We start from the raw sequence: 55,403 nt of genomic DNA, 5'->3' as shown, positions 1-55,403 counted from the left end.
CCTTCGCCGTATGGCCTGGCGCCTCTTTGTTTAAAAATTCGCCGGCGTGGCTGCGCTGATTAGTCGCGCCGGTGCATCGAACGGATTACGGAAACGATGCGGCTTGGTACTTTCAAAGTAGTAGCTGTCGCCGGCTTCGAGGATAAAAGTTTCAAGGCCCACCACCAGCTCCAGGCGCCCTTCCACCAGAATCCCGGTTTCCTCGCCTTCGTGGGTGAGCATTTCTTCGCCGGTGTCGGCGCCCGGCGGGTAGATTTCATTGAGGAACGCGATGGCCCGACTCGGGTGCGCGCGGCCGACCAGTTTCATGGTCACGGCGCCGTCGGAAATGTCGATCAGCTCGTTGGCCTTGTAGACGATCTGGGTCGGTTTTTCCTGCAGGATCTCTTCGGAAAAGAACTCGACCATGGACATGGGAATCCCGCCAAGAACTTTCCTCAGCGAACTGATCGAAGGGCTGACGCTGTTCTTTTCGATCATCGAAATGGTGCTGTTGGTGACGCCCGCGCGCTTGGCGAGTTCACGCTGGGAAAGCCCTTTGAGCTTGCGGATCGATTGCAGTCGTTCACCGACGTCCAAGGCTGGAGCCTCCTGATGTTGTAGAAATATTGAGCGTTATCATGGCGACAGCGTTCAGTATTTACAACACTTGGGCCCCGCTAGCGCTTCAACCCTCGGAATAGAGCCTTGGCACCCGGCGCAGGTTGCAGAAGATCTGGTACGGAATGGTGTCCGCCCACTTCGCCACGTCGCTGGCGAGGATGTTCTTGCCCCACAACTCGACAGTCGATCCGAGGCCGGCTTGCGGCACGTCGGTCAGGTCGATGCACAGCATGTCCATCGACACCCGGCCAAGAATGCGGCTGCGCTGACCGGCCACCAGTACCGGAGTGCCGGTCGGCGCCTGACGCGGATAACCGTCGGCGTAACCCATGGCGACCACGCCGATGCGCATCGGTTTGTCGGTGATGAATTTCGCACCGTAACCCACCGGTTCGCCGGCCGGCAGCTCGCGCACGCTGATGACTTTCGATTCCAGGGTCATCACCGGTTGCAGGCGCTCGGCCACGGCGTTGGCTTCTTCGAACGGAGTGGCGCCGTAGAGCATGATGCCCGGACGCACCCAGTCGCTGTGAATCTGAGGCCAGCCCAGCACCGCCGGCGAATTGCGCAGGCTGACTTCAGCGGCCAGGCCCTGACGCGCGGCCTCGAACACGGCAACTTGCTCGGCGCTGCTCTGCTCGTGCAGCTCATCGGCCCGGGCGAAGTGGCTCATCAGCACGACTTTCGCTACGTTGCCGCTGGCCAGCAGACGCTGATAAGCCGCCGGGTAATCCTTCGGATGCAGGCCCACACGGTGCATGCCCGAATCGAGCTTCAGCCACACGGTGATCGGTTTGCCCAACGCCGCCTGCTCGATCGCTTCGAGCTGCCACAGCGAATGCACCACGCACCAGAAGTCGTGCTCGACGATCAGCGCCAGCTCATCGGCCTCGAAAAAGCCTTCGAGCAACAGCACCGGCGCGCGAATCCCGGCGGCACGCAGTTCCAGGGCTTCTTCGATGCACGCCACCGCGAAGCCGTCCGCTTCAGCCTCCAGCGCCTGGGCGCAACGCACTGCGCCATGGCCGTAGGCATCGGCCTTGATCACCGCCAGTGCCTTGGCACCGGTGACTTCACGGGCGATACGGTAGTTGTGACGCAGGGCTTGAAGGTCGATCAGGGCACGGGCAGGACGCATGGCAGCAGACTTCTTGGCGGTCATGGGAATAAAAACCGGCGCTGGCTGACGGCGTGAACCGCCAACAGCACCGGGAGAGGGATCTTTACAACGGGTTACGGCAACGCGGCGACGATGGAGATCTCGACCAGGATGCTCGGCTTGGCCATCTTCGCTTCAACCGTGGCACGGGCCGGGGCGGCGCCCTTGGGCAGCCACTGATCCCACACCGAATTCATGCCGGCAAAGTGCGCCTCGATGTCGTTCAGGTAGATCGTTGCCGACAGCAGATGCTGTTTGTCGGTGCCGGCCAGATCGAGCAGGCGCTCGATATTGGCGAGTACGTCGCGGGTCTGCTGTTCGACACCGGCGTTGAAGTCATCGCCGACCTGCCCGGACAGATACACCGTACCGTTGTGGCTGACGATCTGACTCATGCGCTCATTGGTGAGCTGGCGCTGGATTGCCATGCTTTGCGGACTCCTGGGTGGTGTTGCCATAACGGGAAATATCGAGGCCTTCGGCGCTGATCTGTGGCTTTTTCTTCGCCATCAAATCAGCCAGCAAGCGACCGGAGCCGCACGCCATGGTCCAGCCGAGGGTGCCGTGACCGGTGTTCAGGAAGAGGTTCTTGAACGGGGTGGCGCCGACGATCGGCGTGCCATCCGGGGTGGTTGGACGCAGGCCGGTCCAGAAACTCGCTTCGGCCAGATTGCCGCCCTGAGGATAAAGGTCGTTGACGATCATCTCCAGGGTTTCGCGCCGACGCGGGTTCAGCGACAGGTCAAAACCGGCGATCTCCGCCATGCCGCCGACGCGGATGCGGTTATCGAAACGGGTGATCGCGACTTTGTAAGTCTCGTCGAGAATGGTCGAAGTCGGGGCCATCGCCGGGTTGGTGATCGGCACGGTCAGCGAGTAGCCCTTCAACGGATACACCGGGGCCTTGATGCCCAGCGGCTTGAGCAGTTGCGGCGAGTAGCTGCCGAGGGCCAGCACGTAGCGGTCAGCGGTTTCCAGCTTGCCGTCGATCCACACGCCGTTGATGCGGTCACCGGCGAAGTCGAGCCGCTGGATGTCCTGGCCGAAACGGAACTCCACACCGAGCTTGGTGGCCATTTCGGCCAGGCGGGTGGTGAAGATCTGGCAGTCGCCGGTCTGGTCGTTCGGCAGGCGCAGGGCACCGGCGAGGATGTCGGTGACACCGGCCAGAGCCGGTTCGACGCGGGCAATGCCGGCACGATCGAGCACTTCGAACGGTACGCCGGACTCTTTCAATACAGCGATGTCCTTGGCGGCGTTATCCAGTTGCGCTTGGGTGCGGAACAACTGGGTCGTACCGAGGCTGCGGCCTTCGTAGGCGATGCCGGTTTCGGCGCGCAATTCGTCGAGGCAGTCGCGGCTGTACTCGGACAGACGCACCATGCGCTCCTTGTTCACCGCGTAACGGTTGGCAGTGCAGTTGCGCAGCATCTGCGCCATCCACAGGTACTGGTCGATGTCGGCGGTGGCCTTGATCGCCAGCGGTGCGTGGCGTTGCAGCAGCCACTTGATGGCTTTGAGGGGTACGCCCGGCGCGGCCCACGGCGAGGCGTAGCCCGGCGAGACCTGGCCGGCGTTGGCGAAACTGGTCTCCATGGCCGCGGCGGGCTGCCGGTCGACCACCACCACTTCAAACCCGGCACGGGCCAGATAGTAAGCACTGGCGGTACCGATGACGCCGCTACCCAAGACCATAACGCGCATTTTGTATCCCTCATCGCGGCGTGCCGCGTACGTCTGTTGTTAGAGCAATGATGCGCGCAGTGTAAAAAAGATTTGCCAGTGCTTTTCACTGTATAAGCGCCTATATTTGGCGACAATTCTCGGCAAAAACCCTTTTCACGGAGGCGCATCCCCTATGCGTACCAACACTCAGACCAAACGTGAGCTGGACAAGATCGACCGCAACATCTTGCGGATCCTGCAGGCGGACGGGCGGATTTCATTCACCGAGCTGGGCGAGAAGGTCGGGCTCTCCACCACGCCTTGCACGGAGCGGGTGCGGCGCCTGGAGCGCGAGGGGATCATCATGGGCTACAACGCCCGCCTGAATCCGCAGCACTTGAAGGGTAGTCTCCTGGTGTTCGTCGAGATCAGCCTCGACTACAAATCCGGCGATACTTTCGAAGAGTTCCGACGTGCGGTGCTGAAATTGCCCCACGTGCTGGAATGCCATCTGGTGTCAGGGGATTTCGACTATCTGGTGAAGGCGCGGATTTCCGAGATGGCCTCGTACCGCAAGCTGCTGGGCGACATCCTGCTCAAGCTGCCGCATGTGCGCGAGTCCAAGAGCTACATCGTGATGGAAGAAGTGAAAGAGAGCCTGAGCCTGCCGATTCCGGACTGATCGCTCAGACCAGTACCTGCCGGTTTTCGGCCATGTACTCGAACACCTGCTTCTCGACCCGTGGGTGAATCAGCTCCACCGGTCGCCGGCCGTTGGGGCACGGCAAGGTCTGGGTGGTGCCGAACAACCGGCAGATCAGCGGCCGTTCGTCATACACCGTGCAGCCATTCGGTCCCAAGTGCACACAGTTGAGCTCTTCCATCGCTGCGTCCTGCTCGGCGCGCGTCTTGCGCGGCAGGCGGGACATTTCTTCGGGTGAGGTGGTCACCGGCCCGCAACAGTCATGACAGCCCGGCACGCATTCGAACGTGGGAATCTGCTGACGCAGGGTGCGGATTTTCTGACTGTTGCAGCTCATTGCAGCGGTAACCGGAGCGGAATAGGCGGCAATTGTGCCGCAAAAGCCGTGATCCAGACACCACGGGCCGACCAATGTTGCCCGGCCTCGGGCCTGCGGCTTATGCTCCGTCAAATTTTCTCGACACCCGCTCAGGATGACGCCCATGAATGCCCGCGCCCAAGCCACCGCGAGCCAACCCCACGTTGCCTCTTATTACGCCGCCAGCAGCCTGCCGCAGCCCGACCATCCGGTGCTGCAAGGTGAACTGATCGCGGACGTGTGCGTGGTCGGCGGCGGTTTCTCCGGGCTGAGCACCGCGCTGGAACTGGCTGAACGGGGTTTGAGCGTGGTGCTTCTGGAAGCGCACCGGATCGGCTGGGGCGCCAGCGGACGCAACGGCGGGCAACTGATTCGCGGGGTCGGTCACGGCCTCGATCAGTTCGCCAACGTGATCGGCGCCGACGGCGTGCGTCAAATGAAACTCATGGGCCTGGAAGCGGTGGAAATCGTCCGCCAGCGCGTCGAAAAATTTCAGATTCCCTGCGACCTGACCTGGGGTTACTGCGACCTCGCCAACAAACCTTCCGATCTGGAAGGCTTTGCCGAAGACGCCGAAGAGCTGCGCAGCCTCGGTTACCGCTACGAAACCCGCCTTCTGCAAGCGAACGAGATGCACACCGTAGTCGGCTCCAACCGCTACGTCGGCGGTTTGATCGACATGGGTTCCGGGCATCTGCACCCGCTGAACCTGGCACTCGGAGAAGCCGCAGCGGCGCAACAACTGGGCGTCAAACTGTTCGAACAATCGGCGGTCACCCGCATCGACTATGGCCCCGAAGTAAGGGTGCACACGGCGCAAGGCTCGGTACGGGCGAAGACGCTCGTGCTGGGCTGTAACGCGTACCTCAACAATCTGAATCCGCAACTCAGCGGCAAGGTGCTGCCAGCCGGCAGCTACATCATCGCCACTGAACCCCTGAGCGAAGAACAGGCCCACGCCCTGCTGCCGCAGAACATGGCGGTCTGCGACCAGCGTGTAGCGCTTGATTACTACCGGCTCTCGGCGGATCGTCGTCTGTTGTTCGGCGGCGCCTGCCATTACTCGGGGCGTGATCCAAAGGACATCGGCGCCTACATGCGGCCCAAGATGCTGGAGGTGTTCCCGCAGCTCGCCTCGGCGAAGATCGATTATCAGTGGGGCGGGATGATCGGCATCGGTGCCAACCGTCTGCCGCAGATTGGCCGGCTCGCGAATCAGCCGAATGTGTATTACGCCCAGGCTTATTCTGGTCACGGCGTGAATGCCACGCACCTGGCGGGCAAGCTGCTGGCCGAGGCTATCAGCGGCCAGCACAGCGGTGGCTTCGACCTGTTCGCCAAAGTGCCACACATCACCTTCCCCGGCGGCAAGCATCTGCGCTCGCCGCTGCTGGCGTTGGGGATGCTGTGGCACCGGCTTAAAGAGTTGGTCTGAGATCGTTCCCACGCAGAGCGTGGGAACGATCCCTCTAAATCCGCCAGAACGGCTTCAACCCTTCCTCCAGCGCCTGCTCGCGGGTCAGCCCGATGTCCTTGAGCTGTTCCGGCGTCAGGCGCAGCAACGCCTTGCGCGTGTGCAGACGATGCCAGAACAGGTCCCAGCGACTCAGGCCGGACGGTGCGTTGCACATGCTCTCGTTGCGCGCTTTGTCCTGTTGCCCTGCCTCCAGTTCCTGACTGTGTAACGTCAGCCGCACATCGCTCAAACCGTTCATTTTCATTGCTCCTGTTTACTTGGGTAGCCAGAGATTCCATGATGCGCGGGCGAGCAAAAGCATTACAGATTCAACACATCTGTATTATTTACATACAGATTTGCTGTCTCTGAGACTGAATTGTCGATTTACGCCGCATCTGTACTGGTTTAACGAATCATCTGCATCGAGGCAGTGCCATGACGCTCTATGTGAATCTCGCCGAATTGCTCGGCACCCGCATCGAACAAGGCTTCTACCGTCCTGGTGATCGCCTGCCCTCGGTGCGCGCCTTGAGCGTAGAACACGGAGTCAGCCTGAGCACGGTGCAGCAGGCCTATCGGATGCTGGAAGACAGCGGCCTGGCCACGCCGAAACCCAAATCCGGGTACTTCGTGCCGGTCGGGCGTGAGTTGCCCGAACTGCCGGCAGTCGGGCGCCCCGCGCAACGGCCGGTGGAAATTTCCCAGTGGGATCAGGTGCTGGAACTGATTCGCGCCGTGCCGCGCAAGGACGTGGTGCAACTCGGTCGCGGCATGCCGGACATCTCGTCGCCGACGATGAAGCCGCTGCTGCGCGGGCTGGCCCGTATCAGCCGCCGTCAGGACATGCCCGGTCTGTATTACGACAACATCCACGGCACCCTCGAACTGCGCGAACAGATTGCCCGACTGATGCTCGATTCCGGCTGCCAGTTGAGCGCCAGCGATCTGGTGGTCACCACCGGTTGCCATGAAGCGCTGTCTACCAGCATCCACGCAATCTGCGAGCCCGGTGACATAGTCGCAGTGGATTCGCCAAGCTTCCACGGCGCCATGCAGACTCTCAAAGGGCTGGGCATGAAAGCCCTGGAAATCCCCACCGACCCGCTCACCGGCATCAGCCTCGAAGCCCTGGAACTGGCACTGGAACAATGGCCGATCAAGGTCATCCAGCTCACGCCCAACTGCAACAACCCGCTCGGCTACATCATGCCGGAGTCGCGTAAACGCGCCCTGCTCAACCTGGCCCAGCGCTTCGACGTGGCGATCATCGAGGACGACGTGTATGGCGAACTGGCCTACACCTACCCGCGTCCGCGCACGATCAAATCCTTCGACGAAGATGGCCGAGTCTTACTCTGCAGTTCATTTTCCAAGACGCTCGCGCCGGGATTGCGCATCGGCTGGGTCGCGCCCGGTCGCTACCTCGAACGCGTGCTGCACATGAAATACATCAGCACCGGCTCCACCGCGCCCCAGCCGCAGATCGCCATCGCCGAATTTCTCAAGGCCGGGCACTTCGAACCGCATTTGCGGCGGATGCGCACGCAATACCAGCGCAATCGCGATGTGATGATCGACTGGGTGACGCGTTACTTCCCGGCCGGTACCCGCGCGAGCCGTCCGCAAGGCAGCTTCATGCTCTGGGTCGAACTGCCGGAAGGTTTCGATACGCTGAAACTGAATCGTGCGCTGCACGATCAGGGCGTACAGATTGCCGTCGGCAGCATCTTTTCCGCCTCGGGCAAGTACCGCAATTGCCTGCGCATGAACTACGCTGCCAAACCGACAGCTTTGATCGAAGAGGCAGTGCGCAAGGTCGGTGCGGCAGCGATCAGACTGCTGGCCGAAGCCGACTGACTTTTCACGAGCAAACAGCGTCCATATGCCCAACCCTGCCGCCAACCGGAACGATCCCACGTGAGCTTCAGACATCCCCTACTCGCTCTGCTGGTACTCTCCACGTTCCTTGGCGGTTGTGCGTCTATCGACGTACCGCGCGAACCGAGCCAGGCGTTGCCGGCGGCCGACTCCGCGTTCGGCCGTTCGATCCAGGCCCAGGCGGCGCCCTACAAGGGCCAGTCCGGCTTTCGCCTGCTGTCCAACAGCACCGAAGCCTTTACCGCTCGCGCCGAGCTGATCCGCAACGCACAACGCAGCCTCGACTTGCAGTACTACATCGTCCATGACGGCATCAGTACGCGAATGCTGGTGGAGGAAGTGTTGAAGGCCGCCGATCGTGGCGTGCGGGTGCGGATCCTGCTGGACGACACCACCAGCGACGGCCTCGACCTGATCATCGCCACCCTGGCGGCACATCCGCAGATCCAGATTCGCCTGTTCAATCCGCTGCACCTGGGGCGCAGCACCGGCGTGACCCGGGCGGCCGGGCGGCTGTTCAACCTGTCGCTGCAACACCGGCGGATGCACAACAAGTTGTGGCTGGCGGACAATAGCGCGGCCATCGTTGGCGGGCGCAATCTGGGCGACGAATACTTCGATGCCGAGCCCAACCTGAATTTCACCGATATCGACATGCTGAGTGTCGGGCCGGTCGCCGAACAGCTCGGGCACAGTTTCGACCAGTACTGGAACAGTGCCCTGAGCAAGCCGATCGACGAATTCCTCTCCAGCAAACCCTCGGCCAAAGACCTGCAGAACACCCGCACACGCCTGGAAGAATCCCTCGAAGAAACCCGCAAACAGAATCACGCGCTGTATCAGCAGTTGATGACCTACCGCACCGACCCGCGCATGGATATCTGGCGCAAAGAGCTGATCTGGGCCTGGAACCAGGCGCTGTGGGATGCGCCGAGCAAGGTACTGGCCAAGGGCGAACCCGAACCGCAATTGCTGCTGACGACCCAACTGGCACCGGAGCTCACGGGTGTCAGCAAAGAACTGGTGATGATTTCTGCCTACTTCGTGCCGGGACAGCCGGGACTGGTCTACTTGACCGGTCGCGCTGATGCCGGCGTGTCGGTGAGCCTGCTGACCAACTCGCTGGAAGCCACCGATGTGCCAGCGGTGCACGGCGGTTATGCGCCGTATCGCAAGGCGCTGCTGGAACATGGCGTGAAGCTGTTTGAGCTGCGGCGCCAGCCTGGGGATAACTATGGCAGCGGCCCGCACCTGTTTTACAGCAAGTCCTATCGTGGCTCGGACTCGAGCCTGCATAGCAAGGCGATGATCTTCGACGGCAAAAAATCGTTCATCGGCTCGTTCAATTTCGACCCGCGCTCGGTGCTGTGGAACACCGAAGTCGGGGTGTTGGTGGACAGTCCCGAACTGGCAGCCCACGTACGCGAACTGGCCTTGCAAGGCATGGCGCCAGCGCTCAGCTACGAAGCGAAACTGCAGGACGGAAAAGTGGTGTGGGTCACCGAGGACAACGGCCAGATGCACACGCTGACCAAGGAGCCGGGGAGTTGGTGGCGGCGCTTCAATGCGTGGTTCAGCACCACCGTGGGACTGGAGCGGATGCTGTAACAGCCCGCTCCAACCGGCTTATCAAGCGGGCGCCGACACCTTGCCGAACGCCCCTTGCCGTGACAGAAGAATCACCAGTCCGAATGCCCCGGCCGCCATCAGCCACGGCAGCGCATGCCCGCTGATCCACTGACTGCCCGCCCCCGCCATCAACGGCCCGATCAAACAACCGACACCCCACAGCTGCGCGACATGCGCATTCGCCCGCACCAGCGCATCGTCGCGGTAGCGCTCGCCAATCAAAATCAGCGACAGAGTGAACAGGCCACCGGCACTGGCGCCGAACAGCACCCACAGCGGCCAGATCAGCAAAGTGTCGAGCAGCATCGGGATCGCCAGACTCGACAGCATCAGCACCACAGCGCAGCCGGTGAACAGAGTCCGCCGTGACAGATAATCGGCCAGCGCACCGATGGGCAATTGCAGCAGCGCATCGCCCACCACCACGGTGCTGACCATCGCCAGCGCGATTTCGGCGGTGAAGCCCTGTTGCAGGCAATACACCGGCAAAAGGGTCAGGATCATCGCCTCGAACGCGGCGAACAGCGACACCGCCCAGGCGATGGCCGGCAGTTCGCGAGCGAAACCCCACAAATCACCGAAGGTCACGCTGCTGGCCTCGCTGCTGGGCGCGCCGCTGCGACCCAGCAGCAGAAACGGCGAAGCGATCAGCAGACCGACACCTACCCAGAAACCATAATCGTGATCGGTACCGAGTGCGCCCAACAGCAACGGACCAGACAGTTGGCTCAGCGCATAACTGCTGCCATACAGCGCGACCAATCGCCCGCGCCAGTGCTCGACCACCAGTTGATTGATCCAGCTCTCGCCGAGGATGAACACGATGGTCAGGATCACCCCGATCATCAGCCGCAGCACCAGCCAGATCGGGTAGCTCGGCAGCAGCGCCAGCAGACCGATGGACAGTGCCCCGGCCCACAGGCACAGGCGCATCAGGTTCGCGGTACCGAAACGAGCGGCCAGATGACTGGAAATTTTCGCCCCCAGCAACACGCCAATGGCCGGCATTGCCGCCATCACGCCGATGGCGAACGAGCCGTAGCCCCAGCCCTCCAGGCGCAACGACACCAGCGGCATGCTGACACCGAGGGCCAGGCCAACACTCAAGACAGACGCCAACACGGCGAAATACGTCGCCCAACGCATGGTCCACGCTCCTGTGGATAATTTTTATGTGCACCACAAAACACTGTGGGAGCGAGCTTGCTCGCGATAACGGTTTCACATTCAGCAAATGTGCTGACTGATACACCGCTTTCGCGAGCAAGCTCGCTCCCACAGGGATCTTTGTATCGTTCGGGAGCCCACCTCGGCAGGCTCCCTCAGCGATTTACAGCTTGATCCAGGTCGCCTTCAGCTCGGTGTATTTGTCGAAGGCGTGCAGCGACTTGTCGCGACCGTTGCCCGACTGCTTGAAGCCGCCGAACGGTGCGGTCATGTCGCCGCCGTCGTACTGGTTGACCCACACACTGCCGGCACGCAGGGCCTTGGCGGTGAGGTGCGCCTTGGAAATGTCCTGAGTCCAGACCGCTGCCGCCAGGCCGTAAGGCGTGTCGTTGGCGATGTTGATCGCTTCCTCAGCGGTATCGAACGCAATGACCGACAGCACCGGGCCGAAGATCTCTTCCTGGGCAATCTTCATCGCGTTGCTCACGCCGTCGAAAATCGTCGGCTCGACGTAGGTGCCACCGGTTTCCTGAAGAATGCGCTTGCCGCCGGCCACCAGTTTGGCGCCGTCGGTGTGTCCCGACTCGATGTAGGAAAGCACGGTGTTCATCTGTTGGGTATCGACCAGCGCGCCAACGTTGGTGGCCGGATCCAGCGGGTTGCCAGGCTTCCAGGTTTTCAGCGCCTCGATCACCATCGGCAGGAACTTGTCCTTGATCGAACGCTCGACCAGCAGACGGGAACCTGCGGTGCAGACTTCGCCCTGGTTGAAGGCGATGGCGCTGGCGGCGGATTCGGCGGCGGCTCGCAGATCCGGAGCATCGGCAAACACGATGTTCGGGCTCTTGCCGCCGGCTTCCAGCCAGACGCGCTTCATGTTCGATTCGCCGGAATAGATCATCAGTTGCTTGGCGATCTTGGTCGAACCGGTGAACACCAGAGTGTCGACATCATTGTGCAGAGCGAGCGCCTTGCCGACAGTGTGGCCGTAACCTGGCAGTACGTTCAGCACGCCTTTCGGAATGCCGGCTTCAACGGCCAGTTCGGCAATGCGGATGGCGGTCAGCGGGGATTTTTCCGACGGCTTGAGGATCACCGAGTTGCCGGTCGACAGGGCCGGGCCGAGTTTCCAGCAGGCCATCATCAGCGGGAAGTTCCACGGCACGATAGCGCCAACTACGCCCACTGGCTCACGGGTCACCAGACCCAGTTGATCGTGCGGCGTAGCGGCGACTTCGTCGTAGATCTTGTCGATCGCCTCACCGCTCCAGCTCAGGGCTTGCGCAGCGCCCGGCACGTCGATGTACAGCGAATCGCTGATCGGCTTGCCCATGTCGAGGGTTTCGAGCAGGGCCAGTTCTTCGGCGTGCTGCTTGAGCAGGCCGGCGAAACGGATCATGGTGGCTTTGCGTTTGGTCGGCGCCAGGCGCGACCAGACGCCGGAATTGAACGTGGCGCGGGCGTTTTCCACGGCGCGCTGAGCGTCGGCGGCGTCACAGCTGGCAATCTTGCCCAGCAGACGGCCATCGACCGGACTGATGCACTCGAAGGTCTCGCCGGAGACGGCATCGGTGTACTCGCCATTAAGGTAGGCGCGGCCTTCGATCTTCAGGTCGCGGGCGCGTTGTTCCCAGTCGGCACGAGTCAGGGTGGTCATTCGAGTGTCCTCCTCTTGTTCAATACGAGCGCCGCGATCGTCGCGGTCGTCCTCAGGAATACTGCCCGGCCAGCCTGCTTTTCGGCCCAAGGCATCCGCCACCCTAAACCAGCGGCCGGGGTTGTTTCAATATATTTGACATAAGCTCGCCATACGGCCTTGCGGCGTTCAATTTAATCAACATAGACTTTGGCCCTTTCACGCCATCGCGCCGTCATCACGGGAGAAAACAACAATGAACATCCAGAACGTCGTCGACATCAGCCTGACCACAACCGAAGCCGAACGCTATCGCCCGGACCCGGCCAAAGTGCTCAAGGGTGATCCCGAGCAAGCGGTGTTCAATCAGTACGACAGCCCTTGCGGGCAAATGGGTGTCGGCGTGTGGGAAGGTGCGGTAGGTCAGTGGACGGTGAATTACACCGAGCACGAATACTGCGAAATCCTGCAGGGCGTATCGGTGCTGCGTGACAGTGAAGGCAATGCCAAGACCCTGCGTGTCGGCGACCGCTTTGTGATTCCGGCCGGCTTTCGTGGCACCTGGGAAGTGCTGGAGGCTTGCCGCAAGATCTACGTGATCTTCGAAGAAAAATAACTATGTAACGCACGACCGAATGCTGACGGGTTGAAAATCGGGTCGTCCATAAGGACATTCCCGTCACGTATAAGGAAATGCGGCATGACCAAAATAGAAGCTTTCAACAAGATTCACCACTTGATCGGCACCCCGTATGTAGAGACCGTAAAGGCCTATATCAACGAACTGACCGGTTTCACCGCCAACGGGCCAATTCAAGGGCCAGATAACCTCCGGGCCAGGTATAGGACCGTAGACATCTTCATCTGCAACGAGGGCAAGATCCTGTCGTTTCAGATCCACGAATAATTGGCGCCACTGAAAGGCTTACCTTTCGAAGGCCTGCATCGCGAGATGCAGGCCTTTTTTGTCGCGATCCCACCGGCCACCACAATTGCCGGACAACAAAAAAGGCCCGTATCGTGAGATACGGGCCTTTTTCGTAAGTCGGGAAAAATCAATTACTTGATTTTGCCTTCCTTGTAGATCACGTGCTTGCGAACAACCGGATCATATTTCTTGATCTCGATTTTGTCCGGGGTAGTACGCTTGTTCTTGTCGGTAGTGTAGAAGTGACCAGTACCGGCGCTCGAGATCAAACGAATCAATTCACGCATGATTAGCTCCCTTAAACCTTGCCGTCGCGACGCAGCTCGGCCAGCACAACGCTGATGCCACGCTTGTCGATGATACGCATGCCTTTGGCGGAAACGCGCAGGCGTACGAAACGTTTCTCTTCTTCAACCCAGAAGCGGTGATGCTGCAGGTTCGGCAGGAAACGACGACGGGTTTTGTTGTTTGCGTGGGAAATGTTGTTCCCAGTCACCGGACCCTTACCGGTAACTTGACATACTCTAGACATGCCTCAGCCCTCTAAAACCACATGCCCAACCCGGCATGGGTTGGCCGCTTAATCTCTAGTCATTGTGGCGCCAGGCGCCGCGATTCTTTAGAGGTCTTACCGGCTACACCTACAAGCGAAGGAACCGGGCCCCTAGAAAAGAGCGCTGCTTTATACCAGAAAGACCACGGAGCAACAACTTTCCGTGTGGAAAGAATGGCTAAAAAGCCGCTTTTTCCGGCTGAAAGCGCTTTGGGCAAAGGCTGCCGGCAATTTTTACCATTCGTCGAAGAAAACCGATCATACCCGCGATCGGGACTTTTCCCATCGCCTCTTCCGACAAATCCTCAGCCGCGCAGCCCCGAAAATGCAAAAAGGGGATAGTCATTTGCAATCGCGACCACTAGGGTAGACCTTTTCCAGACTGCACTTGCAGATGGGCCTTCGATCTGTAAAGGAAGCCGACCATGCGCCTCGCTGCCCTCCCCCTGCTCTTCGCCCCGCTGTTACTGAGTCCACTGGCCCAGGCCGCCGCCCTGAGCGTCTGCACCGAGGCCAGCCCCGAGGGCTTCGACGTGGTGCAGTACAACTCGCTGACCACCACCAACGCTTCGGCCGACGTGCTGATGAACCGCCTGGTGGACTTCGACACCGCCAGCGGTAAAGTCGTCCCAAGCCTGGCCGACAGCTGGGAAGTCAGCACTGACGGCCTTACCTACGTGTTCAAGCTGCACCCGCAGGTGAAGTTCCACAGCACCGACTACTTCAAGCCGACCCGCGAACTGACTGCCGAAGACGTCAAATTCAGCTTCGACCGCATGCTCGACCCGGCCAACCCGTGGCACAAAGTCGCCCAGAGCGGCTTCCCACACGCCCAGTCGATGCAGCTGCCGAGCCTGATCAAGAAGATCGACGCGCTGGATCCGCTGACCGTTCGTTTCACCCTCGACCACCCGGACTCGACGTTCCTCGCGACCCTGAGCATGGGTTTCGCCTCCATTTATTCTGCTGAATACGCCGACAAGCTGCTGAAGGCCGATGCCACCGACAAGCTCAACAGCCAGCCGGTCGGCACCGGTCCGTTCGTGTTCACCCGGTTCCAGAAAGACGCCTCGATCCGCTACAAGGCCAACCCGGACTACTTCCGTGGCAAGCCTGCGGTGGACCCACTGATTTTCGCCATCACTCCGGACGCCAACGTGCGCCTGCAAAAGCTGCGGCGCAACGAGTGCCAGATTGCCCTGTCGCCAAAACCGCTGGACGTACAGGCCGCGAAGCAGGAGCCGACGCTGAAAGTCGAAAAAACTGACGCGTTCATGACCGCATTCGTTGGCATCAACAGCCAGCATCCGCCGCTGGACAAACCGGAAGTGCGCCAGGCGATCAACCTCGCGTTCGACAAGGCCAACTACCTCAAGGCTGTATTCGAAGACACCGCCGAAGCCGCCAACGGTCCATATCCGCCGAACACCTGGAGCTACGCGAAGAACCTGCCGGGTTACGCCCACGACGTGAACAAGGCCAAGGCCCTGCTGGCCAAGGCCGGATTGAAGGACGGTTTCCAGACCACCATCTGGAGCCGCCCGTCCGGCAGCCTGCTGAACCCGAATCCGAGCCTCGGCGCACAACTGCTGCAATCGGATCTGGCGGAAATCGGCATTCAGGCAGAAATCCGCGTGATCGAATGGGGCGAGCTGATTCGTCGCGCCAAGGCTGGCGAACATGACCTGCTGTTCATGGGCTGGGCTGGCGACAACGGCGACCCGGACAACTTCCTGACCCCGCAGTTTTCCTGCGCGGCGGTGAAGTCCGGCACCAACTTCGCCCGCTATTGCAATGCCGATCTGGACAAACTGATCAGCGCCGGCAAGACCACCAGCGAGCAAGGCGTACGCACCAAGCTCTACGAACAGGCACAGGCGCAGATCCAGCAGCAGGCGTTGTGGCTGCCGCTGGCGCATCCTACGGCGTATGCGCTGACGCGTAAGGACGTTCAGGGTTACTCGGTCTCCCCGTTCGGTCGGCAAGACTATTCCAAAGTCACCCTCAAATAACCCGCCACAACACAAAACCTGTTGGAGCTGGCTTGCCAGCGATAGCGGACTGACAGCCAACATTGTGCTGAATGTGCCGCCGACATCGCTGGCAAGCCAGCTCCCACAGGGTTTTGCATTCTCCCCTCGGATCTACATCCAGCCACACTCCGCCATCGACAACGGCTCGCCATCGCCAACGATGAAGTGATCGAGCACCCGCACATCGATCAACTCCAAAGCCTTCTGCAAGCGTTTGGTCAATAATCGATCAGCCTGACTCGGATCGCTGTTCCCCGACGGATGGTTGTGGCACAGGATCACCGCCGCCGCGTTGTTGGCCAGGGAACGTTTCACGACTTCCCGGGGATGCACGGCGGTGTTGTCGATCGAGCCGCGAAACAGCGTCTCGAAGGTCAGCACCTGATGTTTGGAGTCGAGAAACAGGCAACCGAACACCTCGTGCGGTTCGTGGCGCAGCATGGCTTTGAGGTAATCACGTACGACCTGCGGGTTTTCCAGCGCCGTTTTCTGGCGCATGCGCTCGGCCAGGTGTCGCCGGCCCATTTCCAGCACGGCCTGCAATTGGGCGAACTTCGCCGGGCCCAGGCCCAATTGCTCACTGAACGTTGCGAGATCGGCCTCAAGCAAGGCTCGCAAGCTGCCGAACTGACCCAACAGGTGTCTCGCGACATCCACCGCGCTTTTGCCGGATACACCCGTGCGCAGAAAAATCGCCAGCAATTCGGCATCGGAAAGACTTCCCGAGCCCTGTTCCAACAGCTTCTCCCGCGGCCTTTCAGCCGCCGGCCAATCGCGAATACTCATACACCTTCCTTGTCTGTGGGCGCCGCTGTTCCGTAGCGGTCGCTGTGATATCGTAGCCCATCTTTTTTGCGGGCGAATTCACTCTGGGGAGGGGGTTTCGCCACGTATGTCACCAACGAAATGTAAAGGCAGACCTATGCAGCGGCTGTATCGGAAACGCATCGTTCTGGGCGTCGGCGGCGGCATTGCTGCCTACAAGAGCGCCGACCTTGTGCGCCGCCTGATCGACCAGGGCGCCGAAGTGCGCGTGGTCATGACCCGCGGCGGCAGCGAATTCATCACCCCGCTGACCATGCAGGCCCTGTCCGGCCACCCGGTTCACCTGGACTTGCTCGACCCGGCTGCTGAAGCCGCAATGGGCCACATCGAACTGGCCAAATGGGCCGATCTGGTGCTGATCGCCCCGGCGACCGCCGACTTGTTGGCCCGTCTGGCCCAAGGCATTGCCAACGACCTGCTGACCACGCTGGTGCTGGCCACCGACGCCATCGTCGCGGTCGCCCCGGCCATGAACCAGGCCATGTGGCGCGACCCGGCGACCCAGGCCAACCTGCAACTCCTTGAAAGCCGTGGCCTGAAGACCTTCGGCCCGGCCTCCGGCAGCCAGGCCTGCGGCGACGTCGGCATGGGCCGCATGATGGAAGCCACCGATCTGGCCCAACTCGCAGCGGACTGCTTCCAGCGTCAGGCGCTGACCGGCAAGCACGTGGTCATCACCGCCGGCCCGACCCAGGAAAACATCGACCCGGTGCGCTACATCACCAACCACAGCTCCGGCAAAATGGGTTTCGCCCTAGCGGAAGCGGCGGTGGAAGCCGGCGCCCGCGTCACGCTGATCAGCGGCCCGGTGCATTTGCCGACGCCGGATCGCGTCACCCGGATCGACGTGGTCAGCGCCCGCGACATGCTCGCCGCGTGTGAAGCCGCGATCCCTTGCGACATCTTTATCGCCTCGGCGGCGGTTGCGGACTACCGTCCGGAAGTCGTCGCCCCGCAAAAATTGAAGAAAGACCCTACGAGCGGCGACGGCTTCGTCCTGCAAATGGTGCGCAATCCGGACATCCTGGCCACCATCGCGACCCGTCCCGACCGTCCGTTCAGTGTCGGCTTCGCCGCCGAGACCGAACACCTGCTCGACTACGCTGCGCGCAAGCTGAAGGACAAGAATCTCGATCTGATCGTCGCCAACGACGTCGCCAACCCGAGCATCGGTTTCAACAGCGAAGAAAACGCCTGCAGCGTCATCGACCGTGCGCTGCACGCCACGGTTTTCGCCCAGACCAGCAAGAGCAAGATCGCTCGCCAACTGGTCACTTTTATCGCCGAACGTCTGAACCAGGTTTAATTTACATGCACGCTTTGCAAGCCAAGATCCTCGACCCACGCATCGGTACCGAATTCCCGCTGCCGCAATACGCCACACCGGGCTCCGCCGGCCTCGACCTGCGCGCCATGCTGCAAGAGGACATCGTGATCAAGCCGGGTGAAACCGTGCTGATCCCTACCGGTCTGTCGGTCTATATCGGCGATCCGAACCTCGCCGCGTTGATCCTGCCGCGTTCGGGCATGGGCCATAAGCACGGGATCGTGCTGGGCAACCTCGTCGGCCTGATCGACTCCGACTACCAGGGCCCGCTGATGGTGTCCTGCTGGAACCGTGGCCAGACCGAATTCACCATGCCGGTCGGCGAGCGCCTGGCTCAACTGGTACTGGTACCCGTGGTGCAGGCGCACTTCGAAATGGTTGAAGAGTTCGTCGAGACCGAGCGCGGCACGGGTGGTTTCGGCCATTCCGGCACCAAGTGATCGACTAGAAAATCGTCGTGGCGAGGGCCTTTTCCTCGCCACGAATTTCAAATTGTCATCTGCAAGGTTTAGCGCCGAAAATCAAGGCATTGACAGGCCAAAGCCACGCCGTACAAGGCGTCATGGCCCTTTCACACCACGAACTCTCTGTGAAAACCGCCGTCATACCCTTCAGTTTGAGCTTGCCGTCGAATGAATCGTCGGTGTGTCCAGCCACTTTCGAGATGGAGCATTTTTGCAGATGAGCACCCCCGCCCAAGTCGCCCCGAAGCTTCCCGACAGCATCTTCCGCGCCTACGACATTCGCGGCACCGTGCCGGAATTCCTAAATGCCGAAACCGCCTACTGGATCGGCCGCGCCATCGGCTCCCAGAGCTTGGCCCAGGGCGAGCCGAACGTGTCCGTCGGTCGTGACGGCCGCCTGTCCGGCCCGGAACTGGTTGCCGAACTGATCCGCGGTATCGCCGAAAGCGGCTGCCACGTCAGCGACGTCGGCCTGGTGCCGACCCCGGCGCTCTACTACGCCGCCAATGTGCTGGCCGGCAAATCCGGCGTGATGCTCACCGGCAGCCACAACCCGTCGAACTACAACGGCTTCAAGATCGTGATCGCCGGCGACACCCTCGCCAACGAACAGATTCAGGTCCTGCATGAACGCATCAAGACCGGCAATCTGAGCAGCGGCACGGGCAGCGTGACCCAGGTCGAGATTCTCGACCGCTACACCACCGAAATCGTCCAGGACATCAAACTGGCCCGCCGCCTGAAAGTCGTGGTGGATTGCGGCAACGGCGCGGCCGGCGTGATCGCCCCGCAATTGATCGAAGCGCTGAACTGCGAAGTCATCCCGCTGTTCTGCGAAGTCGACGGCAACTTCCCGAACCATCACCCGGATCCGGGCAAGCCTGAGAACCTCGTCGACCTGATCGCCAAGGTCAAGGAAACCCAAGCTGACATCGGCCTGGCCTTTGACGGTGACGGCGACCGCGTCGGTGTGGTGACCAACACCGGCACCATCGTCTTTCCGGACCGTCTGCTGATGCTGTTCGCCCGTGACGTGGTGGCGCGCAACCCGGACGCGGAGATCATCTTCGACGTCAAATGCACCCGTCGCCTGATCCCGCTGATCAAGGAATATGGCGGTCGGCCGCTAATGTGGAAGACCGGTCACTCGTTGATCAAAAAGAAAATGAAACAGTCCGGCGCACTGCTGGCCGGCGAAATGAGCGGGCACATTTTCTTCAAGGAACGCTGGTTCGGTTTCGACGACGGCATTTACAGCGCCGCACGGCTGCTGGAAATCCTCAGCAAGGAAAAATCTTCGGCCGAGGAGCTGTTCGCGACCTTCCCGAACGATATTTCCACGCCGGAAATCAATATCCATGTGACCGAAGAGAGCAAATTCAGCATCATTGATGCACTGCACGATGCGCAGTGGGGCCCAGGCGCCGACCTGACCACCATTGACGGCGTGCGGGTCGACTACGCCAAAGGCTGGGGCCTGGTGCGCGCGTCCAACACCACACCGGTGCTGGTGCTGCGCTTCGAGGCCGATGACGAGGCGGAACTGCAGCGCATCAAGGCTGTGTTCCATGCCCAACTGAAACGCGTTGCACCTGATCTCCAACTACCGTTCTGATTGCTGATTCACCCGGAGCCCTGAATGACCCTCGAACGCGATGCCGCCGCCAACACTGCCAAGGTCCTGTCCGAAGCGCTGCCTTACATCCGCCGATACGTCGGCAAGACCCTGGTGATCAAATACGGCGGCAACGCGATGGAAAGCGAGGAGCTGAAAACCGGCTTCGCCCGCGACATCGTGCTGATGAAGGCCGTGGGCATCAACCCGGTGGTCGTGCACGGCGGTGGCCCGCAGATCGGTGATCTGCTCAAACGCCTGTCGATCGAAAGCCATTTCGTCGACGGCATGCGCGTCACCGATGCCGCGACCATGGACGTGGTGGAAATGGTCCTCGGCGGCCAGGTCAACAAAAGCATCGTCAACCTGATCAACCGTCACGGCGGCAGCGCCATCGGCCTGACCGGTAAAGACGCCGGGCTGATTCGCGCGAAGAAGCTCACCGTCACCCGCCAGACCCCGGAGATGACCCAGCCGGAAATCATCGACATCGGCCATGTGGGCGAAGTGGTCGGAATCAACACCGAACTGCTGAACCTGCTGGTCAAAGGCAACTTCATCCCGGTGATCGCACCGATCGGTGTGGGTGAAAACGGCGAGTCGTACAACATCAACGCGGACCTGGTGGCCGGCAAGGTTGCTGAAGCGCTGAAAGCCGAGAAGCTGATGCTGCTGACCAACATCGCCGGCCTGATGGACAAGTCGGGCACCGTACTGACCGGCCTGAGCACCCAGCAGGTCGACGACCTGATCGCCGACGGCACCATCTACGGCGGCATGCTGCCGAAGATCCGCTGCGCGCTGGAAGCGGTACAGGGCGGCGTTGGCAGTTCGCTGATCATCGACGGTCGCGTGCCGAACGCGATCCTGCTGGAAATCTTCACCGACACCGGTGTGGGTACGCTGATCAGCAATCGCAAGCGTCCATAAGCGCTCGCGCAAACAAAAAGACCCCGCTCAGCCTGGCTGAGCGGGGTCTTTTTTTGCCTGAAGCTGCGATCAGACGCCGAACTGGGCGCGGTATGCTTCAACGGCTGGCAGGTGCTGCTTGAGCTGCGGATCGTCAGCCAGGAATTCCAGCACCTGGTTCAGCGACACGATGCTGATGACCGGGATACCGAAATCACGCTCGACTTCCTGAATCGCCGACAGCTCGCCGTTGCCGCGCTCCTGACGGTTCAGGGCGATCAGCACACCGGCGGCCTTGGCGCCGTCCTGGGAAGCGATGATCTGCATCACTTCACGGATCGCGGTGCCGGCAGTGATCACGTCGTCAATGATCAGCACTTCACCGGTCAGCGGTGCGCCGACCAGGCTGCCGCCTTCGCCGTGGGCCTTGGCTTCCTTGCGGTTGAAGCACCATGGCAGATCACGGTTGTGGTGTTCGGCCAGCGCCACGGCAGTGGTTGCCGCCAGCGGGATGCCTTTGTAGGCCGGGCCGAACAGCACGTCGAACGGAATGCCGCTCTCGGCGATGGCTGCGGCGTAGAAACGCCCCAGCTGCGCCAGCGCGGAACCCGAGTTGAACAGGCCGGCATTGAAGAAGTAAGGACTGGTGCGCCCGGACTTCAGGGTGAACTCACCGAAGCGCAAAACGCCGCGATCGATGGCAAAACGAATAAAATCGCGCTGATACGCTTGCATGAAAAAAACCCCAAATACCACGGATTTAGCTAATTAGCTTGACGCCGTGTATCATACACGCACGCGATTTTTGGGGCCATTTATGCGGATCATCAGTGTGAACGTCAATGGTATTCAGGCTGCAGTCGAGCGCGGTTTGCTCAGTTGGCTGCAGGCACAGAATGCCGACGTCATCTGCCTGCAGGACACCCGTGCCTCCGCCTTTGAACTGGATGACCCAGCCTTCCAACTGGATGGCTACTTCCTTTATGCCTGCGATGCTGAAGTCCCTGCCCAAGGCGGCGTGGCTTTGTATTCGCGGTTGCAACCGAAGGCTGTCATCAGCGGTCTCGGATTCGAGACGGCCGACCGCTACGGGCGCTACCTGCAAGCAGATTTCGACAAAGTCAGTATTGCCACCTTGCTGCTTCCTTCGGGGATGAACGGCGATGAGGACTTGAACCAGAAGTTCAAGCTCATGGACGACTTCGGCAAATACCTGGACAAACAGCGGCGCAAACGTCGCGAGTACATTTATTGTGGCTCGCTGTACGTCGCGCAGCAGAAGCTCGACATCAAGAACTGGCGCGACAGTCAGCAATCCCCGGGTTTCCTGGCGCCGGAACGCGCCTGGATGGACGAGATTGTCGGCAACATGGGCTACGTAGACGCCCTGCGCGAAGTCAGCCGCGAAGGCGACCAGTACAGCTGGTGGCCGGACAACGAACAGGCCGAGATGCTGAATCTGGGCTGGCGCTTCGACTACCAGATCCTGACTCCAGGGCTGCGGCGCTTCGTGCGCAGCGCACGCCTGCCACGTCAGCCACGGTTCTCGCAGCATGCGCCGCTGATCGTCGACTACGACTGGACGCTGACCATCTAAGCGGCCTTTCGCAGACACAAAAAAACCGACATCACTGTCGGTTTTTTTGTGGGCGATCGTTCGTTATTTGATCAACCGCCAGGTGAACGGATAGCGGTACGGGAAGCCTTCGTTGGCTTTCACCCCGCCGATAATCGTCAACACCAGCGCCGCAATGGCCAGCAGGCCGAACAGCACGAACCCGATAAGCAACAGCATCAGCACGAAACAGATCATCGAAGCGATTGCCACGGTGATCTGAAAATTCAGCGCTTCTTTACCCTGTGCATCGATGAACGGATCGGTCTCGCGCTTCATCTGCCACAGGACCAGCGGCCCGATCAGCGTGCCGAACGGAATCCAGATCCCCAGCAAGGCGGACAAGTGACAAAACATGGCCCATTGGCGAACCTCCTGGCTCGGCTTGGGCAGCAACTCTTGCTCATCACTCATCGCGTCCTCCTTGCGGGTTACGAACCTGCTCAGTCGGCCAGTGCAGCCTTTTGCAGTTCGAAGATCTCGTTCATGCCTTTCTTCGCCAGTTCCAGCATCGCGTTCAGCTCTTCAGGCTGGAACGGCGCGCCTTCGGCGGTGCCCTGCACTTCGATGAAACCACCGGTGCTGGTCATCACCACGTTGAGGTCGGTCTCGGCAGCGGAATCTTCAAGATAGTCCAGATCCAGCACCGGCTCGCCCTGGTACATGCCCACAGAGACGGCGCCGATCATTTGCTTGAGCGGGTCGCCGCCTTTCAGGCCGCCGCGCTTCTTGATCACTTTCAGTGCATCGACCAGCGCAACCATGGCGCCGGTGATCGACGCGGTGCGGGTACCGCCATCGGCCTGGATCACGTCGCAGTCGACGTACAGGGTGACGTCGCCCAGCTTGGACATGTCCAGCGCAGCGCGCAGGGAACGGCCGATCAGGCGCTGGATTTCCAGGGTACGACCACCCTGCTTGCCACGGCTGGCTTCACGCTGGTTACGCTCGCCAGTGGCGCGCGGCAGCATGCCGTATTCGGCGGTCAGCCAACCCTGGCCCTGGCCTTTAAGGAAACGCGGCACGCCGTTTTCGACGCTGACGGTGCAGATGACTTTGGTATCACCGAATTCGACCAGTACGGATCCCTCGGCGTGTTTGGTGTAGTTGCGGGTAATGCGGATCGAGCGGAGCTGATCGGCAGCGCGACCACTTGGACGTTTCATAGGAGATACCTGTACTGGGGACGGAAAACTGCGGAGCATTATAGAGCCGCGCACCGCGCCTGGGCACTCGTTAAAAAATCCGGCCGACGACCGAAGGCCCTGAAACGCGCTTCGCCGACGGCCTGCAGCCCTTTGTCACACCGTGTGTTTGGGCGCATCTGCCGCACTGCGCTACAATCCTGCGCCTTTGCTGCCAGTCGGCTTAAATTCATTGATATCGAGCTGCGGAGCTTCCATTCGCGCCGATCTGTATCGCGAGGTCACCCCATGGTGCACAGCATGACCGCCTTCGCCCGCGTCGAAAAAGCCGGCGTTCAGGGCACCCTGAGCTGGGAACTGCGCTCGGTCAACAGCCGCTACCTGGAACCCCACCTGCGCTTGCCGGAGTCGTTTCGCGACCTCGAAGGCGCCGTCCGCGAAGCTCTGCGCCAGGGCCTGTCGCGCGGCAAACTGGAATGCACCCTGCGTTTCACCGAGGAAAGCACCGGCAAGCCGCTGCAAGTGGATCGCGAGCGCGCCGCGCAACTGGTCGCCGCGGCCGAAACCGTTGCTGGCCTGATCAAGAACCCGGCCGCTCTGAACCCGCTGGAGGTGCTGGCCTGGCCGGGCGTATTGGTCGCCGACGCCACCGACCCGCAGGCGTTGAACGCCGAGGCGCTGGCTCTGTTCAATCAAGGCCTGAAAGACCTCAAGGCCGGCCGCGAGCGCGAAGGCGCGGAGCTGGCCCGCCTGATCAACGACCGCCTGACCTCCATCGAGGAAGACGTGGTGACTCTGCGCGAACTGGTTCCGCAGATGCTCGCCACCCAGCGCCAGAAAGTCCTCGACCGTTTCGCCGACATGAAGGCCGAGATGGACCCGCAGCGTCTGGAACAGGAAATGGTCATGCTCGCACAAAAGAGCGACGTGGCCGAAGAACTGGATCGCCTGAGCACCCACATCATCGAAGTTCGCCGGGTGCTCAAGTCCGGCGGTGCCGCCGGCCGGCGCCTGGACTTCCTGATGCAGGAGCTCAACCGCGAAGCCAACACACTGGGCTCCAAGGCCTTCGACCCGCGCAGCACCCAGGCGGCGGTCAACCTCAAGGTGTTGATCGAGCAGATGCGCGAACAAGTGCAGAATATTGAGTAAGGCTACCCCCGACATGACCCACAGCACCGGCACCCTGTACATCATTTCCGCCCCTTCAGGCGCGGGCAAGAGCAGCCTGGTCAAGGCCCTGACCGACGCCAACCCGGAAATCCGCGTCTCGATTTCCCACACCACCCGCGCCATGCGCCCGGGCGAAGTGGACGGCGTGAACTATCACTTCGTAACCCGCGAAGAGTTCGTGAAGATGGGCGAGCACGGCGACTTCCTGGAACGCGCCGAAGTCTTCGGCAACTTCTACGGCACCTCACAAAGCCGCCTGCAGCAGACCCTGGACGAAGGTCACGACCTGATTCTCGAGATCGACTGGCAAGGCGCCGAGCAAGTGCGAAAGCTGATGCCGCAGGCCCGTTCGATCTTCATCCTGCCGCCATCGCTGCAGGCCCTGCACCAACGCCTGACCAACCGTGGCCAGGACAGCGACGAGATCATCGACGGCCGGATGCGTGAAGCGGTCAGCGAGATGAGCCACTACGTCGAGTACGACTACCTGATCATCAATGACGATTTCGCCCACGCGCTGGACGATCTGAAAGCGATTTTCCGCGCCAATCAGCTGCAACAGAAACGCCAACAGGTGCGTTTCGGCAAATTGCTGGCTGAATTGCTGGGCTGAAACAGCACTTCCCAAAACCGCTGCAAGGGCTTTACATTGGCACTTGCAGCGCGTTGAAGAGTCTGGTCAAAAAATCAGCGCTTCCCTAATCGCTGGTGATTTTTTAAACTGTTGAGTCCGCTCGCCCAACCGGGCAGCGCGCATATTGCATTCGCTCCGAGGAATACCATGGCCCGCGTAACCGTTGAAGACTGCCTAGAACACGTGGAAAACCGCTTTGAGCTGGTCATGCTCTCTACCAAGCGTGCCCGTCAACTGGCCACCGGCGGCAAAGAGCCCCTGGTTCAGTGGGAAAACGACAAACCGACCGTAGTTGCGCTGCGTGAAATCGCTGAAGGCCTGATGAGCTACGAGTTCATCGCCGAGCAGGAAATCGTCCACGAAGACCCTGTCTTCGCTGCGTTCGAGGACGAGTCCAACGAGGCCGTCTAAGCCTATGCCTGGTCGACGTAGCACGGCGCGGGATCACAGCCTACGGCAGGAGACATCATGCCGAGCATAGACGCCCTCGCCGATCGCTTATCGACCTACCTCGGCAATGACCAGGTCAACCTGGTCCGCCGAGCGTATTTCTACGCCGAACAAGCCCACGACGGCCAACGCCGCCGCAGCGGCGAGGCGTACGTCACGCATCCTCTTGCCGTGGCCAATATTCTTGCCGACATGCACATGGACCATCAGAGCCTGATGGCTGCGATGCTGCATGACGTGATCGAAGACACCGGTATCGCCAAGGAAGCGCTGCAAGCGCAGTTCGGTGAAACCGTGGCCGAACTGGTCGACGGGGTCAGCAAACTGACCCAGATGAACTTCGAAACCAAGGCTGAAGCCCAGGCGGAAAACTTCCAGAAGATGGCCATGGCCATGGCGCGCGACATTCGCGTGATCCTGGTCAAGCTCGCCGACCGTCTGCACAACATGCGTACGCTGGAAGTGCTGTCCGGCGAAAAACGCCGACGCATCGCCAAGGAAACCCTCGAGATCTACGCACCCATCGCCAACCGGCTGGGCATGCACGCGATCCGCATCGAGTTCGAAGACCTCGGCTTCAAGGCGATGCACCCGATGCGTTCCGCGCGCATCTACCAGGCGGTCAAGCGCGCCCGGGGTAACCGCAAGGAAATCGTCAACAAGATCGAAGAATCCCTCGGCCACTGCCTCGCCATCGACGGCATCCAGGGTGAAGTCAGCGGTCGCCAGAAACACCTCTACGGCATCTACAAGAAAATGCGCGGCAAGCGTCGGGCCTTCAACGAGATCATGGACGTCTACGCGTTCCGGATCATCGTCGACAAGGTCGATACCTGCTACCGCGTGCTGGGTGCCGTACATAATTTGTACAAACCGTTGCCGGGCCGCTTCAAGGATTACATCGCGATCCCCAAGGCCAACGGCTATCAGTCGCTGCACACCACGCTGTTCGGCATGCACGGCGTACCGATCGAGATCCAGATCCGCACCCGTGAAATGGAAGAGATGGCCAACAACGGCATCGCCGCCCATTGGCTGTACAAATCCAGCGGCGACGAACAGCCGAAAGGCACTCATGCCCGCGCCCGTCAGTGGGTCAAAGGCGTGCTGGAAATGCAGCAACGTGCCGGCAACTCGCTGGAATTCATCGAGAGCGTGAAGATCGACCTGTTCCCGGACGAGGTTTACGTGTTCACGCCCAAAGGCCGGATCATGGAGCTGCCCAAAGGCTCCACGGCGGTCGACTTTGCCTACGCGGTACACACCGACGTCGGCAACAGCTGCATCGCCTGCCGGATCAACCGTCGTCTCGCGCCGCTGTCCGAACCGCTGCAAAGCGGCTCCACGGTCGAGATCGTCAGCGCCCCCGGCGCGCGGCCGAACCCGGCGTGGCTCAACTTCGTGGTCACCGGCAAGGCGCGCACACACATCCGCCATGCGCTGAAACTGCAGCGCCGCTCCGAATCCATCAGCCTCGGCGAACGCCTGCTGAACAAGGTGCTCAACGGCTTCGACAGCGCGCTGGAACAGATTCCGGCCGAACGCGTGAAGGCGATGCTCACCGAGTACCGCCTCGAACTGATCGAAGACTTGCTGGAAGACATCGGCCTCGGCAACCGCATGGCCTACGTCGTGGCGCGCCGCCTGCTCGGCGAAGGCGAGCAACTGCCAAGCCCGGAAGGCCCGCTGGCGATTCGCGGCACCGAAGGTTTGGTCCTCAGTTATGCCAAATGCTGCACGCCGATCCCGGGCGACCCGATTGTCGGTCACCTGTCGGCGGGCAAAGGCATGGTCGTGCACCTGGACAACTGCCGCAACATCAGCGAAATCCGCCACAACCCGGAAAAATGCATCCAGCTCTCGTGGGCCAAGGATGTCACCGGCGAATTCAACGTCGAACTGCGCGTCGAGCTGGAACACCAGCGCGGCCTGATCGCCCTGCTGGCCAGCAGCGTCAACGCAGCCGACGGCAATATCGAGAAAATCAGCATGGACGAACGCGATGGCCGCATCAGCGTTGTCCAGTTGGTGGTCAGCGTCCACGACCGTGTGCACCTGGCCCGCGTGATCAAGAAACTGCGCGCCCTGACCGGGGTGATCCGCATCACCCGCATGCGTGCATAACTCAAACATTACAAGGAGTCATACATGACCAAGACTGTTATCACCAGCGACAAGGCCCCGGCCGCCATCGGTACTTACTCTCAGGCGATCAAGGCCGGTAACACCGTTTATATGTCGGGTCAGATTCCCCTCGATCCAAAAACCATGGAACTGGTCGAAGGCTTCGAAGCCCAGACCGTCCAGGTGTTCGAGAACCTGAAAGCCGTGGCCGAAGCCGCCGGCGGCTCGTTCAAGGACATCGTCAAGCTGAACATCTTCCTCACCGACCTGAGCCACTTCGCCAAGGTCAACGAGATCATGGGCAAGTACTTCGACCAGCCGTACCCGGCGCGCGCCGCCATCGGCGTGGCAGCCCTGCCAAAGGGTTCGCAGGTTGAAATGGATGCCATTCTGGTCATCGAGTAATGCGCACGGCGCGGCCCTAGACGCCGCGCCGACTGCTCTGCGGTAAAGAAAAGGTTTTGAAAGGATTCCACCATGCGCAAAGCGCTTGCTCTCTCGCTGCTCGCCATTTTCCTCGGCGGTTGCGCCAGCAACCCTGCCGACCGTGACATCAGCGGTACCTGGATCAATCAGGTCGCCATCGATGCCGCTGCCAAGGGCGGCCCCCTGCGCGAAGCGCTTCAGGCTTACGGCCCGAACCTGGAGTGGGACGTCAACACCAAGGCCGGTCAGGCCCGCTACACCAACGGTTTCGAAAACGTCGAAGGTCGCCTGCTCGGCGAACAGTCCGGTGTCTGGAAAGTCGATTTCTATGGCAGCTCCGCCAGCGAGCTGAAACGTGATGGTGGTCAACTGCAACAAGCCGCCAATGAAAACGAACCGGAACAGGTCTTCGACCGCGCACAGATTCCGGTGCCGGAAGGCGCACCGATCGGCGCCAGCTTCGAACGCGCGCTGTATTCCGCTTATCTGGGCGGCAACTGGACGATCACCAGCGGCCAGGGCGAAGGCGCCACCGTGCAATTCCAGGCTGACGGACAAGTCTCCGGCCTGCCGGGTGCCGACCGCTATGCGTTGTGCCTCGCCGGCGATTGCGCGTCGATGAGCAGCGGCAACGACAGCATGTGGTTGCAGCAGAACGGTCAGGGCAATAACTGGATCTTTGTGCGCAAGGGCAAAGAGCTGGAAATCCTGCAGGCCGTGAACACCGCGCTGGCGGACGAACAACCGCAGTTCACCCCGGGTGAACGCAAGTGGTTGCTCGAGAAGCAGTGATCGGCGCTTGAGACAAAAAAAGGCGGGAGCAAACATTTGCTCCCGCCTTTTTACGCCTGAAGATCAGCAGCGCCCCTCAAGAATCGCGGCATACCCCTCGCGATAACTCGGATACTTCGGCACCCAACCCAGCGCCTTCGCCCGGGCATTGCTGCAACGCTTGCTGCCGGTGCGACGCACGCTCTCGTCTTCCGACCACTCGGTGACACTCAAATACTCACGCAGCCATGCCACCACTTCGGCCAGCGGCGCTGGCGCATCGTCCACGCCGATATAGATGTCATCCAGCGCCCCGCCCTTGCGAGCCGCTTCCAGTAGAAACGCCATCAACCCCGCCGCGTCATCGGCATGGATGCGATTGCCATACAGCGGCGGATCGATCGCCACCCGATAACCACGACGTACCTGAGTCAGCAGCCACTCACGGCCGGGGCCGTAAATGCCGGTCAGGCGCACGATGCTCGCGGGAATGCCGCTGTTGAGCGCAACCTGCTCGGCCTCCAGCATCACCCGACCGGAATAACCGGCGGCGACGGTTTCGGATTTTTCATCGACCCATTCGCCGTTCTGCTGCCCGTAAACACTGCTGCTGGAAACGAACAGCAGCCGCTCCGGCTCCTGACCGTAATCGTTCAGCCAACCCAGCACATGCTGCAAACCCTGCACATACGCCGCGCGATAACCGGCCTCATCGTGATCGGTGGCCGCCGCGCTATACACCAGGTAATCGATAGCGCCCACCGGCCACGTCTCGGGGCAATCCTCATTGAACAAGTCACCGGCCACACCGATAACGCCGTCCGGCAAACGTGAAATATCACGGCGCAGGCCATAGACCTGGAAGCCGACAGCCAGCAATTGCGTGGCCAGACGGCTGCCGACATCACCGCAACCGGCGATCAAAACAGAAGGCGCGGACATCAAAAATCTCCCATCGGAAAGCGACAGACTAGCCTCGACAAGGGACGAGCGGCTAGCAATGAAGGAAAAAAAGCAACTCTATTACTTCTGTTAACAAGAATTACTTGCAATAATGCACGCCACTTTTGTTCTCGGCCTCACGAGGCCTGGAAGAGCATTACCGTTTTTCTATCTCAGGTCCGGCCAGCATGACACGCATTCAAAACTCCGCTTCGCCAACCAACCGACCTCGCGCCTGGAGCGCCGTGGCTGCCCTGCTGCTCAGCCTGATGCTGGCGCCAGTCGCCGCATTCGCTGACGCCCAGGCCCCGGCCGCGCCAGCCGCCACCGAGCAAAGCGCTCCGGCCGCCGCACCCGCGACCGACCCGGTGCAGGCCGTAGAGGCCAGCGCCGCCGACGCGCCGGAAGTCCTCGAAGCCGACAACACTCTGGGCATGGCCCACGACCTGTCGCCATGGGGCATGTACCAGAACGCCGACGTGATCGTTAAAGCCGTGATGATCGGCCTGGCCATCGCCTCGATCATCACCTGGACCATCTGGATCGCCAAGGGTTTCGAGCTGATGGGCGCCAAGCGTCGTCTGCGCGGCGAGATTGCCGCCCTGAAAAAAGCCGCCACGCTCAAAGAGGCCAGCGCCACCGCCGCGAAGGAAGGCACCCTCGCCAACCTGCTGGTACACGACGCGCTGGAAGAAATGCGCCTGTCGACCAACGCCCGCGAGAAAGAAGGCATCAAGGAACGCGTCAGCTTCCGCCTCGAGCGCCTGGTTGCCGCCTGTGGCCGCAACATGAGCAGCGGCACCGGCGTCCTCGCCACCATCGGTTCCACCGCACCGTTCGTCGGTCTGTTCGGTACCGTGTGGGGCATCATGAACAGCTTCATCGGCATCGCCAAAACCCAGACCACCAACCTTGCCGTTGTAGCACCGGGTATCGCTGAAGCGCTGCTGGCTACCGCACTGGGTCTGGTTGCCGCGATTCCTGCCGTGGTCATCTACAACGTCTTCGCCCGCTCCATCGCCGGTTACAAGGCTCAGGTGTCCGATGCGTCGGCTCAGGTGCTGCTGCTGGTCAGCCGCGACCTCGACCACCAGCCTGAGCGCAACAGCTCGCAACCGCACATGGTGAAAGTGGGGTAATCGGCCATGGGCCTGCATTTGAAAGAAGGCGCAGACGACGATCTGGCCGAGAACCACGAAATCAACGTCACGCCGTTCATCGACGTGATGCTGGTGCTGTTGATCATCTTCATGGTGGCCGCGCCGCTGGCCACCGTGGACATCAAGGTTGACCTGCCTGCCTCGACCGCCAAACCGGCGCCGCGGCCGGAGAAACCGGTGTTCCTCAGCGTGAAGGCTGACCAGCGCCTGTTCATTGGCGATGACGAAGTGAAAGCCGAAACCCTCGGCGCCGTCCTCGACGCCAAGACCCAGGGCAAGAAAGACACGACGATCTTCTTCCAGGCCGACAAAGGCGTGGATTACGGCGACCTGATGAGCGTGATGGATAACCTGCGCGCCGCCGGTTACCTGAAGGTCGGTCTGGTCGGACTCGAGAGCGCGGTCAAGAAATGATCACGACGCGCCATAAGCTGACGCGTTACAGCGGTAGCCTGGCCGTGGTGCTGGGTGTTCACGCGCTGGCCATCGCGCTGGCGCTGAACTGGACCGCCCGCCCGCCCATCGAATTGCCGCCGCAGGCAATGATGGTCGAGCTGGCACCGGTTCCGGCCCCACCACCGCCCGCACCGCCGAAAGTCGTCACGCCACCGCAGCCACCGGCTCCGGTTGAAGAACTGCCGATCCCGAAACTGGCCGAAGCGCCGAAAGCCGAGATCGCGGTGCAGAAACCGAAACCCAAGCCGAAACCCAAACCGCCGAAGCCGATCGAGAAGAAACTGCCCGATCCGCCGAAGGAGAAACCGTCCGAAGAGAAGCCGGCCGACACCCAGCCGACTCAGGCCCCGACGGAGAAATCCGCCCTGCCTGCACCGGGCCCGTCCCCTGCACAATTGGCCGCCAAGGCCAGCTGGCAAGGCACCCTGCTCGCGCATCTGGCCAAGTACAAGAAGTACCCGGCCAGCGCTCAGGCACGGGGCAAGGAAGGCTTGAACCGGTTGCGTTTCGTGGTCGATGGCGAAGGCAACGTGCTGTCGTTCGAACTGGTGGGCCGCTCCGGCAACGCCGATCTGGACCGGGCCACCCTGGAAATGATCCGCCGCGCCCAACCGCTGCCCAAGCCGCCGGCCGACATGCTGACCAATGGCGCGATCGAAATCGTTGCGCCGTTTGTGTACTCGCTGGAACGCCGCCGCTGATCCGCACTCGCGGATCTCGGCCTGATCCAGCCAAAAAGGCACCGAAAGGTGCCTTTTGCTTATCCATCCACGGCAAACCGGCATTGCCCGGTGTCGCATTCATCACTCAGTCTGATAACGTGCGTCTATCGATTGCAGCCGGTATGCTTGGCCCGCATCTTCATGGACGCTTGCTATGACCCTCACAGAATTACGCTACATCGTTACCCTCGCCCAAGAGCAGCATTTCGGCCACGCGGCCGAGCGTTGCCACGTCAGCCAGCCGACCCTGTCGGTGGGCGTGAAAAAGCTTGAAGACGAACTCGGTGTGCTGATTTTCGAGCGCAGCAAAAGCGCCGTGCGTCTGACCCCGGTCGGCGAAGGCATCGTCGCCCAGGCGCAGAAAGTGCTGGAGCAGGCCCAGGGCATTCGCGAACTGGCCCAGGCCGGCAAGAACCAGCTGACCGCCCCGCTGAAAGTCGGCGCGATCTACACCGTCGGCCCGTACCTGTTCCCGCACCTGATTCCGCAACTGCACCGGGTCGCCCCGCAGATGCCGTTGTACATCGAAGAAAACTTCACCCACGTGCTGCGCGACAAATTGCGCAACGGCGAACTGGACGCGATCATCATCGCCCTGCCGTTCAACGAAGCCGACGTGCTGACCCTGCAACTCTACGACGAGCCGTTCTACGTCCTGATGCCTGCCCAGCACCCGTGGACCCAGAAAGAATCCATCGACGCCGCGCTGCTCAATGACAAGAGCCTGCTGCTGCTCGGCGAGGGCCATTGCTTCCGCGATCAAGTGCTGGAAGCCTGCCCGACCCTGACCAAGGGCAACGACGGCGCCAAGCACACCACGGTCGAATCCAGCTCGCTGGAAACCATTCGCCACATGGTCGCGTCCGGTCTGGGCATCTCGATCCTGCCGCTGTCGGCGGTGGACAGCCATCACTACGCCCCGGGCGTGATCGAAGTGCGCCCGCTGTCGGCACCAGTGCCGTTCCGCACCGTGGCCATCGCCTGGCGCGCCAGTTTCCCACGGCCGAAAGCCATCGAGATCCTCGCCGACTCCATTCGCCTGTGCTCGGTCGCCAAACCTGCCGCGCCGGTCACGGCCGGTTAAGCCAGCGTCATGACGGAGCTGTCGCAGGTGTCGGTCACCGCACTCAAGGGTGTCGGTGAAGCCATGGCCGAGAAACTGGCCAAGGTCGGTCTGGAAAACCTCCAGGACGTACTGTTCCACCTGCCACTGCGTTATCAGGATCGCACCCGCGTGGTGCCGATCGGCGCGTTGCGGCCGGGGCAGGACGCCGTGGTCGAAGGCACCGTCAGCGGCGCCGACGTGGTCATGGGCCGACGCCGCAGCCTCGTCGTGCGCTTGCAGGACGGCACCGGCGGACTGAGCCTGCGCTTCTATCACTTCAGCAACGCGCAGAAAGAAGGCCTAAAGCGCGGCACGCGGATTCGCTGCTACGGCGAAGCCCGGCCCGGTGCCTCGGGGCTGGAGATCTACCACCCGGAATACCGCGCCATCAATGGCGACGAACCGCCGCCGGTGGATGAAACCCTGACCCCGGTCTACCCGCTGACCGAAGGCCTGACCCAGGCGCGTCTGCGTCAGTTGTGCATGCAGACCCTGACCCTGCTCAAGCCATCCACCCTGCCCGACTGGCTACCGACCGAACTGGCCCGCGACTATCAACTGGCGCCGCTGGCCGACGCGATCCGCTACCTGCACAACCCGCCCGCCGATGCCGACGTCGACGAACTCGCCCTTGGCCATCACTGGGCCCAGCACCGCCTCGCTTTCGAGGAACTGCTGACTCATCAACTGTCCCAGCAACGCCTGCGCGAGAGCATGCGCTCCCTGCGCGCGCCGGCGATGCCGAAAGCCACCAAGCTGCCGGCAAAATACCTGGCCAACCTCGGCTTCAATCCGACCGGCGCTCAGCAACGAGTCGGCAACGAAATCGCCTACGACCTCAGCCAGCACGAACCGATGCTGCGGCTGATTCAGGGCGACGTCGGCGCGGGCAAAACCGTGGTCGCCGCCCTCGCTGCGCTGCAAGCGCTGGAAGCGGGCTATCAGGTCGCGCTGATGGCGCCGACCGAGATCCTCGCCGAGCAGCACTTCATCACCTTCAAGCGCTGGCTCGAACCGCTGGGCATCGACGTGGCGTGGCTGGCCGGCAAGCTCAAGGGCAAGAACCGCGTCGCCGCGCTGGAACAGATCGCCAGCGGCACGCCGATGGTGGTCGGCACCCACGCGCTGTTCCAGGACGAAGTGCAGTTCAAGAATCTGGCGCTGGTGATCATCGACGAACAACACCGCTTCGGCGTGCAGCAACGTCTGGCGCTGCGGCAGAAAGGCGTTGGCGGGCGCATGTGTCCGCATCAATTGATCATGACCGCCACGCCGATTCCGCGGACGCTGGCGATGAGCGCCTACGCCGACCTCGACACCTCGATCCTCGACGAACTGCCGCCCGGCCGAACCCCGGTCAACACCGTGCTGGTCACCGACACCCGCCGCGTCGAAGTCATCGAGCGGGTGCGCAGCGCCTGCGCCGAGGGCCGTCAGGCCTATTGGGTGTGCACGCTGATCGAAGAGTCCGAAGAGCTGACCTGCCAGGCCGCCGAAACCACGTTTGAAGACCTGACCGCCGCCCTCGGCGAGCTGAAGGTCGGGCTGATCCACGGCCGCATGAAACCCGCCGAGAAAGCCGCCGTCATGGCCGAATTCAAGGCCGGCAACCTGCAACTGCTGGTCGCCACCACCGTGATCGAAGTCGGCGTGGACGTACCCAACGCCAGCCTGATGATCATCGAAAACCCCGAGCGCCTGGGCCTTGCGCAACTGCACCAGTTGCGCGGTCGCGTCGGCCGGGGCAGCGCCGTCAGCCATTGCGTGCTGCTCTACCATCCGCCGCTGTCGCAGATCGGCCGCCAGCGCCTGGGCATCATGCGCGAGACCAACGACGGTTTCGTCATCGCCGAAAAAGACCTTGAACTGCGCGGCCCCGGCGAAATGCTCGGCACCCGCCAGACCGGTCTGCTGCAATTCAAGGTCGCCGACCTGATGCGCGACGCCGATCTGCTGCCCGCCGTGCGCGATGCCGCCCAGGCCTTGCTCGAACGCTGGCCTGCGCACGTAAGCCCGTTGCTCGACCGCTGGCTGCGACACGGGCAGCAATACGGCCAAGTGTGAGCACCGTCGCAGTTTCTGACAGCTCGTTCCAACCAAGCTGGTTATACTCCTGCAATTGTTTCAAAAACGGATACAGACCATGACCGAAGCTGCTCTCGCCCCCGAATCACCGCACGCTCCGTCTGTTATTCGGCTGCTGCTCAACAAGCTGGGCGTCGCCTACGAAGAAGTGCTCGACCACCACGGCCTCAATGCCTCGCGCAAAGTGCAGGCCGTGTTGCTGGACGACGCGGTCGGTGCGCTGATGGTGCTGTTTCCACAGAGCCAGTTGCTGGATCTCAACCGCCTCGCCGAGCTGACGGGCCGTCGCCTGACCGCCGTGTCCACCGAGCGCCTGGAAAAGATGCTCGGCAAACACAGCCTGAGCCTGCTGCCGGGCCTGCCGGCGCTGACCAGCTCGCCGTGCCTCTACGAAGAAGGCCTGCTGCGCGAGCCGAAGTTGCTGATCAACTCCGGCGAGCCGGGCCTGCTGCTGGAAATCGCCAGCGAAGACTTCAAGACCATGCTGACCAAGGCCAGCGCCGCCAACTTCGGCGAAGCCCTGAGCAGCATCCGCCCGAACCTCGACCGCCCGGACGATGACCGCGAGGAAATCACCCAGGCCGTGCAGGCGTTCACCGCGCGGCGCATCCAGCAGCGTCTGGAAGCTACCATCGAAATTCCGCCGCTGGCCGAAACCGCACAAAAAATCATCAAACTGCGCGTCGACCCGAACGCCACCATCGACGACATCACCGGCGTGGTCGAAACCGACCCGGCGCTGGCTGCGCAAGTGGTGAGCTGGGCGGCGTCGCCGTACTACGCCTCGCCGGGCAAGATCCGTTCGGTGGAAGACGCGATCGTCCGCGTGCTGGGCTTCGATCTGGTGATCAACCTGGCGCTGGGCCTGGCCCTTGGCAAGACCCTGAGCCTGCCCAAGGATCACCCGCAACACACCACGCCGTACTGGCAGCAGTCGATCTACACCGCTGCCGTCATCGAGGGCCTGACCCGCGCCATGCCGCGCGCCCAGCGTCCGGAATCCGGCCTGACCTACCTCGCCGGCCTCCTGCACAACTTCGGCTACCTGCTGCTGGCCCACGTGTTCCCGCCGCACTTCTCGCTGATCTGCCGCCACCTGGAGGTCAACCCGCACCTGTGCCACAGCTATGTCGAGCAACACCTGCTGGGCATCAGCCGCGAACAGATCGGCTCCTGGCTGATGCGCTACTGGGACATGCCGGACGAACTGGCCACCGCCCTGCGCTTCCAGCACGACCCGAACTACGACGGCGCCTACGCCGAATACCCGAACCTCGTCTGCCTGGCCGTGCGCCTGCTGCGCAGTCGCGGGATCGGCTCCGGCCCGGATGAAGACATTCCGGATGCGCTGCTGGAGCGTGTTGGTCTGACTCGTGACAAGGCCAATGATGTGGTCAGCAAAGTGCTTGAGGCGGAAGTGTTGTTGCGTGAACTGGCTTCGCAATTTAGCCAGGCTTAAAGCAAATTTCGAAACGCCAACCAGGGCCTTTTTTGATTGCAAATAGGGCCCTGGTTACTCAGATTTCGGTCACTTTGCCAGCAACGACAGCAAACTAGCGCCCTGCTATGATTTGACGGCAATCAGAGGAATTTCCGATGACCCAAACAGATGCTGTCAGCGTTGCAAGCGAAGTGCGCAAGCTAGCCAAAGACAACAAGGTTACGGCCAGACGTGACGGCATGAGTTGTATGGCCGTTGGCATTACCCGTTTGGCTGGCGATGTCGTCGAGCTGGATGGCATCGAACAGTTGCTCGTCAACCTCAAGAGAAAAGGCGTTCTGAGCAAATCTGAAATCCTGGCGCTCCAAGGGCGCTATCTTCAGGAAAGGCGTGCACAGAAACGTAGCGCATGACTTTCGATCCATTCGGCGACTTCGAGACGGCTGGATATCTTCAAAACTCGCTGCAACTGAAAGATCCCGTTGAAGTAAAAGAGTCAGAGCATCTTTCGTTCGAATTGAGTATCGAAGAGGCGCTTGCCTATCTGGCCAAGAAAAAGCCAATCGATTACCAGACTGTACTCAAGGTTCACGAAATCCTGTTCTCCGGCTTCTATCACTGGGCAGGAAAAGACCGGAACGAGCTCGTCCCCCACCTGGCAGTCTTCAAGGGCTCTCTCGACGACCCTCGCAGCACAGTCTTTGAGCGCCCGGACTCCATCAAAATGTCGGTCGACTATGCGCTCAAGCTCGCAACAGACAAGAAACGCTTCAGAGACCGTCCCGGCGGAGTGATGGGCCAGCTGGCTTTCGCACACCCCTTCCTGGACGGCAATGGACGCGCGATTCTATTGGTCTTCATGGAACTCTGTTATCGAGCCGGGTTCGCCATCGACTGGTCAAGAACAAACAAAGACGACTACTTGCGGGCACTCAGCGACGAGATCCGAGAACCTCGCGAAAGGCATCTCGATAACTACCTCAACCCGTTCGTAGTCGATATATCCAGTCGTGACGAATGGCCAGAGACCATCAGTGGCATCAGAGGCCTGGATGGCCTGGACAAGGAAGACATCACTTACGAGAACCTGGACAACCCGCAAGTCCAGCAGATCTACAAGACCTACCGGAGCCAGCCACTGGACGGCGAGCTTCCTGAGCCGGAGAGCTGAAGAGGCGAGCCGCCTGAAAGGTTTATGACTTCGGCTTGGCCTTACGCGGCTTCAAATACTTCATCAACCCCTGAAACCACATCACCAGCGCCGGATTCCCCTTGAGCTGGATCGACTTGTCCTGAATCCCCTGCATGAACGCCAGCTGCTTGTTCTTCGCCTGCATCGTGGCAAACCCGAACGCCGCGTCTTTAAAGGCAATCGCAAACGCCGGCTCCGCCACCACCCCGGACTTGCTGGTAATGCGCTGGTCCTTCACCACAAAATGCCGCGCCACCTTCCCGTCCAGAGTCTGTAGCTGAAACACCAGATCCTTGTCACCCAACTGCTGCTGGAACGCAGGATTTGTCCGACTGGCCTTACCCATCAACAGACCCAGCATCCACAGAAGAAAACGAAATTTCATGCGCACAGCCTCAAAAGGAAAATGAACGGCTGGGGGAGTGTAAGGGATTCGGATGGATTCGCCACTATCTTGGATGGATAGAAGACGATGCATGGCTTTTCCTGAAAGATGACTACCAAGTCACGACTTCACTCTCAGAACTAGATCGTTTCCACACTCTGCGTAGGAATGCATCCCGTGACGCTCCGCGTCACGCCATTCCCCCCGTCCTACACCTGAAGAAACACATTCCTGTAGGAGCTGCCGGAGGCGGCGATCTTTTGATCCTCTACCTCGCAAATCCTTGGGAAATGTCCTTCAAACTGCGGTGCTGTCCATGAACTAGGCAGGCTGGACCATCGTCGATAGCCTCTGTGTGTCACCGCAAAATCGGTGACTCGGACGTGCAAGTCCGGGCTCGTCATTCATCCGGTTATAGCTATTCACCAAGCATTTTCCTATGCTCGCGAATCGTTATGGCGGCTGTGTGTGGGAGACCTTCGGGTCTGCCGGTTGCCGAGTCCGGTCTTGCACACCTATACACAGCTGCCACCCTTTCGAAGCAAGCGAAGTGGTGTCAGCTCCATAACTCGGTGAAATCACGATGTTCAAGCCAACACCCAATCCCCCAGAAACACCAGAAACCTCCCCCTACGAATCCCCCGATTCAAAGAAACTCCACGAAGCCGCCGAACGCGCCCTCGACCACCATTTCAAACCCAGCGCCCCACGCCCAAAACGCCTGGGCGGCCTGTTCGCCCTCTGCCCCAACGCCGACGCCGAAGCGCTCATGGCCAACGCCTCCGAAGACCTCCTGTCCATCAGCGCCTTCGCCGCCAACCTGGCCGACGACCTCGACGGCCCCCGCCGCTCGATGGCACTGGGCCTGAGCAGAATGGCGGACGGCGTGCGGTTGATGGTGGAAGGCACGCTCGATCACATTGAGTTTCGGGAGTATCAGGCTAAGCCGTAGCTGAATCGCGGGCGGAAAAAAGGGGACGTTGAGTCCCCTTTTCCATTCTTCGGCAACAGCAACTAGCGAAAGTCCTCTGCGCTTTTTGGGGCCGTCTCTAGCCCGAAATCCGCCAACCGATGTACGTAAGCATGACCACCGGCATTACAAGACTGCCGGAATACAACTTTGTCCCCCTTGAGCACCTTCAGATAACTCACGAAGGCCTGGTTAACGAGGTAGGTATACGCACCGCTTTTGAACTTGATGATGTTCAGGTTCACGCTGCCTTCCGACCCATCTACAACAAAGAATTTGCCCTTGGGTGGCGTAGCATTCTTCGGGTAGACCATCTCGATATTCCCCGGCACACCGTAGCGATACTGAACAGAACCGGCCGTGGGCTTGCTGTTTCCCCGCGCACAAACAGAAACCGTCTTGCCGCCCTCCAGCGGGCAGCTGAAGTAAATGTCTTCGTCATCCGAGCACAACGTTCCATCCTGCCCGCCCTTCAACGGCGCCGTCTCCTGCGAAACGCGCTCCGGCGCTTTCGCGATATCAGCACAGTTGGACAGGCAAACCAGCTTCGAAAGATCCGGATCATCGCTTTCAGTGAACAGGTAAGTCGCTGAACCATCGCGGTTGCGGGCGTGATAAACGGGAACACTGACGGCCAGCCCCTTGGCCGACACCGGCACCTTGGCATCCCCGCCCGAGACAACCCAGCCTTCGGCCTCCCCGCATAACGCCTCCAAAGCGACTTCACTGAACGAGTCTTTCGTGGGCACGGCGAACGGCTTGGCATCACCTCGGCAGTCGTAGCCATGCCAGTAAGGCCCGGTGTTCATATCAATGTCGATCGAGAAAACATAAGCGCCGTCGAGCACAACTTTGCCGCTGTCATAGGTGAAAACCAGCCAACGGCGCGACTTCGCCTGGGAGTAATTTTCTTCCTGAAGGATGTAGCGCTCGCCATCTCGATACAGCCAGAAGTCACTCATCGCCCCTGCCGGCTCCGCCGTCTCGGATAGGCGCTGCCCGGAATGTGCGTCCACCAGAAAGTTGTCCTTCAGCGCCAGCGCACAGTCGCTGCCAACGTCCCTGCACGACGTGAGAGACGGGAACATCGGCCCCGCCACCGCAGAGAAAGAACACAGCAATAACGCGATCAAGCCTAATCTTTTCAACTTGCCACCTGTTTCAAAGCGAGTAATCCATCACTTCTTCCAGCTGCCAGCATGGCCCACGGACAAACCGAAACTCGAAGACATAATCGGTATCCGGTTTCTGCAGGATGGCGACGGCGTGATCACCCTGCTCTTCCTTGATGGTCAACGTCAGGCCCTGAGCTTCTCGCTTCGCTACATCCGGGATGATCGGGAACTTGAGCTGATCGCCGCTGAGACTGCTTTTCTGCATCTCGGGCTCGGGATCACCGGCTACGGTCGTGACCATTTTCAGCGGTTGCTGGACGAAGGCTTTCTGCACGTCTGCGCGTTCAGAGAAGTCTGAGAGGAACGTTGAAAAGTTGGGTGAGGGGCAAGCGACACTGGCCTTGTCACCATCAGTTTTGAGTGGCTTCTGACGGTTGCCCTGATCCAGTTTCGAATCCGAAATCATCCTTCCATCCAGATCCGCCAAGTACTTCTTGATGCTCGCCGCATCCTTGTAAGCACACTCGACTTCTACGCCATCTTCCCGATTGATACCGTCAAGGCAGTTCTGTAACTCAGGATCTGGCAGGTCACCCCGAAAGAACTGCAAAGCCAAGTAGTCACCGTCCTTGAAGAGCGGCAATTCCAGCACCGAATAGGAATCTCCTTCGAAATGCTCGTGCAGAACTTTGTGTTTTGTCAGGACAAACATGGACTTCCCCGCTCGCTCAGGGAATTTGCGCTCGAAGAAGAACACCGAGGCAATTTGTTCGCCTTCAACCTTCCACACATAATTCAGCGAAGGTTTCACCGCATTCAAGGGCGCGTAGAAAATCTCGGCATCAGGCACGTGCACGTCCCTGACTTGATCCTTGAGGTTGTTCTTCAAAAAGAACACCGTGATCTTTTGATCACCCAACGAAGCAACCACCGGGGGATGCAGTTCTCCGATGGTTTGTGGGTCGCTTGCCGATGCCGGCTGAGTCGACAAGCCGGCGATGATCCCGAGCACACCAAAACAACTTGAAAGCTTGTTCAATTCCGATCACTTCCCTGCTGATCAATCTTCGAAATTACGCTGATGGTTTCACGATGACTCAGGTGCGCCGCACTTCAGCTCTTTGATTTGCTCGTTCTGAATTGGAATTACACAGGTGAGGCGCTTCTCTGGCTCTTCACGAAGCTCGAACAAGCTGAGCGTCAGGTGTAAACCATCCGCAGTGAATGCATGATCCTCAAACAACGCACTGGCATAACCATCCCAAAACGATTTGCCATTAAAACTGCAAAACCGTTTTGAGGAGAGCACCCGCCAATTGCCCTTGGGCGCAAGGATCTGAACATTGAGGCAGGGGCTGCCAAACGTAGTGACATAACGAGCCACCACATCGCCGTATCGTTGCGAAGCAGAACTGGAAACCTTGGCGACATCGATCACTTCACTCGGATCATCCGGGACGACCGCATCCAGGAAGGCTGCACGCTCTAGACTCATTCTGGCGATGCACTTATTGAGCACCAAGGTATATGCCTGCGATCCGGGTTCGACATCCGTGGCATCGAGGGGGCAAGTGGTATCGCGCAACTTGATCCAGGCCCGCTGCGATTCTTTGGCCATGGCCATGTAAGCCTTTCCTTGTTCAGGCTCAGGCTTCCATCGAGATTCGAATCGCTCCATCAGTTTTTTGTAGCTGGCATTGAGCTTTGCGTCGGCACTCTTGCGGTCGGCTTCCACACACTCGTCGTATTGCCAGCTCACAGTGATGACTTTGCAAGTGTCCTCAGCGAACGCGGCTGAAGCGGACAGCAGTCCTAAGGACAACGCGATAAAGCGCACAAACATGGTCAATTTTTCATTCCCTGAATGACGGATCGCTCAACTGCGCGTTGAGGTATTTTCTGCGCCTTGCCGTCGGCACTCATCGCGTCGCGGTACTGGCTGTAATAACGCTGCGCTTCGTCTTTGCGATCAAGGCGCCAGAGTGAGTCGGCGATGTTCAACATCAGCACTGTGCGTTTTCCGACGGCCTCAACGGCGCGATAGAACTTCAGTGCAAGCTCATCTTTGCCGCCCTCAGCCAAGTAAAAGCCAAGGTCGTTATAGGCCTGAACATTTTGCGCCGGGGGGTGACACGCCATGTAAGACTCTGGACTTAAAAAGACCAGACCCCATTCGATGAACTCTGCGCGGGACTGCGCCAGTTCGTTACTTGAGACATGTTTCAGCAAGTCCTTTGGAGACCTCGTCTCCAGGGCAGGAGTGAGCACTTCGCCGTCGTCGGTAACCCATTGATTGCCCTTCCACTGGCCGACACAAAAAGTGGCCGAACGATCAGCCAGCACGCAACCGGTCTCCATTGAGATAACCGTGCAATGCTGTTGCGACACTAGCTTCTCTTCACCGTTTTCGTCCGACAACATGCCGAAAATCACAGGGTCGAGCAGCAAGGTTTTCTTGTCAGGACTGAGCATATTGGAGTGCCCATCGGCGCCAATATCGGCGCCAAAGAGCGGGAAGGTTTTGCCATTGGCGGCGAACCATGCAGTCGCCGAATCCACACCGGGCATCGTCCATTCTGTAGCCCGAAACGACACCGTGTGCCCGCTGATACCAACTATTGACGGGTCCTCGGCAAACGCGCCCATAGCGCTGCACAGACTGCCGATCATCAATACCCACTTAAGACTGCCCATAGTCGATCCTTTTCACTGACGGACTTTCCGACTGTAACTGCCTCTTCGTCACGCCATAAGCCTTGATCAGCTCTTCCCAGGAACCCTTCGAACCAAATGAGCGCTGATTGTTATCGAAGCTGTATTGCTCCAATCACCCCGCTGTCGAGTAATACCCGCGCCATTCAGGACAGGCACCACAACCGCCATAACCGCCTATCGAAACAAGGCTACCCTTGGTGCCTTTCACACAATCCATCGCCACGACAACGTTACTCAGCATCTTTGCTTTCTTACCGTCAGACGTGAGCTGTAAAACCTTGTCGATGTTGCGGCGCAACACTTTGCCGCCAATGTTGATCGTCTGGTCGGAGCAGACCGGGATGAGGTGGGTTTCTGCGTCATCCACCGTCACGGATCGGCACGACGACACCATCACCACTTCAACACCGCCACATTGCATGACATCGCGTTGGGTGTAGGCGTCCTTCGGAGCGGCGAAAGCTGGAAGCGAGAGCAACAGCGAAAGGCTGCTCGCAAGAAAATGGTTCATCCAATCATCCTTAATCAAACAACGGCGATCACAAATCCTTGAACGTCAGCGGCCGGAACTCGTTGTTCACAAACTCGAAGTAGCGGGTTCTGAAGCGGCTTTCCAGCTCATTACCCTGCGCGTCCTCTTCCGTATCGGCCGCAATGCCGGAAACAATGAGCAGACGGCTATCAGGCCGGTTTGACAGACTTAACGCATTGCCGTCGTATGCGTTCGGCAGTCCGCCGACAACCTCCCCCGTGCGCGCATCCAGCACTTCGCCGCAAATGGCACTGCCACCACAACCGACTCGGTACAGGATGTAGTGACCGCAAAGTTGACCTTGCCTTTGAGTGCCTGTGCACGATCCATATCCATCATCGGGTTGCTGTGTTCTTGCGGCACCGGTTCATGATTGATGCCGGTAAACACTGGGGTGACGGTGTAATCCTTGAAATCCGGGTCAGCGGCGAAAGCCACGGAGGTGGCAATGGCCAAGAGGCAACCGAGTAGAACTGAGCATCCTTTCACGCTGTAACTCCGTAACTGAAATCTATTCGGACTGACCTTCATAACGCTGTGTCTGTGGGTTGAACTGCCACAGATGTGGCCGGGTCATGGCTACATTTTTTTTGTAGCGAATCTGCCCGCGCTTATCCCTGATGTAGGAATAGATCTCGATGTCTTTGACGTCGCCGCCGTTCTTGGGCGGACCGTCCAGAACCTTGATCCCGGCAAAGTAATCACCACCGGTATGCTTCAAGTAACCACGGCACTGGATCAGGAAGGCGTACGTCATGTCGCCGGCCGAGCCGTGACTTGAATAGGAGAGGAAGATGAAGTCGTCTCGGCCATCGCCGTTGAGATCGCCTTGGTACACCACCTTGCCACGCTCTAGAGAAAATCCGTCATCGTAGAAGCCAGAATGTATGTCTTCGACACTTTCTCCACTGTCTTTCCATTGCGTAAGAAAAGTCTTGGTATCGCTTTTCTCGTTGCAGATATCCGACGCCATCGCTGCCATCGGCAACCAGCTCATGCATAACACCAGCAGTCGTTTCACTTCACACCCTTCGAATTCATCAATTCCAACTCCCCGTCCCGATACAACACTTCGCACCCGATCCACGCCAGATCCACCTGCGGCATCACCGCCGAAGGCTTGCGCAGTTCCCGCAACAACGTCGAACCATGCGACAACCGCCCACCCATCCGCGCAATCACCGCCCGCGCGGCCTGATAGTGCGCGTGGCGCCCCGGATCGAGGGTGTCTTCCAACAAGATGTCTTCGCCAAGGATGCCCCGCACCTGCCCCGGGTAAATCATGAATCCGGTGGCTTGTTCGGCACCTTCGAGGCCGTCCTGCCAGAAGCTGCCGTCGCGCGTGCGGATGTCCGGGTGCGGCGCAAACCAGTGTTCGCGATCCGCCAGTGGCATGGCGTGATGCAGGCGGAAGAAGATGCGCATCAGGTTGTCGCGATACCACTCGCGCACTTGCAGGTAGTAACCACGCAGGCCCGGCAGGCCGGTCGAATGAGCGAGGCGGATCAGCCCTGACCATTGCGGGAACGCCTGTAATGGCAACGCGCTCGACGCGGGTCGAGGTGTGGCCGGATCGGTCTCCCACGGCAGCCGATGAGGGCTGTTTTCCAGGTTGTCGTAAGCGGTGGGCGGTCGGCCCAGCCAGTCCCCGCCGCTGCTGGCCAGCGCCGTGGCGATACAGAGATTGCCCTGCACCACGAACACATAGAACCGGGTGAACCAGTCGGCCAGTTGCTGACCGTCAGCACCTTGGGCGACGAGGTCGGCCAGCTCTTTGTCGAAGCGCTGCAAGCCGTGCTCAAAGCTCAGCAAATGCCCGCGAGCGATTCGCTGCATGCGCAGAAACAATGGCAGCGACCACAACATCCGCAGCGGTCGCCACGGCAGATGCGGAGTCGCGCCGCCGACTTCACCGGCGTAGTTGCTGGCGCTGATGCCCCAGTCGGCCAACCGTGCGAGAAACAGGTCGTTGTTGATGTAAGACGCACCGCCAAACACGGCCGTGAACGGCTCGTTGTCCTGCAACACCCGCGCATCCCAACGGGCCATGATCGCCGGAATGCTCGCGGCGGCCCGGCGCTGGGCGTACTCCACCAGCACACTGGGTTGCGGCGGCAGGATCTCGGCGATGTTGGCGGCCGTCAGGTGGCGGCGCCAGCCGTAGTCGCTGATCGGCCGGTATTGCAGCAGCCACAGTTGCGTACCGTCCCAGGCCCATTCGACATCGCCCGGCACATAGTGGAACACCCGCAAGGCATCCTGGAGAAAGCACCACAGCACGTCTTCGGTCAAACCATGGGTTGCCGTGAACGTGCCACTGCGCCAGGCATCGCCGAGCCGCGAAAGCGTCGCTCGTTCCGGGCTGATCTGACCATCGGCAAGGGATTCGAGATGGCCTTCAACCCACTCGAGCTCCACCGACAGATGACGCACAAACGCGATGCCGGACACCTGCGGCGTGATGAAGCGCTGCACCACCACTTCCTCGACACCTTCGGCAGTCAGCTCGGCGATGCGCGCCGGCACGTTGGCGGCCGGCTCGCGCAGGTAGGTCGTGCTCAAACCGGCATTCGCCGAGTCGGCCTGATCTTCGCCATAACTGGAGGAACGCACCGCCCAGACCGCCTGTGGTTGGCTGGCGAGAAAGGTCGGTAGTCGCGGATCGTTGCAATCGTTGAGGGTCAGCGCCGCCGGCACCGGTTGCCGGGCCAGTTCCGCCAGACGCAAACGCCCGCCCTTGGTGTGCGCGACGAAGCCGCGTTCGCCCGACTCCAGCCACTGCGCAAACTGCGCGGGCGCGTCGATCCACGGGTAATGACCCCAACCGGGTTTGAGGCTGATAGTCAGGTCCGCGCGCGCAAGAATCGCCGACCATGCCGCCGCTTGTTCGATGCCGAGCACCTTGTCCTGATCACCCCAGACCAATTCGACCGGGTCGGTAATCCACTCCAGCAATGGCAGCGCTGTGTCGGCGCGGATCAGATCCCAGTGCGGCACAAACGCACGGCAGCGCGCATAACCGGCGCCCATGCGCTGATACTGCGCGGGCGTCCAGGTCTGGTTGGAGAACTTGCGCGCGAACAGCGTGGGTCTGTTCGACAGCAGCCAGTGAATGGACTTGCGGATCGGCAGCGGTGACATCAACGCCGGCAATCGGCGCTGCCACAAAAAGGCGCCCACCGGCGCCAGCAACACACTGCGAGAAAAGTGCCCGGGCCGACATTGCAGCGCATGCAGCACCAGCAACGCGTTGACCCCAACGGCCATGATCGCGCTGCCCTTTTGCGTCATCGCCAACAAGGCCTGCGCATAAGCCGCCAGATCCTCGCAGGGCGGCTGCGGGTTGGTGCCGAAGCCCGGCAGCTCCAGCGGCACCACGTCGTAACGCTGAAAATGCGGCAGCGCGTCATCCCACCAATCGGCGGCGCTGCCGTTGCCGGCCAGCAAGTACATCAGGGGCTTGCTCATGGGCGATCCTCAGGCCAGATCGCGCAGCGCGGCGTCGAGAGTCGGATAGCGGAACGTGTAGCCCGCCTCGCTCAAACGCTGCGGCACCACACGCTGACCGTCGAAGAACAGCTGAGCCATTTCCCCGGCCAACGCACGCACCGGCGCTGCAGGAATGTGGAACCACACCGGACGCTTGAGGACCTTGCCGACGTTCTCGGCGAAGGCTGCCTGACTGATGGTTTCAGGCGCGACCATGTTGTAGGTGCCGCGCAAATTTTCATCGTGGAAGGATCGAGCGATCACCTGAATCACATCGTCGCGGTGCACCCAGCTCATGATCTGCTGACCATCGCCCATGCGACCGCCGAAACCCAGGCGGAACGGGATCAGCAATGGCAACAACGCACCGCCCGGCCCGAACACCACGCCGAGACGCAGCACCACCTGACGCACGCCAAACTGCGTCGCGGGTTGCGCCGAAGCCTCCCAACGCGCACAGAGCTCGGCCATGAAACCGTCGCCCTTGCTGGCCTGCTCATCGAGGCTTTCGCTGGCATCGCGCACGCCGTAGAAACCGATGGCCGAGGCCTGAATCCACAGCGCGGGTTTATGGCTCGTGTGCTTCAGCCAGGTCATCAAGGCTTCGGTGGTATCGACCCGACTGGCGAGCAGTTGCGCCTGCCGCTCTGGGCTCCAGCGAGGCCCGGCAACCGGTGCGCCGGCCAGATTGATCACCACGTCGAACGGTTCGTCGCAGCTGAGTTCACTCAACAAACGTACACAGCGAACGCGACCGTCGAACAGGTTCGCCGCTTTCAACGGATCACGCGCCAACACGCTGACCGTGTGGCCGGCGTCGAGTAACTGATTGACCACGGCTTCACCGATAAACCCGGTGCCCCCGGTGATCAGCACGCGCTTGTAGGCGCCGCCTACAAAGGGGTTGGACTTGCTCACGGGCCTTTCTGGCGGGGATTTCCGACGATCATGGCGCAACAACCAGATCAGCGGCGGCAACAGCACCAGCAGCGCAAAACCGTCGAGCCACAGATGCGACCAGACCTGTTTTTGCGCGGAAAACCACATGTCCTGCGGTGCCCATAACAGGACGCCCGCCATCAACCAGCCCCAAATTGCGGGAGCTTTAAGGCGGTTGCCGAGGTGCACCAACGCGAGCATGTACAGCGAATAGCTTTGCAGCGTCGCACCGAACAGTGCGAGCCACCACACCTGCTGCTCGTGACCGGCGGCAGGAACCGCATCGGCGCGCCAGAACGCGAGTTCGAGGGTGTGCAAATAGCCGTCGAGTAATCCGGAATGACCGGCCCAGGTCAGCGTGAGACCGGCGAGCACATGCACGATTGCCGCGGCGTACAGCCAAAGCACCATCACGGGGCGAAGAGAGAAAGAGGGGGCTGGCATTCCGTGTCCTGAGCGCGTTCCTTGAGGGCGGGGAGTTTAAAGGAAAATGGGGGTTGTCAGATGCACAAGCGTTAAACGCTTACCGTGACGGGCACACGCCCAACAAGTGCGGAAGCGCATCAAGCACTACCCCGAACTTCAAATGCAGTGGCTCGCCTTGATCTGCTCTGGACCTTGCGACTTCAATCGCGCCACGTTGTCGATGCTCAACCGGTGACCTTTATCAGCCGCCATTTGATAACAGGCTAACGCTCGGGACATATCCTTTGTTCCCAACTCGCCACCCTCAAAGGTAGAAGCCAGATAACTCATCCCCTCTATGGAGCCCATGTTGATTGCTCGAATGACCTGCTCTTCTGCCTGCTTGGGATGGAGGCAAGGACCGTTATAGTCGGTGGAGTTTCCTGAGCAAAGAAACGTGGCATAGCCCAACGCACCATTCGGTATTTTCGAGGCCGCTTTGAACAACGCCTCAACCTTGCTGGTTTCCAACTGAGATGCCATCTGCGAAAGACTCAAGCTTGCCGCTGATAGACTCGCCTGTGGGTCACCCGACTCTGCTGCACAGACATAGTTTTCCAGAGACGCTTCAATCAACTCCCCAGTCAGAGGGTATTGCTCAAGAAAACCTAACCCTCCTAAAGCTTCAGCACGTTGTTCGCAGAAATTCTCAGCGCGGCTCATTCCGGGGTTACGAGTTGCGACAAGATCCTTCTCACTCACTGACCAATCCTCAATCCCCTCAAGCACCCAACATGCCTGACGAGAGAAATTGAAGATTTTTACATTGCTGTTGCCCGCCCGCTTATCGACCACGTTGACGTGACTGTCATCGACCTCTTCAATCTCTACTCCAGGTGTCTTGCCGGGTGTGATGGCAGCCATCAGCGGGTAGGTGAAGGAAGCTCCGTTGACGCCCGAGGTCAAAGGCTCAAAGGTACTACGGTCCTTGCCGGCAACCGGCTTCAACACAAGCGACTTGACCGTCAACGCAGTGAAACGGCGCTGTGATTCGCTGTTGGCAGAAAACGTTGTCAGGAACGCAGAGAATTCCTCCGAAGGACAAGTGCCGCTGGCCGGCGCCGTCGAAGTGCTCTCGTCGGATGCAAGAGCAGGGACGATCTTGTCCAGATACGCCGAGCGCTCGCGGCTCATTCTCGCGATGCACGAGTTAACGGCGACCACATGCGCCGGCATCCCCGTTTCGATCTCGAATGCCTCCAAAGGGCAGTTCGCATCGCGCAACTTCAACCACGCTCGCTGCGACTCTTTAACCTTCGCAGCGTACTCCGCACCCAACGCCGGATCTGTTCGATAGTCAGACTCAAGCCGCGCCATCAATTGCTTGTAGCTGAGGTTCAACTGCGTATCGGCAGCCTTCTTCGCCGCCTCCGAGCAGGGCACCATTTCCAGGCTTGAGGTGACATGGCTGCAGTCATCCTGCGCGTACACCGTTGAAACAGGCAGCAGCACGGCCAGCAGGGTAAAAACAAAACGTTTCACTGTGTTCTTCCTTGAGTCATTCAAGCTTTGCGTTTGGCGAACCGAGTGACGCATTGCTTGGCTATGTTCATTTCCCAATAGGTGCTGAGCAACGCTTTACGCTTTTTGTCGACGCGCAAATTAACGAAACCATCGCCACAGTCCGGCTGTAATTCTTCGAACGTGCCGGTTTTGACTTGGTAAATGAACACCCGGTAGTAGTCGTAAGTGCCCATTCCGTCATCAAGCTGCCAGATCGCGAAATCCTTTACTCCGTCAAAATTGAAATCATCGACCTGCACATGGAGTTCGTTTTCAGCTTGAAAATCGATTGTCCGCGACTCGTTATTCGTTTCGCCTTTAATCGCGATGTTCAGCGTGGAGCCTTCGAGAACCAGTGTTGCTTCGACGTCTTTGGTTGGGCTGAACGTAGTGGTTTCGGCTAACACCGGCATCGTCCACAGCAGGCCGAGCAATGATGCTGCTAGAGTTTTTGATCTCATGTGCGCGCCCTACTCCCACTTGCATCCGGACTCCAAAGAGGAATCGACGCTGGTGTTATTTCCAAAATAGTAAACCTTGCCGTTGGACTTCTTCGTGTACGTCATCGAGACGACCTGCGTTCCTTGAGTCACGAGCTCGTAGGTCCCTGAGACCTTGCCGCTGATGACTTCAGACCAGCTTCTGGTGCTCTGCCAAGGGGCATCGGCGCCGAGCATTTCGTTCTGGGTATCCGTCAACACAATGGAAATTGGCTCACTGGACCCGCCTGACCATTTGCTGGAGACGTCGTAAAAGGTATGGAATTCGAACTTCACCGGACTGGTTTCAGATAGTTCGAAGCAGAGTGATTCGCTGGTGACTGCGCTGTGGGCGGCGAAAGGAAATAACGCCAAAAAACCAAAACATGACCTTTTCATAGTTATGAAAAACCCGTTAACCACAGACGCCCCCTCAAGCAGCCAATATAATGCCGCCACCAACTTACCGACAGATTTATTCAAAAAAGGAACAGATCTATTCAAATAGCATAAATAACCTCCCTTTTCACTCCAACAAATAAATCCGCCCGCCATTTCAGCCAAATTGATAAATCTGAAAATATATCCACACAGGAAAACAGCTAGTAAATTGGAATCTGAAATCGCATCCTCGCCATGCATCGGTCCACATCTTCGCCAAACAGCTTAGAAGTCATAGCACAATTTCCATCTGCGTATTCTTTCCAAGCTGAACCAAAATTTTCGCTTCCACCAACAAACTCAATAGCTTTTGGGTAGTTCATAGATGTAGCTTTTTCGTTCACTAACGACACTGCCTTGTAAAAGCCATCGCCTATAACGCCAGTACGAAGATAAATGAGCTCACTCACCCGAAAACTAGTGAACTGCTTTACACATGAAAGCTTTTCGATAGGCGACTCTTCACCTTCGTCACCATCATCTCTGCAATAACTATCTTTTAATTTAATCCATTTCTTCTGCGCAGATATCAGCTCTGCTTTTGTCGACGCATCCAGCTCAATTGACAGCGCCTTGTATTGCTCATTAAGCACCTTATCAATTTTTTCAAATGATTTCTGTGAGCAGTTGATAATATCAGGGGCCGCCAAGGTGGCAGAGCTACAACTGACGTCCGCCGATGCACCGCCTATAGATATCCAAACAACTGATAACGCAATCAGTGACTTGCTAATTACTTCCAGCAGTTGCATTTTAATGCCTCCTCAAAAAATACCGCTTCCTTTTCACGTCTTGTCGCCACCCCAGCCGTGCTGGGATCGTTTTCCCACAAGCGCTTCATACTGCGAAGACGTGAAGGTATCAGTTCGGGTTGATCGTTATCAAAATCTTCTTTTATTTGCTTCATCTCTAAGCGCTTCTGAGCTTTAGCCGGGGTATTACCGGTTAACGCGTTGCCTCGGTTCACAACAAGAGAAAGCAATACACCTTGACAATCCGGATGTAGATTGACAGCCTTGGGATATACATCAACAACTTGTTGTGCATATCTCTTCTTCATAATCACGGCCAACTTAAGAGCGTTATCTTTGCTTATAGATATTGAGCTGACATTATGAACATAGTCTCTTGCATCTTGACCTTTTTTGCCTAACGCCCCTTTCAAGCTTTCGATTTCCTGAGGCGTATAAAGGTCTTTAAGCTCCGCATCGACCCTGGCGGCAGTCTGCTGCCCCAAGTCATAGCCATAGCCAATTGTTATGCCGCTATTATTATCAGGAAGCGCATACGGATGTTCTCTATACGCTTCAATTGCCAATAAAAACTCAAACAGCTTTTTGGAAACGACATAAGGACCGACAGTTGTGTCCAGAGTATAAACTTCCGCCTTACACTTTTCAGGACAGCCCGATAAGAACCCCCCCAACAACCCTAGGGGATGGATATGCTGGACGTTAGCATCACCAGTTATTCCGAATTTTCCGACTAGCTTATCCCACCAACCGAGTCGCTCGATTCGAAGTTTCTCTTCCACCCATTGTTTATGCGGATCGGCGTCACTATGCCCCATCAACTCATCTAGGGCGCTCCATTTCTCCCCCTTGTACTGCCACTCACTTTCGTAACGTGTAACCATCTGAGATATCGGCTGCGAGAACCAAGGTTTCTCTAACGCTTCCCTTATCTCCGAAGGCGTAAGTTTATTATCACCATTTTTATCCAGCATCTTGAACAGATGCTGCTTGGCAGGGCCGTCATTGGCAGCTCCCACGTTAGGCGTATAACTTGCCTTCTCCTCCTCAGTCAGGTTTTCTTGAGCATGGAGAGAGGCAGCCAGATGATCCACGTTGCTGACGGTCTCCTCAATAAAACGGAATCCCTCCCACTCAAAGGGCGAATGACGAGACAACGTCACGTCCGGCTCCGAAAACCATCCGCCAATTTCATTGCCATTTTCGTCACCAAGAAGACCATCCAGGCGCCACCAAAGCGTATAACTTGTCGTTCCGCCCATTACGACAGGAACCTTGATTTTTCTGTCCGCCGGCAATGCTTCCAGTACCCCGACCGGGACCATGAAATCGTACCCAACTTTTTTATGGGGATCAGTCACCCTAGGCGGATTACTCGCACTCATGCCTTCAACATGAGTGATTAATAGACTGTCTTTTGGAATTTTAAGCAGAGTTTTCTCGGCTCTTGGCAGACCTGATGCCTTCTGTTTACTTAGCTCAGTAAAAGCCTTGACGTCCTCGCAACTAAAAACCTCCAAGTGCAGAAGATTTCTTGGAGCAGAGTCTGAGTAGCTCTGATATTTGCCGACGTGCCCCACCAAACTCCCTGCTTTTATGAAAACAGGAGTAGCCAACACGTGGACAGCGTCTTTTTCGGCTGGCTCGCTCTTGGTTTCAAGCAGGCCCTCCCAAACGTAGCCAAGAACCTCCGCTGCTGCCAACGGAGGTACAGCGCTTCCTCCCAAAATTTCCAATAGCTTTTGGTATTTACCGCGCGTCCCATCACTGCCAATTTTCACCTGAGTTCCAATCGGCAAAATAGCGGTCGTTGTACTGGATTGATTAGGAGAAGCGTGTACCGCCAGCCCTTTTTTAGGGGGAGTCATCGGATCTTTTGCTGCAGTGCCCACCTTATAGCTATTTGGTGTGGCCCCTGCAGTCAACTCTCGCTTAAACACCCAGCCGTTCCCAGCGGGGAGGTTGGCATCCGGAGGCGTAACACTAACCACTTTGAGCCAACCGTTTTCTTCTTCAGCAGTTTCGACAACTGTGCCGCGAGGCAAAACAGTCAACACCGTGCTATATCCCGGTTTTCCGCGCCTTTCCTGTCGAACTCTCAAGCCCAGAATTTCATCCTTTGCCGTAGCCATCACCTGCCATGTGCCACCACTCCAAAATGAAGGCCGACCCAATGCAGGAGTTTTTTCATACGTGTCCCAATGCAGGAGGTGCATGTAAAGACTAAAGAAAGTCAGACTAGGCCCCGGAGTTACTGCAGCTGGTGTTCCCCCAGCCGCAGGGGCGGGTGCAGGAGGAACAGGCGTCTCTAAACGATGTTTAACGAGTACAAAACCCGTTGAATACACCGCCCCATTGGTATCAAAAGCTGACTTTGGATAAGTACTATCAATACGATAAGCGACAACTTCCCCGTCCGCGATGCACCTGACTTCCGCCAAATCCTGCACCAAACCAGATGCCTCATCGAAATGTACCCCTCCGTGCCAGAGGCCATTCGCCCCCAACGGGTAGTAACCATCTTTCGCCTTGGCTAACGCCTTATAAAACTGCTGCGGATCCGTAGCTTCTGCAGCTCCCACCTTCAATGGATACGACCATTTTTCTACTTTCTTGCTGGTTGTCTCTGTCATTACCAATTACCTGAATTCTGATCCCTGGTGGCTTGGATTGCCGTCGATGTATTACCCAGAAAAATTGAGCATGCGTTTTGGCTTGCGTTTGACCTGTTCTTCAGGCGCATTCAACAACGCCTGATCCATCAAACTCCCCGCCTTATCCTTATCCGCCGCCCCCGGCAGCACCGGCGGTTTGATCCCGATCCCGGTCCCCGACCCAGCCGACCCGCCAGCATTAATCTTCACCACCGGCCCAACCACCGTCACACCACCGCCATCCAGCTTGATGAAACTGCCACCGCCGAGAATCGTCAGCTCAGTCCCAGCCTCAATGACAATCTTGTCCCCAGCCTTGATGTGAATCTCTTTCCCTGCACTCGTCAGTTGCGCAGTCCCGAGCTTCACATGCTGGCTCTCGCCAATAGTCAGGTGGTCATCCATCCGTGCTTCGATCTTGCGGTCGCTGATGGTGGTGCGGTGTTCTTCGGCCTTCAGCTCGGTGTAGGTGTTCTTCACCACGGTGTCGTGGCGTTCATTGCCGACCCGAATCTTCTGATCGTGCTCAACGTTCTCATCCCAGTCGCGCTGGGCGTGGATGAAGATTTGTTCGGCGCCTTTTTTGTCTTCGATGCGCAGTTCGTTGTAGCC

At 59.4% G+C, this 55,403-nt stretch carries 56 protein-coding genes and 2 pseudogenes; 27 read left to right on the top strand and 31 right to left on the bottom strand.

The annotated features are described in order from the left end of the window. Positions 1 to 30: 30 nt before the first annotated feature. The 4 genes from C1X29_RS09675 to dadA form a co-directional block, all read right to left on the bottom strand. Complete coding sequence (locus tag C1X29_RS09675) at positions 31 to 579, bottom strand: cupin domain-containing protein (protein ID WP_003229444.1); 549 nt, start codon at positions 577 to 579, stop codon at positions 31 to 33. A gap of 88 nt (positions 580 to 667) precedes the next feature. Next, complete coding sequence (gene alr / locus C1X29_RS09670) at positions 668 to 1,741, bottom strand: alanine racemase (RefSeq protein WP_085746795.1); 1,074 nt, start codon at positions 1,739 to 1,741, stop codon at positions 668 to 670. A 95-nt stretch (positions 1,742 to 1,836) separates the two neighbouring features. After that, complete coding sequence (locus C1X29_RS09665; RefSeq protein ID WP_039765240.1) at positions 1,837 to 2,190, bottom strand: RidA family protein; 354 nt, start codon at positions 2,188 to 2,190, stop codon at positions 1,837 to 1,839. Beyond that, entirely contained in the window at positions 2,162 to 3,466 is a 1,305-nt protein-coding gene (gene dadA, locus C1X29_RS09660; RefSeq protein WP_007954487.1) for a D-amino acid dehydrogenase, read from the bottom strand. Before dadA ends, C1X29_RS09665 begins: the two co-directional genes overlap by 29 nt. A gap of 154 nt (positions 3,467 to 3,620) precedes the next feature. Here dadA and C1X29_RS09655 point away from each other — a divergent pair, with 154 nt between their 5' ends. Then, positions 3,621 to 4,109 carry an Lrp/AsnC ligand binding domain-containing protein gene (locus C1X29_RS09655; RefSeq protein ID WP_003177284.1) on the top strand — a complete coding sequence of 163 codons (489 nt, stop codon included), beginning with the start codon at positions 3,621 to 3,623 and terminating at the stop codon, positions 4,107 to 4,109. 4 nt (positions 4,110 to 4,113) lie between these two features. Here the strand turns inward: C1X29_RS09655 and C1X29_RS09650 are convergent, their stop codons facing one another. Next, on the bottom strand, positions 4,114 to 4,467 hold the full coding sequence (locus C1X29_RS09650) for a YkgJ family cysteine cluster protein (protein ID WP_007954485.1): 354 nt from the start codon (positions 4,465 to 4,467) through the stop codon (positions 4,114 to 4,116). 145 nt (positions 4,468 to 4,612) lie between these two features. Between C1X29_RS09650 and C1X29_RS09645 the strand changes: the two genes are divergently transcribed. Next, on the top strand, positions 4,613 to 5,923 hold the full coding sequence (locus C1X29_RS09645) for an FAD-binding oxidoreductase (RefSeq protein ID WP_102717314.1): 1,311 nt from the start codon (positions 4,613 to 4,615) through the stop codon (positions 5,921 to 5,923). 34 nt (positions 5,924 to 5,957) lie between these two features. Here the strand turns inward: C1X29_RS09645 and C1X29_RS09640 are convergent, their stop codons facing one another. Further along, positions 5,958 to 6,203, bottom strand: coding sequence for a DUF1127 domain-containing protein (locus tag C1X29_RS09640; protein WP_102685867.1), 246 nt, complete (start codon positions 6,201 to 6,203; stop codon positions 5,958 to 5,960). 179 nt (positions 6,204 to 6,382) lie between these two features. Here C1X29_RS09640 and C1X29_RS09635 point away from each other — a divergent pair, with 179 nt between their 5' ends. Together C1X29_RS09635 and C1X29_RS09630 are read left to right on the top strand one after the other, a co-directional pair. Then, positions 6,383 to 7,804 carry a PLP-dependent aminotransferase family protein gene (locus C1X29_RS09635; protein ID WP_102685868.1) on the top strand — a complete coding sequence of 474 codons (1,422 nt, stop codon included), beginning with the start codon at positions 6,383 to 6,385 and terminating at the stop codon, positions 7,802 to 7,804. A gap of 60 nt (positions 7,805 to 7,864) precedes the next feature. Next, positions 7,865 to 9,433, top strand: a complete 1,569-nt coding sequence (locus C1X29_RS09630) for a phospholipase D family protein (RefSeq protein WP_102717313.1) — start codon at positions 7,865 to 7,867, stop codon at positions 9,431 to 9,433. A 21-nt stretch (positions 9,434 to 9,454) separates the two neighbouring features. On the opposite strand, the gene C1X29_RS09625 is transcribed toward C1X29_RS09630, so the two are convergent. Further along, complete coding sequence (locus tag C1X29_RS09625; RefSeq protein WP_085746799.1) at positions 9,455 to 10,600, bottom strand: MFS transporter; 1,146 nt, start codon at positions 10,598 to 10,600, stop codon at positions 9,455 to 9,457. A 184-nt stretch (positions 10,601 to 10,784) separates the two neighbouring features. Beyond that, positions 10,785 to 12,278 (bottom strand): aldehyde dehydrogenase, encoded by a 1,494-nt coding sequence (locus C1X29_RS09620; RefSeq protein ID WP_102685870.1) that lies wholly within the window; start codon positions 12,276 to 12,278, stop codon positions 10,785 to 10,787. 235 nt (positions 12,279 to 12,513) lie between these two features. Between C1X29_RS09620 and C1X29_RS09615 the strand changes: the two genes are divergently transcribed. Both C1X29_RS09615 and C1X29_RS09610 read left to right on the top strand, forming a co-directional pair. Beyond that, on the top strand, positions 12,514 to 12,873 hold the full coding sequence (locus C1X29_RS09615; protein ID WP_085746800.1) for a cupin domain-containing protein: 360 nt from the start codon (positions 12,514 to 12,516) through the stop codon (positions 12,871 to 12,873). A gap of 84 nt (positions 12,874 to 12,957) precedes the next feature. Further along, entirely contained in the window at positions 12,958 to 13,164 is a 207-nt protein-coding gene (locus C1X29_RS09610) for a hypothetical protein (RefSeq protein WP_085746801.1), read from the top strand. A 152-nt stretch (positions 13,165 to 13,316) separates the two neighbouring features. Here C1X29_RS09610 and rpmG read toward each other — a convergent pair whose 3' ends face one another. Both rpmG and rpmB read right to left on the bottom strand, forming a co-directional pair. Further along, on the bottom strand, positions 13,317 to 13,472 hold the full coding sequence (gene rpmG, locus C1X29_RS09605) for a 50S ribosomal protein L33 (RefSeq protein WP_003177274.1): 156 nt from the start codon (positions 13,470 to 13,472) through the stop codon (positions 13,317 to 13,319). A gap of 11 nt (positions 13,473 to 13,483) precedes the next feature. Beyond that, the gene (gene rpmB / locus C1X29_RS09600; RefSeq protein ID WP_003177273.1) at positions 13,484 to 13,717 is read right to left on the bottom strand and encodes a 50S ribosomal protein L28; all 234 of its coding nucleotides are present in this window, start codon (positions 13,715 to 13,717) and stop codon (positions 13,484 to 13,486) included. A gap of 446 nt (positions 13,718 to 14,163) precedes the next feature. Here rpmB and C1X29_RS09595 point away from each other — a divergent pair, with 446 nt between their 5' ends. Next, the gene (locus C1X29_RS09595; protein ID WP_102717312.1) at positions 14,164 to 15,750 is read left to right on the top strand and encodes an ABC transporter substrate-binding protein; all 1,587 of its coding nucleotides are present in this window, start codon (positions 14,164 to 14,166) and stop codon (positions 15,748 to 15,750) included. Between the two features lie 132 nt (positions 15,751 to 15,882). Here C1X29_RS09595 and radC read toward each other — a convergent pair whose 3' ends face one another. Beyond that, complete coding sequence (gene radC, locus C1X29_RS09590; RefSeq protein ID WP_007954447.1) at positions 15,883 to 16,557, bottom strand: DNA repair protein RadC; 675 nt, start codon at positions 16,555 to 16,557, stop codon at positions 15,883 to 15,885. Between the two features lie 136 nt (positions 16,558 to 16,693). Here radC and coaBC point away from each other — a divergent pair, with 136 nt between their 5' ends. The 4 genes and pseudogenes from coaBC to argB all read left to right on the top strand — a co-directional run bounded on the left by coaBC (position 16,694) and on the right by argB (position 20,932). Beyond that, the gene (coaBC, locus tag C1X29_RS09585) at positions 16,694 to 17,902 is read left to right on the top strand and encodes a bifunctional phosphopantothenoylcysteine decarboxylase/phosphopantothenate--cysteine ligase CoaBC (RefSeq protein ID WP_085606127.1); all 1,209 of its coding nucleotides are present in this window, start codon (positions 16,694 to 16,696) and stop codon (positions 17,900 to 17,902) included. Between the two features lie 5 nt (positions 17,903 to 17,907). After that, positions 17,908 to 18,363 (top strand): dUTP diphosphatase, encoded by a 456-nt coding sequence (gene dut, locus C1X29_RS09580; RefSeq protein ID WP_011336556.1) that lies wholly within the window; start codon positions 17,908 to 17,910, stop codon positions 18,361 to 18,363. Positions 18,364 to 18,625: 262 nt separating this feature from the next. After that, positions 18,626 to 20,002, top strand: a pseudogene (locus C1X29_RS09575) (phosphomannomutase/phosphoglucomutase); the annotation flags it as partial. Between the two features lie 24 nt (positions 20,003 to 20,026). Further along, on the top strand, positions 20,027 to 20,932 hold the full coding sequence (gene argB, locus C1X29_RS09570; protein WP_007954443.1) for an acetylglutamate kinase: 906 nt from the start codon (positions 20,027 to 20,029) through the stop codon (positions 20,930 to 20,932). 69 nt (positions 20,933 to 21,001) lie between these two features. On the opposite strand, the gene pyrE is transcribed toward argB, so the two are convergent. Beyond that, positions 21,002 to 21,646, bottom strand: coding sequence for an orotate phosphoribosyltransferase (pyrE, locus tag C1X29_RS09565; RefSeq protein ID WP_007954442.1), 645 nt, complete (start codon positions 21,644 to 21,646; stop codon positions 21,002 to 21,004). An 82-nt stretch (positions 21,647 to 21,728) separates the two neighbouring features. Here pyrE and C1X29_RS09560 point away from each other — a divergent pair, with 82 nt between their 5' ends. Beyond that, on the top strand, positions 21,729 to 22,508 hold the full coding sequence (locus tag C1X29_RS09560) for an exodeoxyribonuclease III (RefSeq protein WP_007920349.1): 780 nt from the start codon (positions 21,729 to 21,731) through the stop codon (positions 22,506 to 22,508). Positions 22,509 to 22,571: 63 nt separating this feature from the next. Here C1X29_RS09560 and C1X29_RS09555 read toward each other — a convergent pair whose 3' ends face one another. Both C1X29_RS09555 and rph read right to left on the bottom strand, forming a co-directional pair. Further along, positions 22,572 to 22,940, bottom strand: a complete 369-nt coding sequence (locus C1X29_RS09555) for a DUF4870 domain-containing protein (RefSeq protein ID WP_007954441.1) — start codon at positions 22,938 to 22,940, stop codon at positions 22,572 to 22,574. A gap of 29 nt (positions 22,941 to 22,969) precedes the next feature. Continuing rightward, positions 22,970 to 23,692 carry a ribonuclease PH gene (gene rph, locus C1X29_RS09550; protein ID WP_003229494.1) on the bottom strand — a complete coding sequence of 241 codons (723 nt, stop codon included), beginning with the start codon at positions 23,690 to 23,692 and terminating at the stop codon, positions 22,970 to 22,972. Positions 23,693 to 23,959: 267 nt separating this feature from the next. Between rph and C1X29_RS09545 the strand changes: the two genes are divergently transcribed. The 6 genes from C1X29_RS09545 to C1X29_RS09520 all read left to right on the top strand — a co-directional run bounded on the left by C1X29_RS09545 (position 23,960) and on the right by C1X29_RS09520 (position 29,270). Continuing rightward, on the top strand, positions 23,960 to 24,823 hold the full coding sequence (locus tag C1X29_RS09545) for a YicC/YloC family endoribonuclease (RefSeq protein ID WP_007954440.1): 864 nt from the start codon (positions 23,960 to 23,962) through the stop codon (positions 24,821 to 24,823). Positions 24,824 to 24,836: 13 nt separating this feature from the next. After that, on the top strand, positions 24,837 to 25,457 hold the full coding sequence (gene gmk / locus C1X29_RS09540; protein WP_003229498.1) for a guanylate kinase: 621 nt from the start codon (positions 24,837 to 24,839) through the stop codon (positions 25,455 to 25,457). A gap of 168 nt (positions 25,458 to 25,625) precedes the next feature. Continuing rightward, the gene (rpoZ, locus tag C1X29_RS09535; RefSeq protein ID WP_003229503.1) at positions 25,626 to 25,889 is read left to right on the top strand and encodes a DNA-directed RNA polymerase subunit omega; all 264 of its coding nucleotides are present in this window, start codon (positions 25,626 to 25,628) and stop codon (positions 25,887 to 25,889) included. A 57-nt stretch (positions 25,890 to 25,946) separates the two neighbouring features. Next, the gene (gene spoT / locus C1X29_RS09530) at positions 25,947 to 28,052 is read left to right on the top strand and encodes a bifunctional GTP diphosphokinase/guanosine-3',5'-bis pyrophosphate 3'-pyrophosphohydrolase (RefSeq protein WP_007954439.1); all 2,106 of its coding nucleotides are present in this window, start codon (positions 25,947 to 25,949) and stop codon (positions 28,050 to 28,052) included. Between the two features lie 24 nt (positions 28,053 to 28,076). After that, positions 28,077 to 28,457: a RidA family protein gene (locus C1X29_RS09525; protein ID WP_003229509.1), complete on the top strand. Its 381-nt coding sequence runs from the start codon at positions 28,077 to 28,079 to the stop codon at positions 28,455 to 28,457. Between the two features lie 72 nt (positions 28,458 to 28,529). Next, the gene (locus C1X29_RS09520; RefSeq protein WP_102685873.1) at positions 28,530 to 29,270 is read left to right on the top strand and encodes a hypothetical protein; all 741 of its coding nucleotides are present in this window, start codon (positions 28,530 to 28,532) and stop codon (positions 29,268 to 29,270) included. Between the two features lie 63 nt (positions 29,271 to 29,333). On the opposite strand, the gene C1X29_RS09515 is transcribed toward C1X29_RS09520, so the two are convergent. Then, the gene (locus C1X29_RS09515) at positions 29,334 to 30,191 is read right to left on the bottom strand and encodes an SDR family oxidoreductase (RefSeq protein WP_102717310.1); all 858 of its coding nucleotides are present in this window, start codon (positions 30,189 to 30,191) and stop codon (positions 29,334 to 29,336) included. Positions 30,192 to 30,379: 188 nt separating this feature from the next. Between C1X29_RS09515 and exbB the strand changes: the two genes are divergently transcribed. From exbB to C1X29_RS09475, 8 genes are all read left to right on the top strand, one after another. Next, a complete protein-coding gene (gene exbB / locus C1X29_RS09510) occupies positions 30,380 to 31,330 on the top strand; it encodes a tonB-system energizer ExbB (protein ID WP_085746806.1) in 951 nt (316 codons plus the stop codon). A gap of 6 nt (positions 31,331 to 31,336) precedes the next feature. Beyond that, a complete protein-coding gene (gene exbD / locus C1X29_RS09505; protein WP_039765185.1) occupies positions 31,337 to 31,765 on the top strand; it encodes a TonB system transport protein ExbD in 429 nt (142 codons plus the stop codon). Beyond that, a complete protein-coding gene (locus C1X29_RS09500) occupies positions 31,762 to 32,508 on the top strand; it encodes an energy transducer TonB (protein WP_102717309.1) in 747 nt (248 codons plus the stop codon). The genes exbD and C1X29_RS09500 overlap by 4 nt, the downstream gene beginning before the upstream one ends. Before the next feature lie 175 nt (positions 32,509 to 32,683). Continuing rightward, on the top strand, positions 32,684 to 33,613 hold the full coding sequence (locus C1X29_RS09495) for a hydrogen peroxide-inducible genes activator (RefSeq protein ID WP_007954418.1): 930 nt from the start codon (positions 32,684 to 32,686) through the stop codon (positions 33,611 to 33,613). A 9-nt stretch (positions 33,614 to 33,622) separates the two neighbouring features. After that, the gene (gene recG / locus C1X29_RS09490; RefSeq protein ID WP_102717308.1) at positions 33,623 to 35,698 is read left to right on the top strand and encodes an ATP-dependent DNA helicase RecG; all 2,076 of its coding nucleotides are present in this window, start codon (positions 33,623 to 33,625) and stop codon (positions 35,696 to 35,698) included. A 79-nt stretch (positions 35,699 to 35,777) separates the two neighbouring features. Further along, positions 35,778 to 37,178: an aminoacyl-tRNA deacylase and HDOD domain-containing protein gene (locus C1X29_RS09485; RefSeq protein ID WP_039765182.1), complete on the top strand. Its 1,401-nt coding sequence runs from the start codon at positions 35,778 to 35,780 to the stop codon at positions 37,176 to 37,178. 137 nt (positions 37,179 to 37,315) lie between these two features. Then, entirely contained in the window at positions 37,316 to 37,573 is a 258-nt protein-coding gene (locus tag C1X29_RS09480) for a hypothetical protein (RefSeq protein WP_102717307.1), read from the top strand. Next, complete coding sequence (locus C1X29_RS09475) at positions 37,570 to 38,331, top strand: Fic family protein (RefSeq protein WP_102717306.1); 762 nt, start codon at positions 37,570 to 37,572, stop codon at positions 38,329 to 38,331. The genes C1X29_RS09480 and C1X29_RS09475 overlap by 4 nt, the downstream gene beginning before the upstream one ends. Positions 38,332 to 38,353: 22 nt before the next feature. Here C1X29_RS09475 and C1X29_RS09470 read toward each other — a convergent pair whose 3' ends face one another. Next, on the bottom strand, positions 38,354 to 38,737 hold the full coding sequence (locus C1X29_RS09470) for an SCP2 sterol-binding domain-containing protein (RefSeq protein ID WP_039765176.1): 384 nt from the start codon (positions 38,735 to 38,737) through the stop codon (positions 38,354 to 38,356). A gap of 583 nt (positions 38,738 to 39,320) precedes the next feature. On the opposite strand from C1X29_RS09470, the gene C1X29_RS09465 reads away from it, so the two are divergent. Continuing rightward, positions 39,321 to 39,689 carry a DUF6124 family protein gene (locus C1X29_RS09465; RefSeq protein ID WP_102717305.1) on the top strand — a complete coding sequence of 123 codons (369 nt, stop codon included), beginning with the start codon at positions 39,321 to 39,323 and terminating at the stop codon, positions 39,687 to 39,689. Positions 39,690 to 39,751: 62 nt separating this feature from the next. On the opposite strand, the gene C1X29_RS09460 is transcribed toward C1X29_RS09465, so the two are convergent. The 15 genes and pseudogenes from C1X29_RS09460 to C1X29_RS09390 all read right to left on the bottom strand — a co-directional run. Then, complete coding sequence (locus C1X29_RS09460) at positions 39,752 to 40,840, bottom strand: hypothetical protein (protein ID WP_256584340.1); 1,089 nt, start codon at positions 40,838 to 40,840, stop codon at positions 39,752 to 39,754. Positions 40,841 to 40,868: 28 nt separating this feature from the next. Continuing rightward, entirely contained in the window at positions 40,869 to 41,861 is a 993-nt protein-coding gene (locus C1X29_RS09455) for a hypothetical protein (RefSeq protein WP_256584339.1), read from the bottom strand. Positions 41,862 to 41,909: 48 nt separating this feature from the next. Next, positions 41,910 to 42,665 (bottom strand): lysozyme inhibitor LprI family protein, encoded by a 756-nt coding sequence (locus C1X29_RS09450; protein WP_102685880.1) that lies wholly within the window; start codon positions 42,663 to 42,665, stop codon positions 41,910 to 41,912. 2 nt (positions 42,666 to 42,667) lie between these two features. Then, entirely contained in the window at positions 42,668 to 43,516 is an 849-nt protein-coding gene (locus C1X29_RS09445; RefSeq protein ID WP_102717304.1) for a type IV pilus biogenesis/stability protein PilW, read from the bottom strand. Positions 43,517 to 43,649: 133 nt separating this feature from the next. Next, positions 43,650 to 44,048, bottom strand: a complete 399-nt coding sequence (locus C1X29_RS09440; protein WP_256584338.1) for a hypothetical protein — start codon at positions 44,046 to 44,048, stop codon at positions 43,650 to 43,652. A 28-nt stretch (positions 44,049 to 44,076) separates the two neighbouring features. Next, entirely contained in the window at positions 44,077 to 44,304 is a 228-nt protein-coding gene (locus C1X29_RS29655) for a hypothetical protein (RefSeq protein WP_256584337.1), read from the bottom strand. A 276-nt stretch (positions 44,305 to 44,580) separates the two neighbouring features. Further along, a complete protein-coding gene (locus C1X29_RS09430) occupies positions 44,581 to 45,066 on the bottom strand; it encodes a hypothetical protein (RefSeq protein WP_085746830.1) in 486 nt (161 codons plus the stop codon). 20 nt (positions 45,067 to 45,086) lie between these two features. Next, positions 45,087 to 47,537, bottom strand: a complete 2,451-nt coding sequence (locus C1X29_RS09425) for an alpha/beta fold hydrolase (RefSeq protein WP_102717303.1) — start codon at positions 47,535 to 47,537, stop codon at positions 45,087 to 45,089. Positions 47,538 to 47,546: 9 nt separating this feature from the next. Continuing rightward, on the bottom strand, positions 47,547 to 48,941 hold the full coding sequence (locus C1X29_RS09420; RefSeq protein ID WP_102717302.1) for a TIGR01777 family oxidoreductase: 1,395 nt from the start codon (positions 48,939 to 48,941) through the stop codon (positions 47,547 to 47,549). Positions 48,942 to 49,079: 138 nt separating this feature from the next. Beyond that, positions 49,080 to 50,444 carry a lysozyme inhibitor LprI family protein gene (locus tag C1X29_RS09415; protein ID WP_102717301.1) on the bottom strand — a complete coding sequence of 455 codons (1,365 nt, stop codon included), beginning with the start codon at positions 50,442 to 50,444 and terminating at the stop codon, positions 49,080 to 49,082. Positions 50,445 to 50,464: 20 nt separating this feature from the next. Continuing rightward, positions 50,465 to 50,926: a hypothetical protein gene (locus tag C1X29_RS09410; protein WP_085746820.1), complete on the bottom strand. Its 462-nt coding sequence runs from the start codon at positions 50,924 to 50,926 to the stop codon at positions 50,465 to 50,467. Between the two features lie 9 nt (positions 50,927 to 50,935). Further along, complete coding sequence (locus C1X29_RS29650) at positions 50,936 to 51,586, bottom strand: hypothetical protein (RefSeq protein WP_256584336.1); 651 nt, start codon at positions 51,584 to 51,586, stop codon at positions 50,936 to 50,938. Next, entirely contained in the window at positions 51,547 to 52,137 is a 591-nt protein-coding gene (locus C1X29_RS09400) for a lysozyme inhibitor LprI family protein (RefSeq protein ID WP_085746821.1), read from the bottom strand. The genes C1X29_RS29650 and C1X29_RS09400 overlap by 40 nt, the downstream gene beginning before the upstream one ends. Then, positions 52,119 to 54,770 (bottom strand): pesticin C-terminus-like muramidase, encoded by a 2,652-nt coding sequence (locus C1X29_RS09395; protein ID WP_102717300.1) that lies wholly within the window; start codon positions 54,768 to 54,770, stop codon positions 52,119 to 52,121. Before C1X29_RS09395 ends, C1X29_RS09400 begins: the two co-directional genes overlap by 19 nt. A 51-nt stretch (positions 54,771 to 54,821) precedes the next feature. Then, positions 54,822 to 55,403 (bottom strand): annotated as a pseudogene (locus C1X29_RS09390) (type VI secretion system tip protein VgrG); the annotation flags it as partial.

This window comes from Pseudomonas sp. GW456-12-10-14-LB2, assembly GCF_002884345.1.
In the GTDB taxonomy this organism is placed as follows: domain Bacteria; phylum Pseudomonadota; class Gammaproteobacteria; order Pseudomonadales; family Pseudomonadaceae; genus Aquipseudomonas; species Aquipseudomonas paraglycinae.
This window is presented reverse-complemented; position numbering and strand designations above follow the sequence as displayed.

What these genes read in the sequence shown, in the direction of transcription:
- alr (WP_085746795.1), bottom strand. Translation starts at nt 1,741, where the DNA reads ATGCGTCCTGCCCGTGCCCTGATCGACCTTCAAGCCCTGCGTCACAAC.
- C1X29_RS09665 (WP_039765240.1), bottom strand. Translation starts at nt 2,190, where the DNA reads ATGGCAATCCAGCGCCAGCTCACCAATGAGCGCATGAGTCAGATCGTC.
- dadA (WP_007954487.1), bottom strand. Translation starts at nt 3,466, where the DNA reads ATGCGCGTTATGGTCTTGGGTAGCGGCGTCATCGGTACCGCCAGTGCT.
- C1X29_RS09655 (WP_003177284.1), top strand. Translation starts at nt 3,621, where the DNA reads ATGCGTACCAACACTCAGACCAAACGTGAGCTGGACAAGATCGACCGC.
- C1X29_RS09650 (WP_007954485.1), bottom strand. Translation starts at nt 4,467, where the DNA reads ATGAGCTGCAACAGTCAGAAAATCCGCACCCTGCGTCAGCAGATTCCC.
- C1X29_RS09645 (WP_102717314.1), top strand. Translation starts at nt 4,613, where the DNA reads ATGAATGCCCGCGCCCAAGCCACCGCGAGCCAACCCCACGTTGCCTCT.
- C1X29_RS09640 (WP_102685867.1), bottom strand. Translation starts at nt 6,203, where the DNA reads ATGAACGGTTTGAGCGATGTGCGGCTGACGTTACACAGTCAGGAACTG.
- C1X29_RS09635 (WP_102685868.1), top strand. Translation starts at nt 6,383, where the DNA reads ATGACGCTCTATGTGAATCTCGCCGAATTGCTCGGCACCCGCATCGAA.
- C1X29_RS09625 (WP_085746799.1), bottom strand. Translation starts at nt 10,600, where the DNA reads ATGCGTTGGGCGACGTATTTCGCCGTGTTGGCGTCTGTCTTGAGTGTT.
- C1X29_RS09620 (WP_102685870.1), bottom strand. Translation starts at nt 12,278, where the DNA reads ATGACCACCCTGACTCGTGCCGACTGGGAACAACGCGCCCGCGACCTG.
- C1X29_RS09615 (WP_085746800.1), top strand. Translation starts at nt 12,514, where the DNA reads ATGAACATCCAGAACGTCGTCGACATCAGCCTGACCACAACCGAAGCC.
- C1X29_RS09610 (WP_085746801.1), top strand. Translation starts at nt 12,958, where the DNA reads ATGACCAAAATAGAAGCTTTCAACAAGATTCACCACTTGATCGGCACC.
- rpmG (WP_003177274.1), bottom strand. Translation starts at nt 13,472, where the DNA reads ATGCGTGAATTGATTCGTTTGATCTCGAGCGCCGGTACTGGTCACTTC.
- rpmB (WP_003177273.1), bottom strand. Translation starts at nt 13,717, where the DNA reads ATGTCTAGAGTATGTCAAGTTACCGGTAAGGGTCCGGTGACTGGGAAC.
- C1X29_RS09595 (WP_102717312.1), top strand. Translation starts at nt 14,164, where the DNA reads ATGCGCCTCGCTGCCCTCCCCCTGCTCTTCGCCCCGCTGTTACTGAGT.
- radC (WP_007954447.1), bottom strand. Translation starts at nt 16,557, where the DNA reads ATGAGTATTCGCGATTGGCCGGCGGCTGAAAGGCCGCGGGAGAAGCTG.
- coaBC (WP_085606127.1), top strand. Translation starts at nt 16,694, where the DNA reads ATGCAGCGGCTGTATCGGAAACGCATCGTTCTGGGCGTCGGCGGCGGC.
- dut (WP_011336556.1), top strand. Translation starts at nt 17,908, where the DNA reads ATGCACGCTTTGCAAGCCAAGATCCTCGACCCACGCATCGGTACCGAA.
- argB (WP_007954443.1), top strand. Translation starts at nt 20,027, where the DNA reads ATGACCCTCGAACGCGATGCCGCCGCCAACACTGCCAAGGTCCTGTCC.
- pyrE (WP_007954442.1), bottom strand. Translation starts at nt 21,646, where the DNA reads ATGCAAGCGTATCAGCGCGATTTTATTCGTTTTGCCATCGATCGCGGC.
- C1X29_RS09560 (WP_007920349.1), top strand. Translation starts at nt 21,729, where the DNA reads ATGCGGATCATCAGTGTGAACGTCAATGGTATTCAGGCTGCAGTCGAG.
- C1X29_RS09555 (WP_007954441.1), bottom strand. Translation starts at nt 22,940, where the DNA reads ATGAGTGATGAGCAAGAGTTGCTGCCCAAGCCGAGCCAGGAGGTTCGC.
- rph (WP_003229494.1), bottom strand. Translation starts at nt 23,692, where the DNA reads ATGAAACGTCCAAGTGGTCGCGCTGCCGATCAGCTCCGCTCGATCCGC.
- C1X29_RS09545 (WP_007954440.1), top strand. Translation starts at nt 23,960, where the DNA reads ATGGTGCACAGCATGACCGCCTTCGCCCGCGTCGAAAAAGCCGGCGTT.
- gmk (WP_003229498.1), top strand. Translation starts at nt 24,837, where the DNA reads ATGACCCACAGCACCGGCACCCTGTACATCATTTCCGCCCCTTCAGGC.
- rpoZ (WP_003229503.1), top strand. Translation starts at nt 25,626, where the DNA reads ATGGCCCGCGTAACCGTTGAAGACTGCCTAGAACACGTGGAAAACCGC.
- spoT (WP_007954439.1), top strand. Translation starts at nt 25,947, where the DNA reads ATGCCGAGCATAGACGCCCTCGCCGATCGCTTATCGACCTACCTCGGC.
- C1X29_RS09525 (WP_003229509.1), top strand. Translation starts at nt 28,077, where the DNA reads ATGACCAAGACTGTTATCACCAGCGACAAGGCCCCGGCCGCCATCGGT.
- C1X29_RS09520 (WP_102685873.1), top strand. Translation starts at nt 28,530, where the DNA reads ATGCGCAAAGCGCTTGCTCTCTCGCTGCTCGCCATTTTCCTCGGCGGT.
- C1X29_RS09515 (WP_102717310.1), bottom strand. Translation starts at nt 30,191, where the DNA reads ATGTCCGCGCCTTCTGTTTTGATCGCCGGTTGCGGTGATGTCGGCAGC.
- exbB (WP_085746806.1), top strand. Translation starts at nt 30,380, where the DNA reads ATGACACGCATTCAAAACTCCGCTTCGCCAACCAACCGACCTCGCGCC.
- exbD (WP_039765185.1), top strand. Translation starts at nt 31,337, where the DNA reads ATGGGCCTGCATTTGAAAGAAGGCGCAGACGACGATCTGGCCGAGAAC.
- C1X29_RS09500 (WP_102717309.1), top strand. Translation starts at nt 31,762, where the DNA reads ATGATCACGACGCGCCATAAGCTGACGCGTTACAGCGGTAGCCTGGCC.
- C1X29_RS09495 (WP_007954418.1), top strand. Translation starts at nt 32,684, where the DNA reads ATGACCCTCACAGAATTACGCTACATCGTTACCCTCGCCCAAGAGCAG.
- recG (WP_102717308.1), top strand. Translation starts at nt 33,623, where the DNA reads ATGACGGAGCTGTCGCAGGTGTCGGTCACCGCACTCAAGGGTGTCGGT.
- C1X29_RS09485 (WP_039765182.1), top strand. Translation starts at nt 35,778, where the DNA reads ATGACCGAAGCTGCTCTCGCCCCCGAATCACCGCACGCTCCGTCTGTT.
- C1X29_RS09480 (WP_102717307.1), top strand. Translation starts at nt 37,316, where the DNA reads ATGACCCAAACAGATGCTGTCAGCGTTGCAAGCGAAGTGCGCAAGCTA.
- C1X29_RS09475 (WP_102717306.1), top strand. Translation starts at nt 37,570, where the DNA reads ATGACTTTCGATCCATTCGGCGACTTCGAGACGGCTGGATATCTTCAA.
- C1X29_RS09470 (WP_039765176.1), bottom strand. Translation starts at nt 38,737, where the DNA reads ATGAAATTTCGTTTTCTTCTGTGGATGCTGGGTCTGTTGATGGGTAAG.
- C1X29_RS09465 (WP_102717305.1), top strand. Translation starts at nt 39,321, where the DNA reads ATGTTCAAGCCAACACCCAATCCCCCAGAAACACCAGAAACCTCCCCC.
- C1X29_RS09450 (WP_102685880.1), bottom strand. Translation starts at nt 42,665, where the DNA reads ATGTTTGTGCGCTTTATCGCGTTGTCCTTAGGACTGCTGTCCGCTTCA.
- C1X29_RS09445 (WP_102717304.1), bottom strand. Translation starts at nt 43,516, where the DNA reads ATGGGCAGTCTTAAGTGGGTATTGATGATCGGCAGTCTGTGCAGCGCT.
- C1X29_RS09440 (WP_256584338.1), bottom strand. Translation starts at nt 44,048, where the DNA reads ATGAACCATTTTCTTGCGAGCAGCCTTTCGCTGTTGCTCTCGCTTCCA.
- C1X29_RS09430 (WP_085746830.1), bottom strand. Translation starts at nt 45,066, where the DNA reads ATGAGCTGGTTGCCGATGGCAGCGATGGCGTCGGATATCTGCAACGAG.
- C1X29_RS09425 (WP_102717303.1), bottom strand. Translation starts at nt 47,537, where the DNA reads ATGAGCAAGCCCCTGATGTACTTGCTGGCCGGCAACGGCAGCGCCGCC.
- C1X29_RS09420 (WP_102717302.1), bottom strand. Translation starts at nt 48,941, where the DNA reads ATGCCAGCCCCCTCTTTCTCTCTTCGCCCCGTGATGGTGCTTTGGCTG.
- C1X29_RS09410 (WP_085746820.1), bottom strand. Translation starts at nt 50,926, where the DNA reads ATGAGATCAAAAACTCTAGCAGCATCATTGCTCGGCCTGCTGTGGACG.
- C1X29_RS29650 (WP_256584336.1), bottom strand. Translation starts at nt 51,586, where the DNA reads ATGCATGGCGAGGATGCGATTTCAGATTCCAATTTACTAGCTGTTTTC.
- C1X29_RS09400 (WP_085746821.1), bottom strand. Translation starts at nt 52,137, where the DNA reads ATGCAACTGCTGGAAGTAATTAGCAAGTCACTGATTGCGTTATCAGTT.
- C1X29_RS09395 (WP_102717300.1), bottom strand. Translation starts at nt 54,770, where the DNA reads ATGACAGAGACAACCAGCAAGAAAGTAGAAAAATGGTCGTATCCATTG.